Source organism: Pseudomonas sp. DWP3-1-2 (assembly GCF_049896285.1).
GTDB lineage: Bacteria > Pseudomonadota > Gammaproteobacteria > Pseudomonadales > Pseudomonadaceae > Aquipseudomonas.
On record NZ_JAFCTZ010000003.1, the window covers coordinates 571,789 to 627,505 of the forward strand.

Sequence of the window (55,717 nt, forward strand, 5' to 3'; positions counted from 1 at the left end):
GGGCGAAGCGCTATGGCTGTTGAACATTGGCTTGTTCGTGTTGTTCAGCGTGCTGTATGCGGCGCGCTGGTGGTTGTTTTTCGATGAAGCGCGGCGGGTGTTCGGGCATTCCACGGTGTCGATGTTTTTCGGCACCATCCCCATGGGATTGGCCACCCTCATCAATGGCTTGCTGGTCTTCGGCGTTGCCCGTTGGGGCGAGGCGGTAGTGCCGCTGGCGCAGGCATTGTGGTGGCTGGATGTGGCGATGGCATTGGCGTGTGGCGTATTGATCCCGTTCATGATGTTCACCCGCCAGGAGCACAGCATCGATCAAATGACGGCGGTCTGGCTGTTGCCCGTGGTCGCGGCCGAAGTGGCAGCGGTTAGCGGCGGCCAACTGGCGCCGCATCTGGCGGATGTGCACGGGCAGTTTTCGGTGTTGATCACCAGTTACGTGCTCTGGGCGTTTTCAGTGCCGGTGGCGTTCGGCATTCTGACCATCCTCATGCTGCGCATGGCCCTGCACAAGTTGCCCCACGCTAACATGGCCGCGTCGAGCTGGCTGGCGCTGGGGCCGATCAGCACCGGCGCGCTGGGCATGATGTTGCTGGGTGGCGAGGCACCGGAGATTTTCGCAGCCGTCGGTTTGCCCGGCGCGGGCGATGTTGCGGCCGGGATCGGTTTGATTGCAGGCATTACGTTATGGGGCTTCGGGTTATGGTGGCTGTTGCTTGCGGTGCTGATTACCTTGCGCTATCTGCGCAGCGGCATCCCGTTCAATCTGGGCTGGTGGGGCTTTACCTTTCCCCTCGGGGTTTACGCGCTCACCACGTTGAAGCTGGGTGCGGTGTTGAACCTGACCTTCTTCACCAACGCCGGCTGCCTGTTGGTGGTGGCGTTGGCGGGGATGTGGCTGATAGTCATGAACCGCACCCTGCGCGGGGCTTATCGCGGGGAGTTGTTTGTTTCGCCGTGCATTGCCGGGGCGTGTACATGATATTTCTCGGCAATACCGGAAACGTCCTATCGACATAACGTAAGCGAACGTCTTCAATGTGGCTCGCACTGGAACAAGACCTTCCAACCGCAAAGCCACTCAGGACCACGGACGATGAGCCACCCGTCACAATTCACGCTGTTAGGGAAACGCCGCTTCCTGCCGTTTTTCATCACCCAGTCCCTCGGGGCGTTCAACGACAACATTCTCAAGCAATCGCTGATCCTGGCCATCCTCTACAAGCTGGCCATCGAGGGCGACCGTTCCATCTGGGTCAACCTGTGCGCGTTGTTGTTCATCCTGCCGTTTTTTCTGTTCTCGGCCCTGGCCGGGCAGTTTGGCGAGAAGTACGCCAAGGATGCGTTGATCCGGTTGATCAAGCTGGGTGAGATCGCGATCATGCTGGTGGGTGCGGCGGGGTTCATGTTGGGGCACCTGTGGCTGATGCTGCTGGCGCTGTTTGCCATGGGCACTCACTCGGCGCTGTTCGGGCCGGTCAAGTATTCCATCCTGCCCCAGCACCTGCGCGAAGACGAACTGGTGGGCGGCAACGGTCTGGTGGAAATGGGCACGTTCCTGGCGATTCTGGCGGGCACCATTGGTGCCGGGGTCATGATGTCCACGGCCAACTACGCGCCCCTTGTGGCCGGTGTCATGGTGCTGGTGGCGTGCCTGGGTTATCTGGCCAGCCGGGGCATCCCCCGTGCGGCGGCGGCAACGCCGGAAATGACCATCAACTGGAACATCTTCACCCAGTCCTGGGCCACCATGCGCATGGGCCTGAACCAGACCCCCGCGGTGTCGCGCTCGATTGTGGGCAACTCCTGGTTCTGGTTCGTCGGCGCGATTTACCTCACGCAAATCCCGGCCTACGCCAAAGAGTGGCTGTACGGCGACGAAACCGTGGTGACGCTGATCCTGACGGTGTTTTCCGTGGGCATTGCCGCCGGCTCGATGCTCTGCGAGCGCTTGTCCGGGCGCAAGGTGGAGATCGGCCTGGTGCCGTTCGGCTCCATGGGGCTGACGGTGTTTGGCCTGTTGCTGTGGTGGCATTCGGGCAATATGCCGCAGAACGTCATGGCCAATGACTGGCTGGCGGTGCTGTCGTTCAGTCAGGCGTGGTGGGTGCTGATTGATATTCTGGGCATTGGCTTGTTTGGCGGCTTTTATATCGTGCCGCTGTACGCGCTGATCCAGTCCCGCACGCTGGAAAACGAGCGCTCGCGGGTGATCGCCTCCAACAATATTCTCAACGCGCTGTTCATGGTGGTCTCGGCGCTGGTGTCGATCCTGCTGCTGAGCGTCGCCGGGCTGTCGATTCCGCAATTGTTTCTGGTCATCTCGTTGATGAACATCGCGGTCAACACCTACATCTTCAAGATCGTGCCCGAGTTCACCATGCGGTTCCTGATCTGGCTGCTCAGCCATTCCATGTACCGCGTCGAGCATCGCAATCTCGATCTGATCCCGGACGAAGGCGCCGCGCTGCTGGTCTGCAACCATGTGTCCTTTGTGGATGCGCTGCTGATCGGCGGCGCGGTACGGCGGCCGATTCGCTTTGTAATGTATTACAAGATCTACAACCTGCCGGTGCTCAACTTTATATTCCGCACTGCCGGGACGATCCCTATTGCCGGGCGTAACGAGGATTTGCAGATCTACGAACAGGCGTTCAGCAAGATTGCCCATTACCTCAACAACGGGGAACTGGTGTGTATTTTCCCGGAAGGCAAGTTGACTGGCGATGGTGAAGTCGACGAGTTCAAGGGCGGCATGACCAAGGTGCTGGAGCAGACCCAGGTGCCAGTGATCCCGTTGGCGCTGCAAGGGCTGTGGGGCAGTTTTTTCAGTCGCGACCCCAACAAGGGCGTGTTTCGACGCCTGTGGTCGCGGGTGACCGTGGTGGCTGGCGCGCCATTGCCCGCCGAAGGTTCGTCACCCGCCCAGGCCCGTGAACAGGTGGCGCTGCTGCGCGGCAGCGTGCGCTAAGCCATCGGATGTGGCGCTGAGGGGAATACGGGACGGTTTTGGGTGATGGGCTCATGGTTAGCTCGCACCCCCACCAGCCATTCTGAACCTTCGCTGAACGACCGGAGTGTTGCCTGTGTTTAACGGGCAATGCCGGTTTACCCGGTCGAAAACCGACGCTATGCTTCGCGCCACAACCCTCTAATGGAGACCTTCGTGGACACATGTTCGAGTGACAGTAGTCGGCAGGTTCTTGCAACCTGCACACACTTGGCACGTTAACGCGCAGCATTTCTCCTGCCGTTATCTTGCTCAAGGCGAGAAACGGCATCCCGGTAAACGGTCCTTCGCGGCCGCACCTTCGAAGCCCTCATCGATACTGAAATGATCAACAGCTGATCGCGGCGTTGTTGCGCCTGCGCTTGCCTGCTGAACGGACGCGCCTGTCGTGCGACAGGCGAGCCGCGCTGTGTCCTGCTCGATGCGGGGCGACGGCGCGGGTGCCTGCGTGGTTTCTCCTGTCATGCCGTTATGCAGTAAGGAGACAGCCTTGAACATGTCCTTCTTGAAAGAGCTTTTCGCCAGCTTTCTAAGCAGCCGTCGCATGGGTCGGCACTTTCGGCGGCTGACGATTTTCGAAAGCATCACGCCTAACAGCGTCAGCCGTGATGTACCCGGCACGCTGGCGCAAACACTGTTGAAAGCGTCCAACAGCGAGCCGCACACCCTGCTCGAGTCCTTGCACAGTTGTGCCGATGGCCTGAGCGAAAGCCAGGCGCTGGTGCTGCGTGAGCAGGTCGGGCTCAACGAGGTGGCGCACGAGCAACCGCTGCGCTGGTGGCAGCATCTTTGGCACTGCTACAAGAATCCGTTCAACCTGCTGTTGACGCTGCTGGCGATCGTTTCGTTTTTGACTGACGACCTGGAGGCCACGGTGGTGATTTCTACCATGGTCGTGCTGTCGAGCCTGATGCGGTTCTGGCAGGAAGCCCGCTCCAACAAAGCGGCCGATGCCCTCAAAGCCATGGTCAGCACCACGGCCACGGTGTTGCGCAAGCGCGAGCCTGGGGATGAACTGGAAAACCGGCACCGTAACGGCGGGCTGTCCGAGAACACCCGGCGCATCGAGTTGCCGATCCGGTTGCTGGTGCCCGGTGATCTTATCCACCTGTCAGCCGGGGACATGATCCCCGCCGATTGCCGTTTGCTGACCGCCAAGGATCTGTTTGTAGGGCAGGCGGCCATGACCGGTGAATCCATGCCGGTGGAGAAGTTCGTCTGCCAACAGCAAGCCGATGCGGCCAGCCCACTGGACCTGCAGAACATCCTGTTCATGGGCACCAATGTGGTGTCCGGTTCCGCCACGGCGGTGATCGTCACCACCGGTAATCGCACCTATTTCGGTGCGCTGGCGCAGCGGATCACCGCCACTGACCGGGCGACAACCTCGTTTCAGGCCGGGGTGAACAAGGTCAGCTGGCTGCTGATCCGCTTCATGCTGGTCATGGCGCCACTGGTGCTGTTCATCAATGGCTTCACCAAGGGCGACTGGATGGAAGCGGTGCTCTTCGCGTTGTCGGTTGCCGTGGGCCTGACCCCGGAAATGCTGCCGATGATTGTCACCTCGACCCTGGCCAAGGGCGCGGTGGTCATGTCCCGCAAAAAAGTCATCGTCAAACGTCTGGATGCCATCCAGAACTTCGGTGCCATGGATGTGCTGTGCACCGACAAGACCGGCACCCTGACCCAGGACCGCATCTTTCTGGCGCGGCATGTGGACGTGTGGGGCGAAGACTCCGACGCGGTTCTGGACATGGCCTACCTCAACAGCTACTACCAGACCGGCCTGAAAAACCTGCTGGACGTTGCCGTTCTTGAACATGTGGAAGTTCATCGCGATCTGAACGTGGCGACTGACTTTGCCAAGGTGGATGAAATCCCGTTTGACTTCACCCGGCGTCGAATGTCAGTGGTGGTGGCTCAGGCCGACCAGTCCCATCTGCTGATCTGCAAGGGCGCCGTGGAAGAAATCCTGAGCGTATGTACCCAGGTGCGGCACGACGAAACCCTCGAACCGCTCAATGCCCAACTGCTGGCGCGTATACGTCAGGTCACCGCGCAGTTGAATGAGGAAGGCTTGCGGGTGGTGGCTGTCGCCGCACGTGAATCGGCTGCACAGAAAAGCGTCTACGGCATCGCCGATGAACAGGGGCTGACCTTGATCGGGTACGTGGCCTTTCTCGACCCGCCCAAGGAAAGCACCGCGCCCGCATTGAAGGCGTTGGCCGCCCATGGCGTGACCGTGAAAGTGTTGACCGGCGATAACGAGCGAGTCACTGCCAAGATTTGCCGCGAAGTCGGGCTGGCGCAGCAAGGCTTGCTGGTGGGCAGCGATGTGGAACGCATGGACGATGAGGCGCTGGCCAAGGCCGTCGAGACCCATAACGTGTTTGCCCGCCTGACCCCCGCACACAAGGAACGCATCGTCCGTCTGCTCAAAGGCAACGGTCACGTGGTGGGCTTCATGGGCGATGGCATCAACGACGCGCCGGCACTGCGCACGGCAGACATCGGTATTTCTGTCGACACAGCGGTGGACATCGCCAAGGAAGCGGCCGATATCATCCTGTTGGAAAAAAGCCTGCTGGTGCTGGAAGAGGGCGTACTGGAAGGGCGGCGGACCTTTGCCAATATGCTCAAGTACATCAAGATGACCGCGAGTTCCAACTTCGGCAATGTGTTCTCGGTGCTGATCGCCAGCGCGTTCATTCCCTTTCTGCCCATGCTGCCGATGCACCTGCTGGTGCAGAACCTGCTTTACGACGTGTCGCAGATTGCCATCCCGTTCGATAACGTCGATGAAGAACTGCTCAAGCAACCGCAACGCTGGCAGCCCGGGGAGATCGGGCGCTTCATGCTGTTTTTCGGTCCGATCAGTTCGGTGTTCGACATCATCACCTTTCTGATGATGTGGTTTGTGTTTCGTGCTGACACACCCGCCCATCAAACGCTGTTTCAGTCGGGCTGGTTCGTGGTGGGCTTGCTGACCCAGACATTGGTGATCCACATGATCCGCACGCCGAAAATCCCGTTCATTCAGAGTCGCGCTGCGACGCCGCTGATGATCATGACCGGGATCATCATGGCCGTCGGGATTTTCCTGCCGATGGGCCCGCTGGCGAGCTATTTCAAACTGCAGGCATTGCCGCTGATGTACTTCGTTTACCTGCCGCTGATCCTGCTGGCGTACATGGCGCTGACCCAGGCCGTGAAAGGCTTCTACACCCGTCGTTTCGGCTGGCAGTAAGCAGATCGGGCAATGCTCTTGCGGCATCGCCCGAACACTTCAGGTCAATCCCACTGCGGCGCGAGGCTCGCCGTTCTGTTTAGCGTCAGTGCCAATTGAGGCGTTCAACCCGTCTTATACGAGCCCCTTCGATGTCTACTGCGACGATTTAGTACAGCCAGCTCCCTCGCGCTTCACGAAATGCTTGTGCATATCCGACGTCAGCGTCTCGACGCGTTCGGTCAGCGACTTGGTGAGTTCCGTCAGTCGGGTGTTCTGCTCCAGCAGTTCCAGCATCTGCGCGGCGTGTTCAGCCGCCATGACCAGGCGTTGCTCGTTAGCGACCGCCAGATCCTCGCGATGCAGGGCATCGGCATCGGCATTGGCTTTATCCCGCGCGGCCTGACGCGTCTGGGCAAGCAAAATGAGCGGCGCGGCATAGGCTGATTGCAGGCTGAACGCCAGATTGAGCAGGATGAACGGGTAGATATCGAAATGGGTCAACCCGGTTGCGTTGGCTGCGACCCAGAGCACGACGATGACCGTTTGCGCACCGAGGAACATCGGGGTGCCAAAGAAACGGGCAAACGCCTCGGCCTTGAGCGCGAACGAATCGTTGCCGAAGGTGCTGCCCAAGTGCGCGTGTTGTTTATGAAAACGCAGGTGATCAACGGTTTTTTTAGCCGGTGCTGCTGACGCTGGCGGGGTCGACGAGGACTCAGTCGCTGCGGTGGTCATGTCCAATTTCCTGATAACCAATGACAAGCGGTCACTATAGGCGCTTGCGCAGGCAGGGTGCTTCAGGAGGCTGAATGATTGCTGAATACCTTGCGAGTACGCGCCGCCGGGCCATCCCTGGCGAGCGCACCCCACCACGGCGTGTATACGCTGTTGGGGTGAGCGGGCCGCGCTTCGACTCGCCCGCGAAGAGGCCGCTACGTCCTGGCCGCCGCTGGACATTAAACGGGTAACAGTGATCGTCGTCAGTTAACCCGATCAATCCACCGGTTCAGGATGCAACGGTTTGGACAGGTGCATGATGCTCGCGTAATCGTAGACGTACTGACGTCCTGCATGGCTGGTCTGACGCAATTGGTCGATCAGCAGTCGCTCTTTTTTGTTCAGGTACCTCAACCCAGGATGGTCACTTGACTTGAGGTGATCACGTTCATGGGCGTCAGGAAACGTAATGACGTTTGACATGAAATATCTCCTTCTAAGTAAGTCATAGCTTCCGGCTATGCAGTCCCGGTCACGGGTTATGGGGCGACGACGCACCTTACCCAGAAAAAGCTGAAGCGATCAACCCTGCAAATGAATAGCCGGTCACACAATCCGTGTTACCTCGAAGGATTGCTTGCCGCCATTGACGATTATTTCCAGCTCATCGGCGTCAAACTTGCCGATCAGGTTTTGGCCCAGGGGCGCTCGGGCGGTGATAACCGTGATGATGGCGTTTTCCAGGTGAATCTTCAGACCGGCGGCATCGGGCCCCAGAAACAGCCGTTGTTCTGCGCCTGTCGCGGTTTGCAGCGTGACGAGGTCGCCGATCTGGATACCGCGTTTTTCGTCAAAGGGTGTCAGTTCCAGCTTTTGATACGCCAGCAAGGCTTGGCGGATTTCTTCCACGCGCCTGGCCTGACCCGCTGCCAGATAGGACGCCTCAAGGCCAAGCGTGTCGTATTTGTTCTCGGCAATGTTTTCTTCGTGGGTCGCGGTTTCGTAGGCGGTCTGCGCAGCCCTTTGGGCGACGTCCAGATCCACCTTGAGTGTGTCGATGATCGCTTGCAGTACGGTTTGCTTGTTCATGGTCTATCCGCAGAACTGCATCACATTGGCGCGGCTCTTGTCGCTCGGCGCTGTTCGGTCTTGTTGCAGCCAGAAATTGCATTTCGGCGCGTTGAAGGTTTTTTGCTGCTGCTCCCGGGTCTGCTCCATGGCCTGACGCGCTTCGCTCTCGCGCAGGTTCTGTTCGTAGTGTTCGAACATGGTTTTTTCAGACTCGGCAGGGACCGTCGCGGGCGTACTCAGCCGTACGGCCGCGTTGCTCACCGCTTGCGTCTGCGCCTCGGGCAACGCCCGGAAAACCAGCACGCCGGTCAGCACTGCCGCAGCGATGCCGAGCCAGATGCCCAGGGCGATACAGGCGATCAGCTTCAAGGGGGGCATCGAGACGTTCAGCTCGCGACGATTTGAAAGGGGCATGACATGTCCTCGGCGTTGACGGCAGGTGATGGCGATTGTGACATGACCGAAGGCTGGTGAATGCGGGTTGTTCTGACGGACAATCACGGTTTTTCGTCATCGAGCCTCAGGGAGCCGAGAATGAAAGCCTCTTGGGACATTTTTTGCAGTGTCGTCGATAACTACGGCGACATTGGCGTGACCTGGCGCCTGGCCCGGCAATTGGTGGCCGAGCATGACGTGACGGTGCGTTTGTGGGTCGATGATCTGCAGGCGTTCGTGCGTTTGTGTCCGACCGCGGATGCCCAGGCGGCGCAACAGTGGCAGGAGGGCGTCAGCGTTCACCTGTGGCAGAAAGAATGGCAGCCGGTTGAGGTCGCCGATGTGATCATCGAAGCCTTTGCCTGCCGGTTACCGCCTGCTTATACGGAGGCCATCCTGCAATGCTCGCCAAGGCCGGTGTGGGTGAATCTGGAGTACCTGAGTGCCGAAGAGTGGGTAACCGGTTGCCATGGCTTGCCGTCGGTACAGTCCAATGGGTTGCGCAAGTTCTTCTTCTTTCCGGGGTTTCGTCCGACGACTGGCGGTTTGTTGCGGGAACACGGCTTGATCGAAGCGCGTCGGGCGTTTCAGCAAGATAAGGCTGCACAGGGCAGTTTCCTGCAACGGTTGGGGGTAAAGCCTGAAGAGGGCGCTCGCCTGATCTCGGTGTTTGCCTACGAGAACCCAAGCCTGGGGACTTGGCTTGAGTTGCTATCCACCGAGAGCCGGCCCACTCATCTGCTGGTGCCTGAAGGTCGCATTCTGGGGGATCTACAACGTTGGTTGGGCGTGGATGGCTTGCAGGCTGGTACGCTGTTGAAACGCTGCGCATTGACCGTACAGGTGCTGCCGTTCGTCAGACAGGAGGATTACGACTGGCTGCTCTGGTGCTGCGATTTCAACGTGGTGCGCGGCGAAGATTCCTTCGTGCGAGCGCAATGGGCCGCCCGGTCGCTGCTCTGGCACATCTATGAACAGGACGATGACGCCCATTGGGCCAAGCTCGATGCCTTTCTCGAACTATACCTTGCGGGGCTCTCGACGGTTGCCGCCCAGGCGTTGACCGAGTTCTGGCGAACCTGGAATGCGGGGCGCGACAGCACGGCAAGCTGGCTGGCGCTGGCCGCCTATTGGCCGGAAATCGAAAGCCACGCCGAGCGCTGGTGTCTGGAACAGGCCTCGCACGCCGATCTTGCTGCGGCGCTGGTACTGTTTTGTGGAGTTTCGTATGATACGCGGCCTTGAGATTAGGCTCTGTACGAAAAAGACCTTTCTGCCACACGGGAAAGCGGTTTCTCGTACAGAGCCTCGGCAACTTCCATCCAAATTCGGATATACGCAATGAAAACTGGTAAAGAACTCAAACCCGGTACCGTGATTCGTCTCGAAAACGATCCTTGGCTGGTTCAGAAAGCTGAATTCACCAAGTCTGGTCGTAACAGCGCAATCATGAAGACCAAGCTGAAAAACCTGCTGACCGGTTACAAGACCGAGATCGTTTACAGCGCCGACGACAAGCTGGATGACGTGATTCTGGATCGCAAGGAAGCGACTCTGTCCTTCATCAGCGGCGACACCTACACGTTCATGGACACCACTGACTACACCATGTACGAGCTGAACGCTGAAGACATCGAAGCCGTTCTGCCATTCGTTGAAGAAGGCATGACCGACGTTTGCGAAGCGATCTTCTTCGAAGAGCGTCTGGTTTCCGTAGAACTGCCGACCACTATCGTGCGTCAGGTTGACTACACCGAAGGTTCCGCTCGCGGCGACACTTCGGGCAAGGTCATGAAGCCTGCCAAACTGAAAAACGGCACCGAACTCAGCGTTGCTGACTTCATCGAAATCGGCGACATGATCGAAATCGATACCCGTGACGGCGGTTCCTACAAAGGCCGTGCTAAATAAGCACAGCGTTTACCGCAGCCACACACAAAAAAGCCCGCAGCGATGCGGGCTTTTTTGTGGGCGTTGATTACTTCAAATGCACCTTCAGCTCTTCAGACGCTTGCAGCATCGCCGAGCGCACGGTCGGCACCTGGCTGACGACGTTGAGCAAACCGTAGTCATGGATCATGCCGTTGTAGCGCACTGAGGTCACGGCGACACCCGCTTGGTCCAGCTTGCGGGCATAGGCTTCACCCTCGTCGCGCAGTACATCGTTTTCGGCTGTTTGCACCAGCGCCGGTGGCAAGCCTTTGAGTTGCTCAAGGGTGGCGTGCAGTGGCGAGGCGTAGATCTCGTTACGTTGCTGGGCGTTGGTGGTGTAGTTGTCCCAGAACCACTTCATCATGTTGCGGGTCAGGAAGTGACCTTCGGCGAACTGGTTGTAGGAACCGGTATCGAAATTCGCATCGGTCACCGGCCACAACAGCACTTGGTATTTGATCGCTGGAGTGCCCTTGTCTTTGGCCATCAGGGCAACCACGGCGGCCATGTTGCCACCGACGCTGTTGCCCGCCACCGCCAGGCGCTTGCCATCGACGTTGATTTCCTTGCCGTGCGTGGCCACCCATTGGGTTGCCGCGTAAGCCTGGTTGATGGCCGTCGGGTAGTGCGCTTCAGGCGATGGCGTGTAGTTGACGAACACCGCCACTGCACCGGAACCGGCGACCAGATCACGCACCAGTCGTTCGTGAGTCGGATAGTCACCCAGCACCCAGCCGCCGCCATGGAAGAACATGAAAACCGGCAGCGTACCGTTGACGCCGGCCGGACGCACGATGGTCAGGCTAATGTCCTGGCCGTCGGCCTTGATGGTTTTCTCGCTGACATCAGCCTTGGGCAAGGTCAGCTTTACTCCCGCCTGGGCTCCGGTCAGCACCGTGCGGGCGTCTTTGGGCGACAACTGCTCGATGGGTTTGCCGCCACCGGAGTTCAGGGCATCCAGGAATGCCTGAGTGTTGTGTTCCACGGTGCCTGCAGCAAATGCGCTGGTGATGGACAACGCGAGAAGGCTACCGGTCAAGGCTGTGAAGGTTTTCATGTTCGACTCCTGAGTCAGTAGACGGTCGGTTACACCGTGACGTGCAGACGCACGTCAACGTTGCCGCGGGTGGCGTTCGAGTAAGGGCAGACCTGATGCGCAGCTTCTACCAGGTGTTCGGCGTCGGCTTGCTCCAGGCCGGGCAGGCTGATGTGCAGATCGATGTCCAGACCGAAGCCGCCGGGGATCTGGCCGATGCCGACGTGAGCGGTGATGGATGCGTCAGCAGGAATGCTGCGCTTGCTCTGACCGGCGACAAATTTCAGGGCGCCGATGAAGCAGGCCGAATAACCGGCAGCGAACAATTGCTCGGGATTGGTCGCCGCGCCGCCCGCACCGCCGAGTTCTTTCGGGGTGGCGAGCTTGACGTCGAGGATGTTGTCGCTGGAAACGGCACGACCGTCACGGCCGCCGGTTGCAGTTGCGATTGCGGTGTAGAGAGTGTTCATGGAATTGCCTCGCTGAAAGAGCACTGATGGTAGGGGTTGGCTTCAAAAAAACTTGTCTGTTTGCGCTAAATATTTGTGCGCTAACTGAACGCGAGATAAATGTATCGCGCTAATAGTTTGCGCGCAAGATAATATTTTGAAGAGGCTGGATTGGGTGCGGCCGGTTCACGCAGTGGGAGCGGGCTTTAGCCGGGAAAGTGATGTCGGGAACAATGCAGGTGCAGCGAATGTGCTCAAACCTTTTCCCGGCTAAAGCCGGCCCTGCGGATAGTTTGCGTTTGAACTGTGATGAATATCTGCCCATGAAAGACTCCCAAAAGTCTGGACAGGTGTCCAACTTTTGGGGGGCAGTGCAGTCGTGCGGTGATGCTGCAGTCCGGCTTCAATCAGCCGGCACAGGCGTTCTCAAACATGCTCACGCAGACTGCCGCGCAACGTGAGCAGATCACTCTGGATTTTACGCAACTGCTTCAGGTCCAGACCGCTGGCGGAAAGAATGCACCCTGGAACTTCCTGTGCACGCAGCTGCAACGAACGGCCCTGCTCGGTCAGGCGCAGCAGCACGACGCGCTCGTCTTCCTTGCTGCGGGTGCGGGTGATCAACCCTTCGTTTTCCAGGCGTTTGAGCAGCGGCGTCAGGGAGCCAGGGTCAGTCAGCAAGCGAGTGCTGACATCGCCTACGGTCAAACCATCCTGTTCCCACAGCACCATCATCGCCAGGTACTGCGGGTAAGTGAGGCCCAACGCATGGAGCAGCGGCTTGTAGACCTTGGTCATCATCAGCGACGTTGAATAGAGGGCGAAACAGAGCTGATTGTCCAGCCGCAAGGCGTCGCATCGGTCGGGGGTATCGGGTGTCGAGCTATCGTCCGCGTTCATCGTCGGTCCTGTTGTACGAATGTGTCATGCTCAACAATTTAGTGCCCTGATCTTTAATGCGCCAGATAAATCCTGCCGTCAGGCCTTTGCACCGGTGGCCTTCACGCGGCAATGCGTTGATCTATTGATTTGCCAGCCCCTCAAGAATGCGTAGCATGCGTTCCCACGAATTGGGAGGAACGATGTGATCGACATTGTGATGTTTGTGCTGTTGGGCGCGGTCATGGGGACGCTGGGCGGGCTGTTCGGGATCGGTGGCGGCCTGGTCGCCATTCCTGCCCTGGGCGTTCTGTTCGGGCTTGATCAGCAACTGGCACAAGGCACGGCGCTGCTGATGGTGCTGCCCAACGTGTTGCTGGCGTTATGGCGGTACAACCAGCGCAATCGCATTACGATGCGCAACGCCATGATGCTGATCATCCCGAGTTTCTGCTTCGCCTGGCTGACGTCGCTCTGGGCGGTTCGAGTAGACCCGCAGCACATGCGTTTAGGCTTTGTGGCGTTCCTGATTATCCTGACGGTGTTCAATCTGGCGCAGATGTACTGGCGCAAGGATCAGGCCAGTACCGAGCTGCGTCACGTCAATCGGCTGTGGCTGCTGGGTGTCGGTTCGGGCATGACGGGCGGCCTGTTCGGCGTTGGGGGGGGCGTGATCGCGACGCCGATCCTGACCGGTTTCTTCGGTGCCACCCAAGTGGTTGCCCAGGGCCTGGCGCTGGCACTGGCCGCGCCGAGTACGGCGATCACGCTGTTTACCTACGCGCTGCACGACCACGTCAATTGGTCCATGGGGATCCCGTTGGCGATCGGTGGGCTGGCCAGCATCAGTTGGGGGGTGAAAATGGCCCATTCGCTGCCCGAGCGCCTGTTGCGTGCGCTGTTCTGCGGATTCCTCATCATTTGCGCCGTGGTGCTCGCCTTTAAAGCTTGAAGCCTTCGGCGATGTGATCGGCCAGGCACTCGGTGATGGGTGACACGGTGTGGGGGTTGCGCAGCAGAACGATGCTCGCCAGGGGCAACTGCGGCAAGCCCTGAGCTTCACCAATGATGCGCAAATCAGGCGTCAGCAGGCTTTCCAGTTGCGCGGTCACTGCCAGACCGGCCGTCACAACGGCGCTGATGGCCGCCAGACTGGCGCTGCTGTAGGCGATCCGGTAATCGCGTTGCAGCGTGTCCAGCGCGTTACAGGCCCAGGTTCGACAGAAACAGTCAGTGTTGAACATCGCCAGCGGCAACGGCGTGAATTCATGGGGTGAGAAGCCTTGCGCTTCCATCCACACAAAGCGTTCCTGGCGCAAAATCTGCCCGATCTCGGTCCCCGGTTCGCGGGTGACGATACTCAAGTCCAGATCCTGACGTTGCAGCAGCTGTTTCGACGGTTCGCAGTGCACCTCGACCTGCACCAGCGGGTAGGCCTGGGCGAAGCGCGACAGAATGCCCGGCAGAAAGCGCATGGCGTAATCATCGGGCGTACCGATTTTCACCATGCCCACCATATGCGGTTCGCGCAGGGTGTTGAACACTTCGCCATGGAGCTTGAGAATCTTGCGCGCATAACCCAGCAGCACCTGGCCTTCCATGGTCAGGCTGACGCTACGGCCTTGCTTCTGAAACAGCGGCCGCTGGATCAGGTCTTCTTCAAGCCGTTTCATCTGCATGCTGACCGCCGACTGCGTACGGTTGACCGCTTCGCCCGCACGGGTGAAGCCGCCTTCGTCGGCTATGGCGACGAAGGTGCGCAGCAGTTCGGTGTCAATGCTGGGGAAGCTGGCCAATACATCAATCTCCCAGATGCAGAGCATAAGAAACATTCGTTGGATTGATCTTAACGCTGGCGCGAGACTTTAGTCATCCCACTTGGAGGGCAAGATGATGAAAGGTCAAAAAGGTTATGTGTTGGTGCTTAAAACCCTGTCCCATGATTCCTGGATCGAGCGGCTGCTCAGGTCTGTGAAAGGCCACGTGTCGCGTTGGTATCAGTTGCACGAGCAGCGTCGGCAATTGGCGCAGTTGAGTGATGAAGCCTTGAAAGACATGGGGCTGAGCCGCGCTGATGTGTATCAGGAAACCGAGCAGCCCTTCTGGGTCGATCCCATGAAGCGCTGACAGATGCCGGTGCAATCAGGTAGCGTGGGGGTTCACAGGGAGCCTCGCATGCCATTAGAACTGTCACTTAAACAGGCCCGTCGCATGGCGCTTGCCGCTCAGGGATTCAACGGGCGGCCGGCGCCAGCGTCCGTCAAGGCCAGCCATGTCACGCAACTGATGCAACGCCTGGGTGTTGTGCAGATCGACTCGGTCAATGCCCTGGTGCGATCCCATTACCTGCCGCTGTTTTCCCGATTGGGCAACTATTCCCAGACGCTGCTTGATCAGGCGGCCTGGAGTCAGGGCCGTCATCGCAAGCTGTTTGAATACTGGGGCCACGAGGCTTCGTTGCTACCTATCGAACTGTATCCCTTGATGCGCTGGCGCATGCAGCGTGCTGCCGAAGGTCAGGGGATCTATCGCCATCTGGCGACATTTGGCCGTGAACAACAGCCGACCATTGCCCGCGTGTTGCAGGCCGTGCGAGAGCAGGGTGCGTTGGGGGCAGGAAGTTTGAGCACCCGGGAGGAGCGCGCAGGGCCGTGGTGGGACTGGAGCGCGGAGAAGCTGGCGCTGGAGTGGCTGTTTGCTGCAGGCCAGGTGACGGTGGCAGGGCGGCGGGGGTTCGAGCGGCTTTACGATTTGCCGGAGCGCGTACTGCCCGCGACGACGCTGAATCATCCCCAGATCAGCGAACGCGAAGCGCAACGGGGTTTACTGCTGCATGCCGTCCGGGCGTTGGGTGTCGGCACGGAAAAAGACCTGCGTGATTATTTCCGCCAGGACCCGTTGCCCAGCCGGGTGGCCTTGGCAGAGTTGGTGGAAGACGGTGCGCTGCAAGTCGTCCGTATCCAGAACTGGCGTCAGCCGGGATTCTGCCTGCCGGACAGTAAAGTGCCGCGCAACGTACGCGCCAGCGCCTTGCTGTCGCCATTCGATTCATTGATCTGGGAGCGGGCCCGTACCGAGCGCCTGTTCGACTTCCGCTATCGGCTGGAAATCTACACGCCCCAGGAAAAACGGGTTTACGGCTATTACGTGCTGCCGTTCCTGCACCATGAACGCATCGCCGCCCGGGTCGATTTGCGCGCTGAGCGGGCAGCGGGACGTTTGGCCGTGCATGCGGTGCATGAAGAAGAAACCGGGCTGGACGAGGAGGGCATGCAAGCGCTGGCCCGCAACCTGCGACAACTGGCCGATTGGCTGGGGTTGCCGCAGATTCAGATCAATTGCCAGCGGGGCAGTGGCAGAGCATTACAGCGGGCATTTGATGCGTCAGTCGCGGCGTCAGCGCCTGACCTGCTTTAAGGTCTCGGCAATCAAAAACGCCAGTTCCAGCGACTGATCGGCATTCATCCGGGGATCGCAGTGGGTGTGGTAGCGATCCGACAGGCCGTCTTCGGTAATCGGGCGTGCGCCACCGATGCATTCGGTGACGTTCTGGCCGGTCATCTCGATGTGAATGCCGCCCGCATAGGTGCCCTCGGCCTGATGCACCTGGAAAAACTGTTTCACTTCCCCGAGGATCTGCGCGAAGTCACGGGTCTTGTAGCCGCTGCTGGCCTTGATGGTGTTGCCGTGCATCGGATCGGAGCTCCACAGCACCTTCTTGCCTTCGCGCTCCACGGCGCGAATCAGTTGCGGCAAATGATCACCCACCTTGTTGGCACCCATGCGGGCGATCAGGTTCAGGCGTCCGGGATCGTTGTCCGGGTTGAGGATGTCGATCAGGCGGATCAAATCATCGGTGTTCATGGTGGGGCCGACCTTGACGCCGATCGGGTTGTTCACGCCACGCAAGAATTCGACGTGAGCGCCATCAAGCTGGCGAGTGCGATCGCCGATCCACAGCATGTGCGCCGAGCAATCATAGAAATCGTTGGTCAGGCTGTCGCGGCGCACGAACGCTTCTTCGTAGTTGAGCAACAACGCTTCGTGGGCGGTAAAGAAGCTGGTTTCGCGCAGTTGCGGCGAAGTGTCCAGGCCGCAGGCGCGCATGAACGCCAGGGTCTCGTCGATGCGGCCCGCCAGTTGACTGTACTTTTCCGCCAGCGCTGAATTGGCGATGAAGTCCAGGTTCCACTTGTGAACCTGATGCAGATCGGCAAAGCCGCCCTGGGCGAATGCGCGTAGCAGGTTGAGGGTCGCCGTGGACTGGTGATAAGCCTGCAGCAGACGGTCCGGGTCCGGGACGCGGCTTTTTTCATCGAAGCCGATGCCGTTGACGATATCGCCGCGATAGGCCGGGAAGGTCACGCCCTCGATGGTTTCATCGTTGGCCGAGCGAGGTTTGGCAAACTGACCGGCCATGCGCCCCACCTTGACCACCGGGCATCCCGCAGCGAAGGTCATGACGATTGCCATTTGCAGCAGCACCTTGAAGGTGTCGCGAATCTTCGCCGCCGAAAACTCGACGAAGCTTTCCGCACAGTCGCCGCCTTGCAACAGGAAAGCACGGCCCTGGGTGACCTCAGCGAACTGACGACGCAACTCCCGGGCTTCCCCGGCGAATACCAGTGGTGGATAGCTGGCAAGGGTCTGCTCGACTTTCAGCAGGTGCGCGGCATCCGGGTATTGAGGTTGTTGCTGAATAGGCAATGCCCGCCAGCTGTCGGGGCTCCAGGGTTGGCTCATCGTGAACTCTAGGTCAGTGCAATCGGACTCGCATGTTAGCAGTTCGGTGCCGGGCTGCGCGCGCGAGCGGGACAATCGAGCCGAGTGACCTATGGGCCATGCGCCATAAAGAGCGTGACCTCGCGCCCTCGGTTGGTCGACAATCCGCGCTTTGTCGCTCAAGGTCGAGCGCGTGTATCGACAGTGCGATGGCCAAGGCTGGACTTGAGCTCGCCGTTAGGAGAAGCAATGACTGAGGAGCGGGTGGAGCGGATTCTGGCCGAAGTGCACGATGACTTCGGCATGATTCGCGTGCTGGAAGTGGATGATTACCGCTTCCTGGAATTTGGCGACGCCATTGAGCAAAGCTGCACCTTCACGGCGGACCCCAGCTGGCTGGAGTACGACTACACCCGGGCCATGCTGATCGGCGCGCTGTGCCACCCGGCGCCGGAGAGCGCGCTGTTTCTGGGGTTGGGCGCCGGGACCCTGACCCAGGCGTGCCTCAAGTTCCTGCCGCTGGAGGACGTGGAGGCCATCGAATTGCGCCCTGACGTGCCGCGTCTGGCCATTGAATTCATGGGGCTAGATGACGATCCGCGGCTGTTCATCCGCATTGGCGACGCGTTGGAGCTGCTGGAAAGCGCTGAGCCTGCGGACCTCATCTTTGTTGACTTGTACACCGATGTCGGCCCCGGCGTCGGTCATCTGGCCTGGAAATTCCTGGAAAACTGTCAGAAACGTCTGAATCCGGGCGGCTGGCTGATCATCAATCAGTGGGCCGCTGATGATGGCAAGCCCCTTGGTGCTGCCTTGTTGCGCGGTCTTTATCACCGGCATTACTGGGAACTGCCGGTCAAGGAGGGCAACGTGATTCTGATCGTGCCTGCCGATCTCGAACAGGCACTGGATTTTGAACCGCTGGTCCAGCGCGCCGAAACACTCGCACCGCGCCTTGGGTATTCGCTGCAGCCACTGATCAAGAACATCCGCCCGGCGACCTGAGGGCCGGGCGATACTGACTCAACGCCCCCTGAAAACACCGGGGCGACGTTCCAGCATGGCTTGCAAGCCTTCCCGGGCGTCATCGGTGGTCATGAGGCTGTTGAGCAGCGCTGGCAATTGGCGGGCGGCGGCGCTTTCCCCTTCCAGCACGGCCTGACGCGCAGACGCCAGCGTGGCGCGGACCGCCAGGGGTGCCTGTTCGGCGATGCGAGCAGCCAGCAGCAAGGCGAATGGCAGCAAATCTTCCGTGGCCGTCACTTCTTGCACCAGCCCCATACGGCAAGCTTCATGGGCATCGAACTCGTCGCCGGTCAGCAGCCAGCGCATGGCATTGCCCCATCCGGCAATCTGATGCAGGCGCAACGTGGCGCCGCCGAACGCGAAAATCCCTCGTTGCACTTCCATCTGCGCAAAGCGCGTGTTGCTGGCGCAGAGGTTGATGTCCGCAGCCAGCATCAATTCGATGCCTATTGTCAGGCAGTAACCCTGAGCCGCCACAATCACGGGCTTGCTGACCCGGGGCCCGGCGAACACGCCCCACGGATCGTAGCCGCCTGGGGGGACCTGCCAGCCATTGATCAGCGCCGGGCCTGCTTCGGCCAGATCCAGGCCCGCAGTGAAATGCTCGCCATGGGCAAACACCACGGCGACCCGGGCCTGGTCATCGCGCTCATATTCCCCATAGGCCAGGCTCAGCTGGTTGAGCAATTCAAGGTCAAAGGCGTTGCGCTTGGCCACGCGATCCAGGCCAATGAGCATGACGTGATCATGCAGTTCACGGCTGACGCGGCCCTTGATTGAGGAAGTCATGTAGGAGGTTCCTGCACGTTGAGTAGGATCAAAGCTGAACTGCCTGACCGAAAAGATGAACCGTTTAAGCACTGTACCCCGCAATACCGGGCTTTACGCAAAATAGACAGTAGCGTGGATTTGCGCAAAGCCTATGGCACTTGGACATTCGGCACGTTTGTCATGAAAAAAATCCTCACTTTTTCGCGCAATTCCGGTATAGTGCGCGCCGGCCTTTAACGGGGCCTCGTCCAGGTATTGCAATTCCCCGAAGCCAGCTTCGGCTGCTTGTTCGCTTAGCGGACTATCCTTGACGATCCATTCATCAAACGTTTTCGCAAATCCCCGCCGACAAAGCAGCCAGGGTGACTTTAGGGTCGTACACGGCACGCGCAGCTTTGGAGCATGGGTCTTTGCGGATGCACTAGAGGCAGACCCATGACCCAGGAATTCGGCGGCTTCGCCGCTTTTGAACTTCATCCCAATATTCTTGCAGCCGTCATCGCGACTGGCTATGAAGAGCCTTCGGCTATTCAGCAGCAATCGATCCCTATCATCATGGCCGGTCACGACATGATCGGTCAGGCGCAAACCGGTACAGGTAAAACTGCCGCGTTCGCACTGCCAATCCTGCACCGCATCGACCCGGCCAAGCGCGAACCGCAAGCGCTGATCCTGGCTCCGACCCGCGAGCTGGCCCTGCAGGTTGCCACCGCCTTCGAAACCTACGCCAAGCAAATGCCGGGCGTTACCGTTGTGGCTGTCTACGGCGGCGCGCCGATGGGCCCGCAGCTCAAGGCTATCCGTAACGGCGCACAGATCGTTGTTGCGACGCCGGGCCGTCTGTGTGATCACCTTCGCCGTGACGAAAAAGTCCTGGCGACCGTGAACCACCTGGTTCTGGACGAAGCGGACGAAATGCTGAAGCTGGGCTTCATGGATGACCTGGAAGTCATCTTCAAGGCCATGCCGGAAACCAAGCAGACCGTTCTGTTCTCGGCGACCTTGCCGCAGTCGATCCGTGCCATCGCCGAGCGCCATCTGCGCGATCCGAAGCACGTGAAGATCCAGACCAAGACCCAGACCGTTACCGCGATCGAACAGGCTCACCTGTTGGTTCACGCTGACCAGAAGACCTCGGCTGTATTGAGCCTGCTGGAAGTCGAAGACTTCGACGCCCTGATCATGTTCGTGCGCACCAAGCAAGCGACCCTGGACCTGGCAAGCGCCCTTGAAGCCAAAGGCTACAAGGCTGCTGCACTGAATGGCGACATCGCCCAGAACCAGCGTGAGCGCGTCATCGAATCCCTCAAGGATGGCCGTCTGGACATCGTTGTGGCGACCGACGTTGCCGCCCGTGGTCTGGACGTTCCGCGTATCACCCACGTATTCAACGTGGACATGCCTTACGATCCAGAGTCCTATGTTCACCGTATCGGCCGTACTGGCCGTGCCGGTCGCGAAGGTCGTGCATTGTTGCTGGTGACGCCGCGCGAGCGCCGCATGCTGCAAGTGATCGAGCGTGTAACCGGTCAGAAAGTCGCTGAAGTCCGCCTTCCGGATGCCCAGGCCGTTCTCGATGCGCGTATCAAGAAACTGACCAACAGCCTGGCTCCGCTGGTTGCTGATGCTGAATCGACTCACGGCGAATTGCTTGACCGCCTGACCGCCGATATCGGTTGCAGCCCGCGTGCCCTGGCCGCTGCCCTGTTGCGCAAAGCGACCAATGGTCAGGCATTGACCCTGGCCGCCATCGAGCGTGACCGCCCACTGGTGCCGAACAGCGCACCGCGTGAGCGCAGCGATCGTTCGGGTTCGGGTGATCGTCCTGAGCGCAGTGGTGATCGTGAGCGTCGCGCTCCGGTTCCATTGGCCGAAGGCCGTGCTCGCTGCCGTACCGCGCTGGGTGCGCGTGACGGTATCGCCGCCAAAAACCTGTTGGGTGCAATCCTCAACGAAGGCGGCCTGGCCCGCGAAGCTATCGGTCGCATCCAGGTGCGTGACAGCTTCAGCCTGGTCGAGCTGCCGGAAGATGGCCTTGAGCGTCTTTTGACCAAACTCAAGGACACCCGTGTTGCAGGCAAGCAGTTGAAGCTGCGTCGCTATCGCGAAGACTGATCTGCTCTTGAGCTGATCGTCTGAACAAAAAATCCCCGACTGGTTCGGGGATTTTTTTGTTTGGGGGAATCGTTTTTCGAAAGGGCTTGGTTTCGCGTACATATCCGTTAGCGGCGTCTGCCGGGATTATGGTTCCGCTCTTGCAGCGGGTTACTTTTGGCAAACGCCCCAAAAGTAACCAAAAGGTCTTGCCCCTCCATTGGGGCTTCGCGGAGCTCGGACTTCCCTCGCTCCGGCGTTGCTCCGCGGGTCGCCGCAAAGGGCCATCCCTGGCCCAGTGCGGCTAACTCGGCATCCATACCGAGTTAGCCGCTGCGCAACACCTGCGTTCGGCCTGCTGGGAACGGGGCCTTTGCGGTGTCTGCGAAATTTTGGCAGGTTACAACGACGCTGTAGGAGCCGAATTCGAGCCTTCACTCGAACCTGTAAATATCCATCCCCAACGCCCCCATCGTAAAACCCTGATGCGCCACGCTGAATTCGCCGCCCGCGCCCCGCGCGAAGTACAGCGGCAGCAGGTGTTCATCACTCGGATGGCTGCGCACGGCGTGGGGCGCCAGCGTGCGGTAGTCGTGCAGCGCAGCTTCGTCATTGCTCGCCAGTTTTTCGATCATCCAGTCACGAAAGGCCTTCGCCCAAGGCTCGACGCTTTCCGGGCCGGCGTGCCAGCCCAGTTCACGCAGGTTGTGGGTGATGCTGCCGGAACCGATGATCAGCACGCCGTCGTCGCGCAGGCCCGCCAACGCTCGGCCGACCTGGGTTTGAAAGGCTGGACCCTGGCGGCTTGGCAAGGAGATCTGCACCACTGGAATATCGGCCCTAGGGTACATCAAGGACAGTGGCACCCAGACGCCATGATCAAATGGACGTTTGCTGTCGATTCGGGCGGGCAGACCTGCGGCGCGCAGCTTTTCAGCCACCTGTGTGCTTAGTCCTGGCAGGCCGGGCGCGGGGTATTGGACCGCAAACAACGCCGCCGGGAAGCCGCCGAAGTCGTGCCAGGTTTCGGGTTGTGGATTGCCATTGACCAGCAGGTCCTGGCTTTCCCAATGCGCCGAGACGATCACGATGGCCTGCGGTTTTGGCATCCCGTCGGCCAGTCGAGCAAGGGCCGGACCGCTGTCGCCGGGTTCGAGCGCGAGCATGGGCGAGCCGTGAGAGATAAATAAGCTGGGGAGCATGTCGAGCGTCCTGAGCGATAAGATGGCCTATCTTCAGACAGACATTGATCTAAAACTAATATAAGTTTTAGCGCGTTTTGATCGAATTTCAGGGAGGTTCCATGCAGGCTGAGTTTTGGCATCAACGATGGGCCAGTGATCAGATAGGGTTCCATCAGCAGAAGACCAACCCGTACCTCGAGCGCTTCTGGCCGAGCCTGGCGGTGGAGCAGGGCGCGGGGGTGCTGGTGCCACTGTGCGGCAAGAGCCTGGATCTGGTCTGGCTGGCGAAGCAGGGCTATGACGTCAAAGGGGTTGAGCTGTCGGAAAAGGCCATCGAAGATTTTTTCAACGAGCATCAGTTAACACCCGCGATTCGCCAGCAAGGCGCTTTCAACGTCTACAGCGCGGGACCGGTGGAATTGTGGTGTGGTGATTTTTTTGCCCTGACCGCCGCCGACGTCGCGGACTGTCAGGCGCTTTACGACCGAGCAGCCTTGATTGCGTTGCCACCCGCCATGCGCGAGCGCTACGTTCAGCACCTCCAGAACATTCTGTCTGAGGGATGCATAGGTTTGCTGATTACGCTTGATTACGACCAGGCAGAAGTCGAAGGTCCGCCGTTCTCGGTTCCTGATGACGAGGTGCAGCGCTTGTTTGCTTCCGCCTGGCAGCTGGAAACGTTGCAGACGTGCGATGTGCTGGGCGAAAGCTGGAAGTTCGTTCAGCGCGGCGGCAGCCGGCTGGACGAGCGGGTTTACCGACTGGCGCTGGGCTGACTCACAAAAAAAGGGCGACTCGCGTCGCCCTTCTCAACGTTAAAGCAGATTCGATCAACCGCGACGGCGCAGCGCCTCGATGCGTTCTTCCAGTGGCGGGTGGCTCATGAACAGGCCGGCAAGGCCGTGTTTGAGACCGCCATTGATGCCGAACGCGGTCAAGCTGTCAGGCATCTGCACAGGTACGCCCTGTTCGGAACGCAGGCGCTGAAGGGCGCCGATCATGGCACTGGTGCCCGCCAGACGTGCGCCGGCATCGTCAGCCCGGAATTCACGTTTGCGCGAGAACCACATGACGATGGCGCTGGCCAGGAAGCCCAGGACCAGCTCGGCAAAGATCGTGGTGACGTAATAAGCGATGCCCTGGCCGTTCTCGGTCTTGAAAATCACCTTGTCGACGAAGTTGCCGATGATGCGGGCGAAGAACATGACAAAGGTGTTCACCACGCCTTGTACCAGTGCCAGCGTCACCATGTCGCCATTGGCGACGTGACCGATTTCATGGGCCAGAACGGCTTTCACTTCATCGGGTGAAAAGCGTTCCAGCAAACCCTGGCTGACGGCAACCAGCGCGTCGTTTTTGTTCCAGCCCGTGGCGAAGGCGTTGGCTTCATAGGCTGGGAAGATCCCGACTTCCGGCATTTTGATACCGGCATCGCGAGACAGTTGTTCAACGGTCTGCACCAGCCATTGTTCATGGCGAGTGCGCGGCTGGGTAATGATCTGGGTGCCGGTGCTCATCTTTGCCATCCACTTGGAGATGAACAGCGAGAACAGCGAGCCGGCGAAACCAAATACAGCGCAGAAAACCAGCAGCTGACTGAGGTTCAGATCAACCCCATTGGCCGCCATGAACCCGTTGAAGCCGAACAGGCTCAGGGTGATGCTGGCTATCAGCACGACCGCAAGGTTAGTGGCCAAAAACAGCAAAATGCGCATCATGGTTTGGAAGTTCTCCTCGTGAAGAATATGTAACACGTTGCGGGGTATATAAGGGGATGCTTGCGGCTATTCAACCCGGCGACTATTTCAAACTGTGTCGTCTGGTCGGCTTGCGGCGCAATTGCGTCAGGTCGCAAGGTTCCCGGCCCAGAGCGGCGGGAGCGCAATGGCGATACCGGGACGGGGATTTATTTCACGGCGTGTGGCAAACGTTTGCCGCTGCCGTGTGATTCTCCCGGTGATCGGGTCATGCACACGGCTGCGCGGCACGTCTGTCTCCGGTATGGCGGCCAGCTGTGCACGCCATACGCGGGAAGGGGCGGGCGCTGTTACTGGCGATAGGTCTTGAGGAAGTTGCAGATGCGGCCGATGGCCATATCCAGCTCATCGACACGAGGCAATGTCACCACCCGGAAGTGATCCGGCCAAGGCCAGTTGAACGCCGTGCCCTGGACCACCAGCAGTTTTTCCGAAAGCAGCAGGTCGAGGACGAACTTCTCGTCGTTGTGGATCGGGCAGATTTTCGGGTCGATGCGCGGGAAGGCATACAGCGCCCCCATGGGTTTGACGCAACTGACACCGGGGATGTCGTTGAGCAATTCCCAGGTGCGGTTGCGCTGCTCCAGCAGGCGGCCGGGCGGAAGGATCAGGTCATTGATGCTTTGATAACCGCCAAGGGCTGTTTGAATCGCATGCTGGCTCGGCACGTTGGCACACAGGCGCATGTTGGCCAGGATGTCGATGCCTTCAATGTAGCTTTGCGCGTTGTGCTTGGGACCGGAGATGGCCACCCAGCCAGAGCGGAAGCCCGCGACGCGATAGGACTTGGACAGGCCGTTGAAGGTCAGGCACAGCAGATCCGTTGCCAGGGAAGCGGTGCAGACGTGCACGGCGTCGTCATAAAGGATCTTGTCGTAGATCTCATCCGAGAACACCACCAGCTTGTGCTGGCGAGCCAGCTCCAGCATGCCCAGCAACACTTCTTTGGAGTACACCGCGCCGGTGGGGTTGTTCGGATTGATGATCACCAGGGCCTTGGTGTTCGGGGTGATCTTGGCCTTGATGTCGGCCAGATCCGGCCACCAGTTGGCTTGCTCGTCACACAGGTAATGCACCGGGTTGCCGCCGGCCAGGCTCACGGCAGCGGTCCACAGCGGGTAATCCGGTGCCGGGATCAGCACTTCGTCGCCATTGTTCAGCAGGGCCTGCATCGACATCACGATCAGCTCGGAAACGCCGTTGCCCAGGTAAATGTCTTCGATGCCGACACCTTCGACCTGCTTTTGCTGGTAGTACTGCATCACCGCCTTGCGTGCGCTGAACAGGCCTTTGGAGTCGCTGTAACCCTGGGCGGTGGGCAGGTTGCGGATGACGTCCTGCAGGATTTCTTCCGGCGCTTCGAAACCAAACGGCGCAGGGTTGCCGATGTTCAGCTTGAGGATGCGATGGCCTTCCTCCTCCAGGCGTTTGGCGTGCTTGAGCACTGGCCCGCGAATGTCATAACAGACGTTGGCGAGCTTGTTCGATTTGCTGACCTGCATGGTGATTGTTCCCGAAAATGGACGAGCCGCGCCTGGCTGCTGATGGGGGTTGCCGGGTATGACGCCGTGAAATGGGTTTGTATGCTTGAAACGCGGGTGACAGACTGGCGTCTAACGAAGGCGCAATCATACGTGCCACCTGATCTGCGGAGAAGATACAGATCGGGCTTTTTCATTCTCGGAGGTGTACCTGTGGCCAAGCTGGACAAAACCCTTGAGGAATGGCGAGCGATGCTCGACCCCGAGCAGTACAACGTTTGTCGCCTTAAAGGCACCGAACGGCCGTTTTCCGGCCAATACAACAGCACCAAGACCCCGGGCGTCTACCATTGTGTGTGCTGTAACGAGTCGCTGTTCGATTCCGACACGAAGTTCGATTCCGGCTGCGGCTGGCCAAGCTTCTACGCGCCCATCGAAGGCAGCGCCGTGGTCGAGGTGCGTGACGTCAGCCACGGCATGATTCGTACCGAGGTGGTCTGCTCCCGATGCGATGCGCACCTGGGCCACGTATTTCCGGACGGCCCGCCGCCGACCGGGTTGCGTTACTGCATCAATTCGGTGTGCCTGGAGCTGGTCCCCCGCAACTGAGGGGGCTGCGCCGGCTTATAAGTCGTCATCACCCTCGATAATTGAAGTGCGCGCTATTCAATTGCGCGCTAACTTCAGTTTCTGTTTTTTCTCCGGGAGCCCTTGTCATGAGCCAGAACCTGCTGAACATCGCGTGCACGACGATCAATGGCGAGCAGAAAACCCTCGCAGATTTCGCCGGCAAGGCGGTGCTGGTGGTCAATACGGCCAGCAAGTGCGGTTTTACCCCGCAGTACAAGGGATTGGAGAAGATCTGGCAGGATTACAAGGATCGGGGGCTGGTCGTGCTGGGCTTTCCGTGTAATCAGTTCGGCAAGCAGGAGCCGGGGAGCGAATCGGCTATCAGCGAGTTCTGTGAGTTGAATTTCGGTGTCACGTTCCCGCTGTTCAAGAAGGTCGACGTCAATGGCAGCAACGCTCATCCCTTGTTCGTCGAGCTTAAAAAACAGGCCCCCGGTGTTCTGGGCACCGAGCGCATCAAATGGAATTTCACCAAGTTCCTGATCGGCAAGGATGGTCAGTCGATCAAACGCTTCGCGCCGTTGACCAAACCTGAAGACCTGACCGGCGAAATCGACGCGCTGCTCAAGTGAGGGTGTCGGGAGGCGGGCGTACAATCCATTGATCCAGAAGGCTGACCAGCTCGGTGCGGCGAAAAGGCTTGGCCAGGTAGTCACTCATGCCGGCAGCCCGGCAGCGCTCTCGCTCTTCGGGCATGGCATTGGCAGTAAGGGCAATGATCGGAAGCTCTGGCCAGCGTCCGCTCTGACGGATCCGTCGGCTTGCCTCGTAGCCATCCATCACCGGCATGTTGCAGTCCATCAGCACCAGATCAAACGTGTGCCGCTCCAATTGTTCCAGCGCTTCTCCTCCGTGGCTGCTGACCACGACCTCGCACCCCAGCTTGCTCAACATGCCTTTGGCCACTAACTGGTTCACGGGGTTGTCCTCCACCAGCAGGATTCTCGCCGAATGGGAACCGCTCAGTTCGTTGGCCAGCAACAGGTCGTCGGCAACCGCCTGCTCCTGATGCAGGATGCGACGCAGCGTCTGATACAGCGCGTTGCGCGCCAGCGGGCGTGCCTGTTGCTGCAAGGGTGCCAGCGCGCTGACCTGTTCGCTGGGCATGAAGTTGCCATAAGCGGTCACCAGCAAAATCGGAATGTGCGTGGCCGGGCGCAGTCCGAACAGGCATTCGGGGCAGTCGGTGATCAATAATTCCGGCTCGGCTGTGCTCGCGGCCCTGTCATCAACGTCCCATCGCTGAACGTCGATACCCCAGGCGGGGAGCAGGCTGCCGAGCAATTCCATCAGCCCGCTGCCTGAGGTGCTGACCACCGCGACACGGCCTCGCAGCGTTGGCAGCGCTACGGCCGTCAGATGAATGGGCAACGGCAGATCGGCACAAAACCGGCTGCCCAGGCCCGATTGTGAATGAATGCTCAAATGGCCGGACATGGCCTCGCAGAGGTTGTGCGTCAGGGCCAGGCCCAGGCCAGTGCCGCCGAACTGCCGGGTAATGGCCGCCTCAGCCTGGGTAAACGGCTGGAATATTCTGGCCTGGGCTTCCTGGGCGATACCGATGCCCGTGTCGCAGACCTCGATACGAACCTTGTTTTCCTGAGTGTCGGCATCCAGATAGTGGCTCAACCGCACATCCACACGGCCAAAACGGGTAAATTTCAGTGCGTTGGAGAGCAGGTTGCTGACGATTTGGCGGACTCGCGTCGGGTCGCCAATGATTTGCGTGGGGAAGTCAGGGGCAATCAGGCAGGTCAGTTCGACGCTCGGGGCGGCGTTTTGCGACAGCAAGTTGGCGGTGTCCTCCACCAGCATGCCGAGATCGAACGGGATGTGCTCCATCTCCAGCTGTCCGGCATCGAATTTGGACATGTCGAGGATGTCATTGAGTAATTCCACCAATACTTTGCCCGAGTCATGGGCGATGGACAGTTGCTGGCGCTGTTCGGCGTTGAGCGGGCCATCCAGCGACAAGGCCAGCATGCCCAGCAGCCCGTTGAGGGGCGTGCGGATTTCATGGCTCATGTTCGCCAGGAATGCCGAACGGGCGTTGGCCATGTCCAGGGCGGTGCTGCGGGCGATCTGCAATTCTTCGTTGGACTGGCTCAAGCGTGCATTGCTGGCCTTGAGTTCAGTGGTGCGCGCAGAAACGATGTCTTCGAGTTCATTGAGGTGGGCGGTGAGGCGGTCTTCGGCGTCCCGGCGTCGGGCGAACTCGGTGGCGACGCTTTCGAACTGGCGGTTGGCCACCTTGACCAGTACGCCGATTTCATCATTTTCGTGGTGGGCCGGGCAGTGCACTTTATTTGCCGTGGGGCTGCTGGGGTCGCGGTTGCTCAAGGATCGAATCACCCGCACCAGCGGTTTGGTCAGGGTGATGTAGAACAGCAGCATCATGATCCCGGCCAGGGCGAGGCTACGCACGAATCCGGTGATCAGGGTGATTTCGGCGCGCTGCAGGAAGTGACTGCCGAACGCGAAGGTGTCCACGTTCAGGCGCAAGGTGCCAATGGATTCATTGGGCATGTGATCCAGATGCAGTGGGTCTTCGAACTGGCGACTTTCGCCGAACAAAAAGTCGCTGATCACTCGATAGGGGCTTTGGGCAAAGGGCCGCTCGACGCTGGACAGCACCATATTGTTGTTGTCGGTCAATCGGGCACTGACGACGGCAGGCGATTGCAGCAGGCCCAGCGTCAGCTCCTGCGCCAGTTCGGCGTCGATGTTGTAGGCAATGCGCGAGGCGGTGTTGTGGCTGATTTCCAGCAGGGAATGAATTTCACGATCGATGGAGGCATCTTCGCTGGCATAATCGAGGGTGATTTGTAACAGACTCAGCACCGTTCCAAGGATGAAACCCACCAGAACAGTGAGCCGCGCCTGCTTGTACGAGAGCCGGTTAGTAAACGCTATATCCATAGGGGCCCTGCTACTTCTCGTGTCTTCGCGGGGCAAGCATAGCCGATCAGCTCTTGGCTTTATCAACTATCTAAGGAGATATCGTGGATTCTCGTTTGAATGCTTTTCTCGAGCGCGCCGATGCCGTTCTTGCGCGTCTGGAGCCGTTGTTGCCAGCGCCTCGGGAGACCGTCGACTGGAGCAAATCCCTTGCTGCACGCTGGGTTAAAGAGGGACGCAGTGGTTACCTGATGCCATTGGAGGTCAGTCTCGATATGCGCCTGTCCGACCTCATCGGGGTTGACCTGCAGCGCGAACAACTGGGGCGCAATACCCGTCAATTCATCGACGGCCTGCCCGCCAACCACGCGCTGCTCTGGGGCTCGCGGGGCACGGGCAAATCTTCGTTGATCCGCGCCTTGCTCGCCGAGTACGCCCAGGCCGGTTTGCGCCTGATCGAGATCGAGCGCGATCACCTTGGGGATTTGCCTCGCGTGGTGGAGTTGTTACACAAGCTGCCCCAGCGTTTCGTGCTGTTTTGCGACGACCTGTCCTTTGAGGCGGGCGAAAGTGATTATCGGGTGCTCAAAAGCGTGCTCGATGGCTCGCTGGAACAGGCGCCGGACAATGTTCTGCTATATGCCACGTCCAACCGTCGCCATCTGGTGCCGGAGAAAGAAAGCGACAACGCCAACTGGAAACATATCGACGGTGAACTTCACCCCAGCGAAGCGGTGGAAGACAAGATTGCCCTGTCTGACCGCTTCGGCCTGTGGCTGTCGTTCTATCCCTTTACCCAGGAACACTTTTTGAACGTGGTCGAGCACTGGATCACCCAGTTGGCACTGACTGCCGGTCTGGTCTGGCAGCGCGACGACGAACTGGACAAACTGGCGATCCGCTGGGCAACCGGGCGCGGCAATCGTAATGGCCGCTGTGCCTACCAGTTCGCACGTTATTGGGTCGGCCTCAAGCTTCTGGAGCAACAACCATGATTGATCTACACACTACCGGGACCGGTCTGGACGGTTATCGTCTGCTGGCCGCGCAACTGGAATCCCTGCTGGCGGATGAGCGCGACTTTATCGCCAACGCTGCGCAGTTCTCGGCGTTTCTTTATAGCCAGCTTGAAGACCTGAACTGGGCAGGCTTTTACCTCAATCGTGAGCAAGAGCTGGTGCTGGGGCCATTTCAGGGGCAAATCGCCTGTGTGCGGATCCCGTTCGGTCGCGGCGTATGCGGCGCGGCGGCCCAGAGTGGGCAAACCCAGCGTGTGCATGACGTGCATGAGTTTCCCGGTCATATCGCCTGCGACAGTGCGTCAAACAGCGAACTGGTGGTGCCGTTGATCAAGGAAGCGCGCCTGATTGGCGTTCTGGATCTGGACAGTCCGAGTGTCGGGCGTTTCTCGGAAGAGGATCAGCAAGGGATCGAGGCGTTGGTGCGGATATTTCTGAAGGCTACTGACTGCTGATGAGGTCTGGGTGTCGGCGCGGAATCACGTTGGAGCGAGGCTGGCCCGCGAAGGCATAATCCACTGCGTCAAACCTGTCGGCTGCCCCCGCTCGCTCCAGCGGGGGAGGGGGTTGCCACGCGATGGGACTTCCCATCAGTCGTAGATGACCTTTTTCTTCCACTCCGATTCAACCTCGTCGGCCTTCAAGCCTTCAGTCAAGGCGTTGTCGTCGTCTTCGGTCGGCGCAATGTTGGTCAATACCATGGAGTTGGCGCGCGCCAGTTGTTTCTCCATGGCCAGGAGTGCGTGCTGGTAGGTGACCGGATCCGGCTGGTTGCGCAGGTACTGCACGCCGCGTTCGAAGGCCAGGCGTGCCTGGCCGGGTTGATCCTGCGACAGGGCGGCCTGCCCCAGGTTATTGAAGAACTCGATATGAAGCATGACCAGAATGTTGCGGATCTCGCGGATCCAGTGCTTGGCTTCGCTGGTCTGCAGGAAGCCGTCATGGGCGGCGCGAGTGACCTGGCCATGCAGGGCTTCCAATAGAAAGCGCACGTCCTTGGCCTTGGCTTCAGTCAGGATTGGACTTGGCGGGTTCGTCACGACGATGGCTTCGCCCTGGGCGACCAGTGCATTGAGTTCGCCGATGCGGGTTTTAATCTGTTCGCTGCTTTTATCGAGCGTCAACATGCGCTGCAGGACGTTGAGCTCCAGGCGCGTCATCAATAGCTTGAGTGCCGGCGTGACCAGTTGGCCCGGGAACGTCTCTGAAATTTCAGTGCAGCGGCGCAGGCGATCACCCAGCTCGACTTTTGCCCGTGCTTTATCCAGCTTGGCGTTCTCAGCCACGTGGTTCAGATAGCCAATCGCGATCAGGAGTGCGATGCCAGCTACAACCATCAGTGTAATCATGAGTGGTGTCACCGCGCGAACCTCTATTGCTTAAAGTAATTTCGCAGAGTGTAGTGGCTAAGCACTATTGCGCATAGATGTACTGGTCGGACTTTACGTATTCATGGCGCCATTGGCATGGCACATTCCCGAGCGCGACAATCGGGTGAAGGTCGGCGAAGTCATTGATTTAGATAAATTTTCAGAATGGGGTTGACGACCTTTCAATCCATCCATAGAATGCGCGCCACTTACAGCGTAAAGCACACAGCCAAACGCAAATAAGTAGTGAATGTTGTACGTGTGTCCCCTTCGTCTAGTGGCCTAGGACACCGCCCTTTCACGGCGGTAACAGGGGTTCGAGTCCCCTAGGGGACGCCATTGCGGGAATAGCTCAGTTGGTAGAGCACGACCTTGCCAAGGTCGGGGTCGCGAGTTCGAGTCTCGTTTCCCGCTCCATTTTTAAGCAGCTTTGCTCTCGGGCGAAGTTGAGTGAAACCAGAACCAATTCTTCGGATGCGGATTTGGGCACTGAAATACACACCATGTGTTTCAGTTAGCGTGTCCCCTTCGTCTAGTGGCCTAGGACACCGCCCTTTCACGGCGGTAACAGGGGTTCGAGTCCCCTAGGGGACGCCATTGCGGGAATAGCTCAGTTGGTAGAGCACGACCTTGCCAAGGTCGGGGTCGCGAGTTCGAGTCTCGTTTCCCGCTCCATATTTATGAAAACGCCGCTCAATAGAGCGGCGTTTTTGTGTGTGCGTTATTTAGCAGGTTGCGGACAGTAACTGAAAGGCCGGTCCTGCCTCGTGGAACCGGCTTCAGCCGGCCCCAGGGTGTCAGGCGCCTAGAGAGCCTGGCCGCGAGCGACCTGACATGACCGGCCAGCTTTTTTGGGGGGAGTTCAGGGTAAAGTTGATCGCTTCAGTCGTCGCTGACATCTCGCATCAACAATCCAAACCGCAGATCTACCGCTTCCGGGATCGGTATATACACGGTATGCCCATCCCCCGGTGCCACCCCGATTGCTTCACCCTGGGTGTTCTGCAAGTACTCCAGATCAAAGTGGAAGTTGCCTTGGGGTGTCATCAATTCCAGGTTGTCGTCCAGATTAAAGCGATTCTTGACCTTAACTTCTGCCAGGCCATTGCGTCGCTCGCCGGTCAGCTCCCCGACAAACTGCTGCCGCTCGGATACCGAACTGCCGTTCTGGTAGTTCTGATATTCATCATGCACATGCCGACGCAGGAAGCCTTCGGTGTAGCCGCGCTGGGCCAGGGACTCCAGATCGGTCATCAGGCTGCGGTCGAACTCGCGACCCGCGACCGCATCGTCGATGGCGCGGCGGTAAACCTGGGTGGTCCGCGCACAGTAGAAATGGGATTTGGTCCGACCTTCTATTTTCAGGGAGTGCACGCCCATCTGCGTCAGGCGCTCCACGTGCTGCACGGCGCGCAAATCCTTGGAGTTCATGATGTAAGTGCCGTGTTCGTCTTCGAACGCCGGCATGAGTTCGCCCGGTCGATTGGCTTCCTGCAAAAGAAACACTTGATCGGTGGGAGCGCCCTCGCCAAGGGTAGGCTGGGGCTGGAACATCTGCACAATGTCGCCCGACGAGTTTTCAGTGGCCTGCTCGGCCGAGTATTTCCAGCGGCAGGCATTGGTGCAACTGCCCTGATTGGCATCGCGTTTGTTGATGTAACCCGACAGCAGGCAGCGCCCGGAGTAGGCCATGCACAGCGCGCCGTGGACGAACACTTCCAGTTCCATGTCAGGCACTTGCTGACGGATCTCCGCGATTTCTTCCAGGGACAGTTCCCGGGACAGAATGATGCGGCTCAAGCCCTGCTGCTGCCAGAACTCGACACTGGCCCAGTTCACGGTGTTGGCCTGCACCGACAAGTGGATGGGCATCTGCGGAAAATGTCGGCGCACCAGCATGATCAGGCCCGGATCAGACATGATCAGCGCGTCCGGTGCCATGGCGATGACGGGTTCCAGGTCCTTGAGGAACGTCTTGAGCTTGGCATTGTGGGGGGCAATGTTGACCACCACGTAAAAACGCTTGCCCTGAGCCTGGGCCTCGCGGATGCCCAAGGCCAGATTGGCATGATCGAATTCGTTATTACGCACGCGCAGGCTGTAGCGGGGCTGGCCGGCGTAGACCGCATCGGCACCATAGGCGAAGGCATAGCGCATGTTTTTCAACGTGCCCGCGGGGGCGAGCAGTTCAGGCTTCAAGAGGGGCATGGGAAGGGTCTGCCGCAAAAGCTGCTGAGGTTAATCTGCCGACGCGCAAGGTTTATTGATCTGGGTCTATGCGCCGGACAGCCAAGGGGTATCAGCCCGAATCCAGCGGCAAGCGAGTCGCCCGATACCCGGCTCCCATGCACTTATATATAGCTGGACGCGATTCCTATGCACCAAGCCGAGGCGGTGAGCGCCTTGGTAAACGCAGTCATTCGCCTTTTTGAACGATCACCTGAACCCATGATAGGCCGCTTGAAAGGGGTGAAAACGGCCTCGCAGCGGGGCGCTTAGCCCCTGTGACGTAAGCTGGCACAGATGCTGCTTGGTTACTCAACAGGTCCACCGCATACGCAGTCGAGTGGACAGCCCCGTCGGTCAACGAAGATCGAGCAGCCAGCAGGCCGTGGGCAAGATGGGTGAATCAGGCACAGAGGCCGGATCGACACCACAAATGAACAGGCAAAGGCGCCTGAAACCGCAAGGTTTCAGGCGCTTTTTTTTGCTTTTTTATCCGTGATTGGCTTTGCTGGGTGCTATCCATGAACTCCAAAATGGCTCATTTGGACACGTTGAAAACCCTGATCGTGATCGGCAACGGCATGGTCGGACATCATTGTGTCGAACAGTTGATCGCTGGCGGCGCGTTGAATGACTACCAACTGCATGTCTTCGGCGAAGAACAGATGCGGGCCTACGACCGGGTGCATTTGTCCGAGTATTTCTCCGGACGCGATGCCGAGTCGCTGGCGCTCTCCGATGCGGCGCTGTACCAGACGCCAGGCGTGACCTTGCATTTGGGGACGCAAGTGCTGGAGATCGACCGCGACGGTCAACAGGTCGTGACCGCCACTGGCCGCGTGCACTACGACAAGCTGGTGCTGGCCACCGGCTCCTATCCTTTTGTGCCGCCGATTGACGGGGCCCACGGCGATTCGCGCCTGGTCTATCGCACCCTTGAAGACCTGGACGCTATCCGCGCCGCGGCGACCAACGCGATTCGCGGTGTGGTGGTGGGTGGCGGTCTGCTGGGTCTGGAAGCGGCCAACGCGCTGAAAAGCCTTGGCCTGGAAGCCCATGTCGTGGAATTCGCGCCGCGCCTGATGCCCGTGCAACTGGACGAACAGGGCGGCATTGCGCTGAAGGACCGGATCGAGAAACTGGGCGTCGGCGTGCATTTATCTCGGGGCACACAGTCGATCACGGCTGGCGAGGAGTACCGCTACCGGATGAACTTCGGTAACGATGAATTCCTCGAGACCGATCTGATCGTGTTCTCCGCCGGTATCCGCGCCCAGGATGCCCTGGCGCGTCAGTCCGGTCTGGAGATCGGTCCGCGTGGCGGTGTTGTCATCGACAGCCAATGCCAGAGCAGCGATCCGCACATCTATGCCATCGGAGAATGCGCGGCATGGAACGGCAGTATTTTCGGCCTGGTGGCGCCCGGTTACCAAATGGCCCGTGGCGTTGCCGCGTTGTTGAGTGGCAAGGAGTGTGACCCGTTCATGGGCGCCGACATGTCCACAAAGCTCAAGTTGCTGGGTGTCGACGTGGGCTCCATCGGTGATGCTCATGGCCATACGCCGGGCTCGCGCAGTTATCAGTTTATCGACCAGACCACGGCCAGCTATCGTCGGCTGGTGGTGGATGCCAGCGGCAAGCACGTCATTGGCGCGGTGCTGGTGGGCGATAACAGTTACTACGACACCTTGCTGCAATACATGCAGAACAACATCATGCTGCCCAAGGAGCCGGCCAGCCTGATCCTGCCTTCCTCCGAGGGCGCGCCCACCCTAGGGCCAGCCGCGTTGCCGGAAACCGCCACGATCTGCTCCTGCCACAACGTGACCAAAGGCGCGATCTGTTCGGCCATCGACGGCGGCTGTACCGATCTGGGTGTAGTCAAAGCCCAGACCAAAGCCTGCACCGGCTGCGGCGGTTGCGCTGCCTTGCTCAAAACCGTGTTCGAACATGAATTGAGTGCCCGAGGCGTCAGCGTCGACAAAAGCCTCTGTGAGCATTTTGCCTACACCCGTCAGGAGCTTTATGCGCTGGTTCGGGTCGAGGGCGTGTCGACCTTCGAAGAACTGCTCGCCAAACACGGTCGCGGGCATGTCGGCTGCGACATCTGCAAGCCTACGGTGGGTTCCATTCTGGCTTCGTGCTGGAACCAGCCGATCATGGACGCCTCACTGGTGCCGTTGCAGGACACCAACGACACGTTCATGGCCAACATGCAGAAAAACGGCACCTACTCGGTCGTTCCGCGCATTGCCGGAGGTGAGATTACCGCCGACAAGCTGATTGCCATCGGGGTGGTCGCCAAAAAATATGACCTCTACACCAAGATCACCGGGGGTCAGCGGATCGACCTGTTCGGCGCCCAACTGCATGAGTTGCCGGACATCTGGGCCGAGCTGATCGCGGCGGGTTTTGAAACGGGGCACGCGTATGGCAAGTCCACCCGCACGGTGAAGTCCTGTGTCGGCAGTACCTGGTGCCGTTATGGCGTGCAGGACAGCGTGAAAATGGCCCTGACCCTGGAAGACCGTTACAAGGGGCTGCGCTCGCCGCACAAACTCAAGTTTGCGGTTTCCGGTTGCACCCGAGAATGCGCCGAGGCGCAGAGCAAGGATGTGGGCGTGATCGCCACCGAGAAGGGGTGGAACCTGTATATCTCCGGCAACGGCGGTATGCGGCCACGCCACGCAGAGCTGTTTGCTACCGACCTGGATGATGAAACCCTGATTCGCTACATCGACCGGTTCCTGATGTTCTACATCCGCACGGCAGACAAGTTGCAACGCACTTCCGTGTGGCGTGAAAGCCTTGAAGGGGGCCTTGATTACCTCAAGGACGTGATCATCCATGACAGCCTGGGCCTGGGGGCTGAGTTGGAGGGGCAAATGCAATGGGTGGTCGATCGCTACGAGTGCGAATGGGCAAATGCCCTTAATAGCCCGGAAAAACTCAAGCGCTTCCGCACCTTCGTCAACGACAAGCGCGCAGACCCGGATATTCATTTTGTTGAAGAGCGCGGCCAGCGTCGGCCGGCAACGGCCACTGAGCTCAAATTGATCCCCGTCACCGAAGAGGTGCTTTCATGAACCCGACACAGTCCGTCTCGTGGCACCCGGTCTGCACCGAACAGGATCTGGTGCGCAACTCCGGGGTGGTGGTATGGCTCGACGGCGCCCAGGTCGCGTTGTTCTACCTGTCCGGCGCCGAGGGTAAAACCCTGTATGCGGTGGACAATCGCGATCCGCAATCGGGCGTCAATGTCATTGGTCGTGGGTTGATCGGCAGCATCAAGGGTGAACTGGTGATCGCATCGCCACTCTACAAGCAGCACTTTCGCTTGTGTGATGGAAGCTGCGTCGAGTACCCCGACCAGCGTCTTAGAACCTGGCCGGTGCGCTTGCAGGGGGAGGAGGTGCAGATCGCGGTTGATCACGACATCTCGTAGCCACGCGGTGGCCCGTCAAGTTCAGGAAGGGCTGCTTAATTGAGGCATTTGTTCAGCACTTTCCCAGCGGCTTTATCCCGGCCAATAAAAAACCCTGTCAAATTGACAGGGTTTTTTATCAGCAGCCTGGAAATTATATCTTTCCGAGCAATACCAGTATCAGCAGAATAACGAGGATGGTACCGATGATGCCCGACGGCCCGTAACCCCAGCTGCGGGAATGCGGGAATACCGGCAGACCACCGACCAGCAGCAAGATCAGGATAATGATAAGAATTGTGCCGATGCCCATGACGAGTTCCTTCTAGTGTTCGTGGAGTGGCGAATAGCAGTTCAAGCAACAGTGCAAGCTCTTGCCAGACAGGCGTAACGTTTTTTGTTGCATCACTACTCCGACTGTCGCCTGTTGAAAAAAGTCCATGAGGTGTTTAATAAAATCCGAAAATAACAGACTGTCGAGTTGTTAGAAGATTATTGAACTTTATCGCGACTTTAAAGATCACGCTTTCATTAGCGTACCACCGCAGGTTTTATCCATGTTTTTTCGTCTGGCAGCCGACGCCGTCGTCCTGGTTCATGTGTTGTTCATTCTGTTCGCCTTGTTTGGCGGGCTGCTGGTGCTGCGTTGGCGTTGGGTCGGGTGGCTGCACATTCCAGCGGTGGTGTGGGGGGCCGTTGTGGAGTTTTTCCATTTTTACTGCCCGTTGACTCCACTGGAAAATACGCTTCGCAGCCGTGCCGGCATGCAAGGCTACAGCGGCGGCTTTATTGAGCATTACCTGATCCCGCTGATTTATCCCGTGGGCCTGACGCCCCAGATTCAACTGTGGTTGGGGGGTGTCGTCGTGCTCTGCAATGTGGTGGTTTACAGCTGGTTGGCGCGTCGACTGTGGCCGCGGCGAAAATCTGTGTAGCGCCTGGTTTGCCTGAGTCATTCAGCGTTCTGATGGTAGGTCGATTCGCGATTTGCAGTGGTTACACTGCGGCCTATCTTCTTCGCAACGACAAGGCGTTTCCCTATGCAAAATCGCATCATGATCACTGGCGCCGGGTCTGGCCTGGGTCGCGAAATCGCCCTGCGCTGGGCCCGGGAGGGTTGGCGCCTGGCGTTGTCGGACGTCAACGACGCGGGGTTACAGGAAACGCTCAGGCTCGTCCGCGAGGCAGGCGGCGATGGTTTCGTTCAGCGCTGTGACGTGCGCGACTACAGCCAATTGACCGCTTTCGCACAGGCGTGTGAAGAGAAGCTCGGTGGCATCGACATCATCGTCAACAATGCCGGGGTCGCCTCGGGTGGTTTCTTCAGCGAACTGTCTCTGGAGGATTGGGACTGGCAGATCGCGATCAACCTCATGGGGGTGGTCAAAGGTTGCAAGGCGTTCCTGCCATTGCTCGACATCAGCAAGGGCAAGATCATCAATATTGCGTCCATGGCGGCCTTGATGCAGGGCCCGGCCATGAGCAATTACAACGTTGCCAAAGCCGGTGTGGTGGCGTTGTCGGAAAGCCTGTTGGTTGAACTGCGCCAACAGGAAATCGGCGTGCATGTGGTCTGCCCGTCGTTTTTCCAGACCAACCTGCTGGACTCGTTCCGAGGGCCGACCCCCGCCATGAAGGCGCAGGTTGGCAAGTTGCTGGAAAGCTCGCCCATTACCGCCAGCGAAATTGCCGACTACATTTTCGAGCAAGTCGCTCAGGGCGAATTCATGATCCTGCCTCATGAGCAAGGGCGTATGGCGTGGGAGCTCAAACGCAAGAATCCACACTTGCTGTATGACGAAATGGCGGGGATGTCCGAGAAAATGCGCGCCAAAGCGAAACAGGGCAGGGAATAAGCTTTCTGCGCGCAGCGCAGTCGTCTCAGGATGACGGGGTTCACTGGCGTTTTCTGATAGGGTTGCCGCCATTCGCTGGCAACCTTTGACGAGACGTTCCCGTGCTCAATTACCTGTGGTTTTTTCTGGCTGCTTTGTTCGAAATTGCGGGCTGCTATGCCTTCTGGATGTGGCTGCGGCTGGGCAAGAGCGCGTTGTGGATCATCCCCGCGTTGCTCAGCCTGACGGTTTTTGCGGTCTTGCTGACGCGTGTCGAAGCCGCCTACGCCGGGCGCGCCTATGCCGCTTATGGCGGTATCTACATTGTTGCGTCCATTGCCTGGCTCGGTGTTATCGAGCGCGTCAGGCCGTTGAACAGCGACTGGCTGGGCGCCGCGTTATGCGTGGTGGGCGCCACGATCATTCTGATGGGGCCGCGTTGGTCGGCCCCGTGATGAGTGAGTCTGCTCGGAGCTCACACCGGTCAGTCGTATTCAGCGAAACATCCTTCAGTGCTTGCTGCCCTGAGACGGCATGGCCAGGAGTTGTTTTTCCCGGTTCCAGTCGAACGGTTCTTCATTTTGCTCCGCTTCGTATCGGCGCTCTTCCAAGGATTGGTACAGGGCGATTTCTTCATCCGGCATGAAGTGCAGGCAGTCTCCGGCGAAAAACCACAGCAGATCCCGAGGGACCAGATGGGCGATTTGCGGGTAGCGCTGGATCACCTGGCAAAGAATGTCCTGGCCCAGGTACTGGCTTTCGATCGGGTCCTGCGGTAACAGCGTCAACAGTTCGTCAAAGCGCTCCATGAACAGCGCATGGCTTTCTTCGGGGACCTGTTCGGCCTCGCCCAGCGCGACCAGAATGCTGCGCAGATGTGCCAGCAGGTTCAGCTGGTGGTCGAGAGTGGCGTCGGCCATGGTGCAATCCTCAATAGCAAAAACGGGCGCGAGAGTATAAAGCTCTGCGCGCCCGCTGTGTGGTTGGTCTGACAAGATCTATCGTTTAACGGATCTTGCCCTCGCCCAGCGTCAGCTCTTGCTTGTCGAAATCATCGACGTCGATCACCTTGCGCCGTGCGGCTTCGGCGGTACGCAGGGTTTCGGCCTCAAGCGGTTGCAACACCCCGGCATGCAGTGCCGCGTCGATAACGTGTTCACCGGCAGCGGGTTGCAGTTGGTTGCCTTTCACGGCGATGTGCAGTTTTTTGTGCAGGGGTTTGGCAGCGTTCAACAGATCACTGGCATGTTGCAGCGCGCCCACGGCATCGTCGGCGGATTGCGGGCGGTAGCACCCGGCGAGCAGCTCTTCCAGGGTGGGATCACCCTTGGCGCGGCCCAATACGCTGGCGACTTCAGCATCCAGCGCGTCCGACGGCCCTTTGTGACGGCGGCCAAACGGGAAGGTAATGACACGCAACACGCAGCCCAATACCCGGCTCGGGAAGTTGGTGAGCAGTTCATCCAGCGCCCGTTCCGATTCGCCCAGCGCTTCCTCCATGGCCCAGCGGAACAGCGGTTGCAGGTGCTGCGGGTAATCCAGATCGTGATAGCGCTTGAGCGCTGCCGAAGCCAGATACAGATGGCTCAACACGTCGCCAAGGCGCGCCGACAAGCGTTCACGACGTTTCAGCTCGCCGCCCAGCAGCATCATGCTCAGGTCCGCCAGCATGGCGAACGCCGCTGCCTGACGGTTCAGTGCCCGGAAGTAATCCTGACTCAGCGCGTCGCCCGGCGCGGCCTCGAAGCGACCGAAGCCGAGGTTGAGGATAAACGTGCTGGCCGCATTGCTGACCGCGAAGCCGATGTGCTTGAGCAGCAGCGTATCGAACTCGACCAGCGCCTGGTCGTGGTCTTCACGGCCGGCCAGGGCCATTTCTTTCAGAACGAACGGATGGCAGCGAATCGCCCCCTGCCCGAAGATCATCAGGTTGCGCGACAGAATGTTCGCGCCTTCGACAGTGATGAAGATCGGCGCACCTTGCCAATTGCGACCCAGGTAGTTGTTCGGGCCCATGATGATGCCTTTGCCACCATGCACGTCCATGGCGTGGGTGATGCATTCGCGGCCACGTTCGGTCAGGTGATACTTGAGGATGGCCGACAATACCGATGGCTTTTCACCCAGATCCACCGCATTGGCAGTCAGCATGCGGGCGCTGTCCATCAGCCACGCGTTGCCGCCGATGCGTGCCAGTGATTCCTGAATACCTTCGAACGCCGACAGCGGTACGTTGAATTGCTCGCGTATCTGCGCGTATTGGCCGGTCACCAGACTGGTGAACTTGGCCGCGCCGGTGCCTACGGCGGGCAACGAGATGGAGCGGCCCACGGACAGGCAGTTCATCAGCATCATCCAGCCCTTGCCGAGCATTTCCTGGCCACCGATCAGGTAGTCCAGCGGGATGAACACATCCTTGCCGGAGTTGGGGCCGTTCATGAAGGCTGCGCCCAACGGCAGGTGACGCCGGCCTATCTCTACGCCGGGGGTATCGGTCGGGATCAGCGCAAGCGTGATGCCGATGTCTTCCTCGTCGCCCAGCAGATGCTCAGGGTCATAGGCCTTGAACGCCAACCCCAGCAGGGTGGCGACCGGGCCGAGGGTGATGTAACGCTTTTCCCAGTTCAGGCGCAGACCGATGACTTCTTCACCTTGCCATTGGCCTTTGCAGATAATCCCGGTGTCGGGCATCGCGCCCGCATCTGAGCCTGCCAGCGGGCCGGTCAGGGCGAAGCATGGAATGTCATCGCCCCGGGCCAGACGCGGCAGGTAGTGGTTGCGCTGCTCGTCGGTGCCGTAATGCAGCAGCAGTTCGGCTGGCCCCAGGGAATTGGGCACCATGACGGTGGACGCCAGATCGCCGCTGCGGGTCGCCAGTTTCATGGCCACTTGCGAGTGCGCGTAAGCCGAGAACCCTTTGCCGCCAAATTCCTTGGGGATGATCAGGGCAAAGAAGCCGTGTTCCTTGATATGCGCCCAGGCCTGAGGCGGCAGATCCATGGCCTGGCCGATTTCCCAATCGGTGACCATGGCGCACAGCGCTTCAGTGGGGCCGTCAATGAATGCCTGCTCTTCTTCGGTCAACTGGACTTTCGGGTAGGCCAGCAGCTTGTCCCAGTCCGGACGGCCGCTGAACAGCTCGCCGTCCCACCAGACCGTGCCTGCGTCGATGGCATCGCGTTCGGTCTGGGACATGGGCGGCAATGTTTTCTTGAACCAGGAGAACATCGGGGCCGTGAAGTGTTTACGACGCAGATCCGGCAACGCCAGCGGCAAGGCCACGGCCAGCAACAGAATCCAGAAAATCGCCAGCAGCCAGCCCGGCGCATGGCTGAACGCGCCCATGGCCAACAGAAAAACCGCCACCGCGCCCAACGCGGGCATCGGTGCTACACGCCGATGGGCCAGCCAGGCAGTCCCGACAACCAGCACTACAATCCACAACAACAGCATAGGTAATCCTCCGTGATGACAGCAGTAAGAAGCCACTATCAATAGCCAGGTCCGGTTTCGTCAAGCGCACGGCCGGCGAGCACCAATAGTGACCCTGGCCACGCTCGGGAGTTCGGTGTGTGGGCAAAGGCGCGTCGGGCAAGCCGGATCGCCGCCCGCTCGCCCCAACAAAGCAGAGTTTGATAAGCGTAAACTTCCGGCACTTATTAGCGCGTCGATCTTGAAGCGCATTCTTGGAGGACTGCTCAATGCTGAAAATCTGGGGTCGCAGGAATTCGTCCAACGTGCGCAAGGCGCTGTGGATCGCTGAAGAGATGGGTTTGCCGTATGAATCCGTGGAGGCCGGTGGCGCCTTCGGTCTGGTGGATGGGGAGGCGTACCGGGCGAAAAACCCCAATGGTCGCGTTCCGATGATCGAGGACGGCGATTTCGTGCTCTGGGAGTCCAACACCATCGTGCGTTACCTGGCTGCGCGCTATGCCCCGGATTCGGCCTTGTACCCCAGCGATCCTCAGGCGCGGGCGTCGGCGGACAAGTGGATGGACTGGACCACCTCGACCTTTGCCGAACCGTTTCGTCATGTGTTCTGGGGCGTGTTGCGCACCCCGGCCGAGCAGCAGGACTGGGTGCAGATCAACGGCGCGATCAAAACCGTGCAGAGTCTTCTGCTGGTCGTGGACGAAGCCCTGGCGAACCAGCCTTACCTCTCCGGTGACGAACTCGGCATGGGCGATATCCCGCTGGGCAGCTTCATCTACGCCTGGTTCGAAATGCCGATTGAACGTCCGGCAATGCATCACCTCCAAGCCTGGTACGAGCGCCTGAAAGCGCGCCCGGCCTATCAAACAGCGGTGATGACCGCGTTGACCTGATAAGTACTATCAATAGATGTCGCTGTACTTGACCGGCGTAGCCAAGCACCATTGCCAGGCTATTTCGCGGTTGCAATCAGCGACCTCGACCCTCATCTATTCTCACTTCTCCTTCAATGGGTGCGTTTTCCGATATGAGTTCCGCTCTGTCCATCCGGCAGCTAACCAAAACCTACGGCAACGGTTTCCAGGCCCTGAGTGGTATCGATCTGGATGTCGCTGAAGGTGACTTCTTCGCCTTGCTTGGCCCCAACGGGGCCGGTAAATCCACCACCATCGGCATCATCTCGACCCTGGTCAACAAGACCAGCGGCACCGTGAATATCTTTGGTCATGACCTGGACCGCGAGCCGGCGGCGCTCAAGCGCTGCATCGGCGTGGTGCCCCAGGAATTCAACTTCAACCAGTTCGAGAAAGCCTTCGACATCGTGGTCACGCAGGCTGGCTATTACGGCATCCCGATGAAAATCGCCAAGGAACGCGCCGAGCGTTACCTGACGCAACTGGGCTTGTGGGACAAGCGCGACGTGCCGTCGCGTTCGCTGTCCGGCGGCATGAAGCGTCGCCTGATGATTGCCCGCGCGTTGGTTCATGAGCCGCGTCTGTTGATCCTCGACGAGCCGACTGCCGGGGTGGATATCGAACTGCGTCGTTCGATGTGGAGCTTTCTGACCGAGCTGAACGAGCAAGGCACGACGATCATCCTCACCACGCATTATCTGGAAGAGGCCGAGCAGTTGTGTCGCAACATCGGCATCATCGACCACGGCGTGATTGTCGAGAACACGAGCATGAAGCAGTTGCTCAATAAAATGACGGTCGAAACCTTCTTGCTGGATCTGAAGAGCTCTTACCAGAACGCGCCGAAGTTGAATGGCTACCCGAGCAGGCTGGTCGACAGCCACACGCTGGAGGTCCAGGTCGACAAGAATATCGGTATCACTGCGTTGTTCGGCCAACTCGCTGCGCAGAACATTGAAGTGCTGAGCCTGCGCAATAAAACCAATCGCCTCGAGGAGCTGTTCGTGTCCCTGGTGGAAAAAAATCTCCAGAAGGTGGCGGTATGAGTCACGAAACCACCTCTGAACTGCGCCCCAACCTGATCGCGCTGAACACCATCGTCTACCGGGAAATCCGCCGCTTCATGCGCATCTGGCCGCAGACCCTGCTGCCGCCTGCGATCACCATGGTGTTGTACTTCGTGATCTTCGGCAATCTGATTGGTCGGCAGATCGGCGACATGGGCGGCTTCACGTACATGCAGTACATCGTGCCCGGCCTGATCATGATGTCGGTGATCACCAACTCCTACGGCAACGTGGTGTCGAGCTTCTTCGGTGCCAAGTTCCAGCGCTCTGTTGAAGAGCTGATGGTCTCGCCGGTTTCGCCGCACACCATCCTGATCGGTTATGTCCTGGGTGGCGTGTTGCGCGGCCTGATGGTGGGCGTCATCGTGACCTTGCTGTCGATGTTCTTCACCGATCTGCAAGTGCATCACTTGGGGATCACTGTCGTGGTGGTGGTACTGACGGCGACGATTTTCTCGCTGCTGGGTTTTATCAACGCCGTATTTGCCCGCAACTTCGACGATATCTCGATCATCCCGACGTTTGTGCTGACGCCGCTGACCTATCTGGGCGGGGTGTTCTACTCGATCAACCTGCTGCCGCCGTTCTGGCAGACCGTTTCCATGGCCAACCCGGTTCTGCACATGGTCAACGCCTTCCGCTTCGGCATCCTCGGTGTTTCTGACATCCGCATCAGCATTGCCCTGGCGTTCATGGTGATTGCGACCATCGTTCTTTATCTGGGCTGCGCGCGGTTGCTGGTCAGCGGGCGGGGGATGCGGCAGTAAGCATCAGGAAGCCTCGTTGAATCGTAGGGATTGCGCTGTCGTCCAGGCGTCGCGCTGTCGCGTAGCAAACACACGACAATGTTGAACTGACCTCCAAAAAGTTGGACGGTCTTGTTGGAGCGAGGCTTGCCCGCGAAGAGGCCGGTACGTCCTCCGGATCACCCAACCGGAAATGACGCCTTCGCGGGCAAGCCTCGCTCCCACGGAGTGAGGCAGGAGGGGACTGTTTCAGAGGTGGCCGTAAGGGCGCAGAGCTGATTCGGCGTCACTGCCGCTGCCGGATACACACATGAAACCCACGACCCAAGTTGGCGCGTCTTGGATCGGGTGGCAGCAACAGCATTCGCGTTGCTGCGTCTTGAGGTTCCGTCCTGACGGCCGGGTCCATTTTGTCGTGGCAAAATAGACGAAAACCGTTTGCGCTGACGTCCGGCCCCTGCTGCGCAGGGGTTCCTTCGTTCCGGTCTCGTGGTGGGGCGACGCGCCGACGGGCCATCCATGGCCCAACGGCGCTCGCTCGGCATCCATGCCGAGCGCACCCCACCCCAACACCTCCGCTCAGCCTCCCGACGCGCGTTCGGCGGTGTCTGGGCTATCGCGGCACGGAAAAGCCAGAATCAACCGCCGAAGCGATTTTCCAGATGGACCTTGGCTTGTTGGAGCGTGCGAACGGCGTTCCGACTTGTTCGCGAAGGCAATGTTTCAGGTTCGAAGCAGCCGGCGAATGTACCGGCTTCTTCGCGGGCAAGCCGCGCTCCAACGGAATTGACCAGACCGGAACAAGTGAAGGCACGCAAGTCCTACTGAAGACTCGATTGCGACCCACGGAGTAATGGCACCGGCCAAACATACCTGCAATTGCGACAATCCGCGCAAACGCCAACCCTCCCTAAAGGTGTACAATCCGCCCCGTTTTTTCTGTGGCTTGCCCGTGTACTCGCGCATCCAACTCCGTTCAAGGCCCACCACCTTGTGCACTTCATTCCGCGACGCCATAAACGTTGCGGGTTCGATTCCGTCACAGACAAAAACAATCAGGTGACTATCAATGAGTGAACACCTCTCGTCCTCCGGCGAGCTTAAACGCGGCCTGAAAAACCGACACATTCAGTTGATCGCCCTGGGTGGCGCCATCGGCACCGGCTTGTTCCTGGGGTCGGCCGGCGTGCTCAAGTCCGCTGGGCCGTCGATGATTCTGGGTTATGCCATTTGCGGCTTCATTGCCTTTCTGATCATGCGTCAGTTGGGCGAAATGATCGTCGAAGAGCCGGTCGCGGGCTCCTTCAGCCACTTCGCCCATAAATACTGGGGCGGCTTTGCCGGGTTCCTGTCCGGCTGGAACTGCTGGATTCTGTACATCCTGGTGGGCATGTCCGAGCTGACGGCCGTGGGCAAGTACATTCATTACTGGTGGCCGGAAATCCCGACCTGGGCGTCGGCAGCCGTTTTCTTCCTCATGATCAATGCGATCAACCTGGCCAACGTCAAAGTCTTCGGTGAGGCGGAGTTCTGGTTCGCCATCATCAAAGTCGTGGCGATCCTGGGCATGATTGCCCTGGGTAGCTACCTGCTGGTCAGCGGGAATGGCGGGCCACAAGCGTCGGTCAGCAATCTCTGGGAGCATGGCGGGTTCTTTCCCAATGGCGTCATGGGGCTGGTGATGGCCCTGGCGATTATCATGTTCTCGTTCGGCGGCCTGGAAATGCTTGGGTTCACCGCTGCCGAAGCCGATCAGCCCCGTACCGTGATCCCCAAGGCGATCAATCAGGTGATCTACCGGATTCTGATTTTCTACATTGGCGCGTTGGTGGTGCTGCTGTCGCTCACGCCATGGGACAGTCTGTTGGCGAGCCTCAATGCTTCGGGTGACGAGTACAGCGGCAGCCCGTTCGTGCAGGTGTTCTCCATGCTGGGCAGCGACACGGCCGCGCACATCCTTAACTTTGTGGTGCTGACGGCCGCTTTGTCGGTCTACAACAGCGGCACTTACTGCAACAGCCGCATGTTGCTGGGCATGGCCGAGCAGGGCGACGCGCCGCGTTCTCTGGCACAGGTGGATAAGCGGGGCGTTCCGGTGCGGGCGATTTTCGTGTCGGCGCTGGTCACGTTCGTCGCGGTGCTGCTCAACTACCTGATCCCGCAAAACGCCCTTGAACTGCTGATGTCACTGGTGGTTGCCACACTGGTCATCAACTGGGCGATGATCAGCTATTCCCATCTCAAGTTCCGTCAGCACCTGATGCAGACCCGGCAAGTGCCGCTGTTCAAGGCGTTGTGGTATCCGTACGGCAATTACATTTGTCTGGCGTTCGTGGTGCTCATTCTGGGCATCATGCTGATGATTCCGGGTATCCGGGTGTCGGTGTTTGCGATTCCGGTCTGGCTGCTGGTGATGTGGGTTTGTTATCGCATCAAGAGCAAGCGCGGAGCGGCGACGGCCTTGCATCAGGCTGGCTGAAATCACAATGCGTTAAAAACCCGGTCTGCAGTGTTCAAGTCTGCAACCGGGTTTTTTATGGGCACAGCGGTTATCCTGACGGCCCTCGTTCGACTGTAGCGTTGACCCATGCTGGTGATTTCCAACAACGTGCATCTGCCGGATGCCGAGATCGAACTGACTGCGATTCGCGCCCAGGGCGCAGGCGGCCAGAACGTCAATAAGGTGTCCAGCGCGATGCACTTGCGCTTCGACATCAACGCCTCGTCGTTACCCGCGTTCTATAAGGAGCGGCTGCTGGCCCTGCGCGACAGTCGCATCACCAGCGACGGGGTGATCATCATCAAGGCCCAGCAATATCGCACCCAGGAACAGAACCGCGCCGATGCGCTGGAGCGCCTGAGCGAGCTGATCGTCAACGCCACCAAGGTGGAAAAGAAGCGCCGCCCGACCAAGCCGACCCTAGGGTCGAAAAAACGTCGACTCGAGGGTAAGACCAAACGCGGTTCGATCAAGGCCGGGCGCGGCAAGGTGGACTTCTGATCAGGCGCTTCGTTGCCGCATCGCGGCGGCCTGCTTGAACAGGTAGATGCTCAGGCCCAGACCGCTGAGGGAGGCGATGGCGGCAAACAGGAAGATCGACGAGAAGCCGAATCCTCCTGCAATGGCGCCCGCTAACGGGCCGGTAATGCCCAATGACAGATCAATGAACAACGAATAAGCCCCCACCGCCGCGCCACGGCTGGAGGCCGGAACGAGGTTCACGGCTTCGACGCCCAGTGCCGGGAACACCAGAGAGAAGCCGAACCCCGTCAGGGCCGCGCCGGTCAGCGCCAGCTCGGGCGAAGGTGCCAGCCAGAGCAGGAGCAGGCCGAGGCTTTCAACCGACAGACAGGCAATCGCCACCCGAAAACCGCCCAGGCGATTGATCAGGTTGCCGAACAACAGCCGTGCAGCAATAAAACAGCCGCCGAACAGGCTCAGGCACAACACGGCGTTGGCCCAGTTGTGGCTGGCGTAGTACAGGGTAATAAAGGTGGCGATGGTGCCAAAACCGATGGAACCCAAGGCCAGCCCCATGCCGTGAGGGAAGACCCGGCCCAGCACGTGCAGAAACGGCAGACGTTCGCCCTGCACGATGGGTGCGGCTTTTTTCTTCCAGGCCAGCGTCAGGCCCAGGCCGGCCAGCAACATGATGCTCACGCCCATGGTCCACAGGCCCAGTTCGTTCGCCATCAGCACGCCCAGGGGCGCGCCAATAGCCAGTGCGCCATAGCTGGCAATGCCGTTCCAGGAGATCACTTTGGCCGTGTTATTCGCGCCGACGCGGCCGATGCCCCAGCCGATTGACCCCGAGCCCACCAGACTTTCCGCGCTGCCCAGTACCACTCGACCCATGAACAGGCAGACCAGACTCGCCATCGGCCAGCCTTGCAGACACGTCGATACCAGCATGAGTACGCCGCTCAGCCCGCAACCGGTCAGGCCAAACAGCACTGCCTTTTTACTGCCCAGATTATCGATGATGCGACTGGCGTAAGGACGGCTGAGCAGGGTCGCCAGGTATTGCACGCTGATCACCAGCCCGGCCACGACAGCGCTGAAGCCCAGGTCGGTGTGGACATAACCGGGCAGGACCGCCAGCGGGATGCCGATGTTCAGGTAGCCGATAAACGTAAACAGCACGATGGAAACGACCTGCAGCGTGACCGCCATGGGACGTAGGGGAGGTTGAGTATCTGACATGAGTAAGCGGTCCGGTTTGCAGCGCTGAGGGCAGAGCGTAATGGTGTTAGCGGGATGAGCAGAAGTTTGGGCTGATCAGGGGGGCCATGATAGCGGCGTATACGTGAAGCGGGGAGGGCACAGAGTCCTGATCCTTTTGACCACTGCTACAGGGGCAATCGGGAGCGGGTAAGCTCGGTCGAGATACGCAGGGCTATTCAGGTTTGGCAGGTGCGACCAGTTGCGTGGTCACCAGCGCGGCCAGCGCATTTTCCTGATTGCCGAAGCGGTCCAGCAGGGCTTGTTTCTTCTCAGGGCTCAGGCGCGACCAGACGTTGATCATCTTCTCGGCAGTACCGATCAGGACGCTGGCTTGGGTTTCAGTGAATTCGGTCATGGCGGGAGTCTACGTGTGTCTGGCATTTTCAGGCGTATGGAAACTCAGCGGAACCGGTTTTCGATACGCCTGAAAAAAATCGCCCTCAGTCTTCGCTGCAGGCTGGCTGACAATCTTCGGTTTGGGTGCTGCTGGCCTTCATTTCGACCGCCTGGCCGAGTTCCAACTGCGCCAATGTCGACTGCGCGGGTTCATTCTGGCTCGGGGGGAAGTTTGGGATTTCATGCATCGTCGTCGCTCCTTCGCAAGATTTTTCTAGTTGCTGAATAGAACCGTGCTTCTAAAAAAGCTTGGGCAGGATACAGCACAGCAAATGACAAATAGACTTTTATCTGTACCGTTGGTCATGTACGGAAACAAAAATCGGATTTTGCTGTCGGGGAGCAAGACCCCGCTCGGTCGTTGGAGTATGTCGATAGTGGGGGGCACGACTGCCGCGAGGCCGCGATAACGGTTTGTCTGATACACCGTCATCGCGGCCGTCGTCACCTCCGGGCGCTCCTTGTATGTCGCCAGCGCGCATTGGCGAGGTGACGATCCATGTGGGTGGCGCCTGTTGAATCGGGTAGCACTCATACCATTTTCAGCGTTGCGGACTGAGGTTGCGTCCTGACGGCCGGGTCCATTTTGTCGTGGCAAAATAGACGAAAACCGTTTGCGCAGACGTCCGGCCCCTGCTGCGCAGGGGTTCCTTCGCTCCAGTGTCGTGGTGGGGCGACGCGCCGACGGGCCATCCATGGCCCAACGGCGCTCGCTCGGCGTCCTTGGCGAGCGCACCCCACCCCAACACCTCCACTCAGCCTCCCGACGCGCGTTTGGCGGTGTCTGCCAGATCGCAGCACGGAAAAGCAAAGCAAAAGCACACCCGCATGGCGGATTTTTCAGGCGGTATTTTTTGCCTGACTCACCTCCAGCCTTGGGCGGGTGAATGTGCGCAGGACTCAAGGGTGACGACAATTGCGACTTGTGGCCGGCCGAGCGCAGGTATTGCGTAGTGGGGAATTCGGCATGGATGCCGAATTAGCCGCACTGGGCCAGGTATGGCCCTTTGCGGCGACCCACGGAGCGATGCCGGAGTGAGGGAACCCCTGCGAAGCAGGGGCTGGACAAAGGAGCGGACGGTTTCGTTACTTTGCCAAGACAAAGTGGCTTTTTGTTTTATAGGCAGCCGTAAGGGCGCAAAGGCGACTGTGCGTCGCCTCCGCTGCTGGACATGCTTGCGATTCCAATACTCTGCAACAGAGTATCTACAGGATGTGCTCGATCAATCCCTGCACACTGCCGCAATCGCTTCGGCCAGTTGATCCAGCCGCGTTGCGTCGATGCCCGCGACGTTGGCACGACCGGCGTTGACCATGTACACGCTGTGCTCATGGCGCAGGCGGGCCACCTGATCGTTGTCCAGTCCGGTGTAGGAAAACATTCCGCGCTGGGTCGCAATATGCGCGAAGCGCTCGCCCAGGCCCAGCGGCGTCAACGCTTCCACCAGTCCCCTGCGCAGCTGCGCAATGCGCTGGCGCATGTCCTCGACTTCATCGGCCCACAGGCTTTTCAGCTCGGGGTTGCCGAGAATTTCCGCGACCACGGCGGCACCATGATCAGGCGGGCTGGACCAAAGGTTGCGGGCAATCGAAGACAGTTGGCTGCGTACGTCCTGAGATTTCTCGGCGTCACCTGCGACGACGAGCAAGGCTCCGGTGCGATCCCGGTACAGGCCGAAGTTTTTCGAGCAGGAGCTGGTGATCAACATCTCTGGCAGTTCGGCCGCGAACAGGCGAACACCCCATGCGTCCTCTTCCAGTCCGTCACCGAAGCCCTGATAAGCGAAGTCGATCAGTGGCAGCAGATTGCGGCTGCGAACGATGTCCAGTACCCGGCGCCAGTCTTCATGGGACAAGTCGAAACCGGTCGGGTTGTGGCAGCACGCATGCAGCAGCACCACATCGCCAGTGGGCACGGTGTTCAGGGTTTCGAGCATCGCCTCGACGTTCAGGCGATTGTCGCTGCCCACGTATGGGTAATGGCTGATCTTGAGGCCGGCCTTGGCAAAGATGGTTTCGTGGATAGGCCAGGTCGGAGTACTGAGCCAGATACCGCGTCCCGGCAGGCATTCAGCAATGAAATCCCCGGCCAGGCGCAAGGCCCCGGTGCCACCTGGGGTCTGGGTCGCGCTGACGCGCTTCTCGTTCAACAGCGGTGAACCTGCGCCCAACACCAGCTCACTGATCAGACGGCCGAAGCGAGGTTCGCCATGGCCGCCAATGTAGGTCTTGGTCATCTGTGCATCGACCAGACGCTGTTCGGCGAGTTTGACCGCCCGAGGGATGGTGGTCAGGCCCATGGCGTCCTTGTAGACGCCGACGCCCAGATCAAATTTATGCGGATTCGTATCGGCGGCGTAGGCGTCAATCAGACCCAGAATCGGATCGCCCGGTACTCGCTGGATATCGGTGAAATGCATTACTTGCGGCCCTCGGCGCCTTTGGCCACCTCGTCGGTGCGGGCAGCCATGATGAAGTCGTTGCGGTGCAGCCCTTTAATGGAATGGCTCCACCATGTAACGGTCACCTTACCCCATTCAGTCAGCAGGCCGGGGTGGTGACCTTCGGCTTCGGCAATTTCGCCGACCGCGTTGGTAAATGCCAGCGCAAATTTGAAATTCTTGAACGCAAATATTTTCTCCAGCTGCATCACGCCATCGCGAACCTCGATATTCCAGTCCGGGATCTGCTTGATAAGCTCGGGTAATTCGGCATCGCTCACTTGCGGTGCATCGGCACGACAGGCTTCGCAGTGGGCTTGGTTCAGAGTAGTCATGGTTTTGGATTCCTGTTCAGGCCGCTTGAGTCTTTGATGAAGCGCTTGAAGGGTTTTTGGGTGGGAATTTCGGTGCGTGCAGGCCCAGCTGCATGCCTTGTTCAACCATGCCCATGATGTCTTCATGGGCCAGATCGAACAGACGTTTGAGGTTGGGCAGGACGAAATACAAAGGCTGCAGGATATCGATTCGGTACGGGGTGCGCATCGCTTCCAGGGGATCGAAGGCTTGATGCTCAGGCTCGGAAGAGAGGCTGTACACCGCTTCTTTAGGCGATGAAAGGATGCCGCCACCGTAGATCCGTCGACCTTCCGGTGTGTCCACCAAGCCGAACTCAATGGTCATCCAGTACAGACGCGCCAGATAGACACGTTGTTCCTTGGTGGCGCTCAGGCCGAGCTTGCCGTAGGTGTGGGTGAATTCTGCGAACCATGGGTTGGTCAGCAGTGGGCAATGGCCGAATATTTCGTGAAAGACATCGGGCTCTTGCAGGTAGTCCAGTTCCTCCTCGCTGCGGATGAATGTGGCGACGGGGAATCGTTTGCTGGCCAGTAGCTCAAAAAAGGTCTGAAAGGGAATAAGGGCCGGAACGCGTGCCACCTGCCAGCCGGTGGTCGCCCCCAGTACCGCGTTGATCTCGCTCAACTGCGGAATGCGATCGTGAGGCAGCGCCAGTTGCTCGATCCCGTCCAGATATTCCTGGCAGGCACGACCCGCGATGACCTTCATCTGGCGCGTGATCAAGGTATTCCAGACGGCATGTTCGGCGGGTGGGTACTCAATGAATCCGTGCTCATCGGGTTCGCGTGCCACGTAGCGTGTCTGGCTCATGCTGCTCTCCTGGGCTCTATTGTTCTGATAAGTGTCCGACGCCTGAGGCTATGAATACCGGTTCCTTAACGTTTAGTAAGGCGTGTCCCGAGGGCTGGAGCTGTCTTGCCTGATGTTTTCGTAACGAATTCTTTACGGCAGAAGAAATCGAAAGCGTTTCGCTCGGTTCCAGTGCTGGAAATTACGCCTGGCTGTCACGTATTCTTTACGCCAAACTTTGCCACGTTATAAAAACAAAACCCGGCCAGAGGATTTATCCGCCATGCGCATCAAAGTTCATTGCCTCAATCGCATCGGCATGACCCGGGACATTCTCCAACTGCTGGTCAGCTACGGCGTTAACCTGGCGCGAGGCGAGGTGGGCGGTGAGCAGGGTGATGCGATCTACCTGCACTGCCCCAACTTGATCAACCTGCAGTTTCAGGCGCTGCGGCCCAGGTTTGAGGCCATTCCCGGCGTGTTCAGTGTCAAGCGGGTAGGGCTGATGCCCAGCGAGCGTCGGCATATGGAGCTGAACGCCCTGTTGGGCGCGCTGGAGTTTCCGGTGCTGTCCATCGACATGAGCGGCGCTATCGTCGCGGCGAATCGGGCCGCCGCGCAGTTGCTGGGCGTGCGTGTCGATGAAGTGCCTGGCATTGCTCTGTCGCGTTACGTGGAAGACTTCGATCTGCCGGAGCTGGTCCGGACCCACAAATCCCGTATCAATGGCTTGCGGGTGAAGGTGCGAGGCGATGTATTTCTTGCTGACATTGCGCCGTTGCAGTCTCAACACGATGACAGCGAGGCCCTGGCCGGCGCGGTGTTGACCTTGCATCGCGCCGACCGGGTGGGCGAGCGCATCTATCAGGTGCGCAAGCAGGAGTTGCGGGGCTTTGACAGCATCTTCCAGAGTTCCAGAGTCATGGCATCGGTGGTTCGCGAAGCCCGGCGCATGGCACCGCTGGATGCGCCGTTATTGATCGAAGGGGAAACCGGCACCGGCAAGGAGTTGCTGGCGCGGGCCTGTCATCTGGCCAGCCCCCGGGGCCAGTCGCCATTGATGGCAATGAACTGCGCGGGGCTGTCCGAATCCATGGCCGAGACGGAGCTGTTCGGCTACGGGCCCGGCGCTTTCGACGGTGCGCGGGCCGAGGGCAAGCTGGGGCTTTTGGAGTTGACGGCGGGCGGCACCCTGTTTCTCGATGGGGTGGGCGAGCTGGGGGCGCGGATGCAGGCCAAATTGCTGCGGTTCCTGCAGGACGGCTGCTTTCGTCGTGTCGGCAGTGATGAAGAGGTGTATCTGGACGTGCGTGTGATCTGCTCGACCCAGACCGATCTGTCTGAACTGTGCGCTCGGGGCGAATTCCGCCAGGATCTTTATCACCGGCTCAATGTGCTGACCCTTCATATCCCGCCGTTACGCGAATCGCTGGATGGATTGGGCCCGCTGGTGGAGCATTTTCTCGATCAGGCCAGTCGGCAGATCGGCTGCCCGCTTCCCAAACTTGCGCCAGCGGCCATGGAGCGGCTGACCCATTACCGTTGGCCTGGCAATATTCGTCAACTGGAGAACGTGCTGTTTCAAGCGGTTTCGTTGTGCGAAGGCGGTACCGTCAAGGCCGAGCACATTCGTTTGCCGGAATATGGCGTGCGTGAGCCGATGCGTGAGTTTTCACTGGAAGGCGGACTGGAAGAAATCGTCGGGCGATTTGAAAAGGCGGTACTGGAGCGCCTTTATGCGCAATATTCCAGCAGTCGACAATTGGGCAAACGGTTGGGCGTGTCCCATACCACGATTGCCAACAAGTTACGGGATTATGGTCTGACGTCGGAAAAGAAGCAGGGGCGTTAATAACACGTGCAGGGCTTGAGTGTATTAAGGGGCCGTGTTGTAGGTCGACAGTAACCGCGATGACAGAAACGAGGCCACGTCCCCGCGGAGTGCTCCAGGAGACGTTGGCATCAAACATCTATTGTCTGAATTATCCGTTGCTGCAACCGTTGCCCATGACCTGATAAGCCATGACGTGCTGTTCGCCCTGGGAGTCTAGGTAGGTCATGCGCATCGGTACGACGGCGCAGACGTTCGGCACGTTGCTGACTGAAACCACTTTGGCGATATCAAGATGGGTGCCGTAAGTGTATTGCTCTGCACGGG

At 59.2% G+C, this 55,717-nt stretch carries 52 protein-coding genes, 4 tRNA genes and 1 pseudogene (2 of these 57 running past the window's edge); 30 read left to right on the forward strand and 27 right to left on the reverse strand.

Features of this window, described 5'->3' with window-relative positions; genetic code table 11:
* The 3 genes from ACP7B0_RS11545 to mgtA form a co-directional block, all read left to right on the forward strand.
* A protein-coding gene (locus tag ACP7B0_RS11545) for a TDT family transporter (RefSeq protein WP_426141443.1) crosses the window boundary here: on the forward strand, positions 1–979 show its 3' portion. The gene continues 158 nt to the left of window position 1, outside the view; 979 of the gene's 1,137 nt are visible here — the last part of the coding sequence; its start codon lies beyond the left edge, outside the window; the stop codon is at positions 977–979.
* 114 nt (positions 980–1,093) lie between these two features.
* Positions 1,094–2,968 (forward strand): MFS transporter, encoded by a 1,875-nt coding sequence (locus ACP7B0_RS11550; RefSeq protein ID WP_426141444.1) that lies wholly within the window; start codon positions 1,094–1,096, stop codon positions 2,966–2,968.
* A 502-nt stretch (positions 2,969–3,470) separates the two neighbouring features.
* On the forward strand, positions 3,471–6,254 hold the full coding sequence (gene mgtA / locus ACP7B0_RS11555) for a magnesium-translocating P-type ATPase (RefSeq protein ID WP_426141445.1): 2,784 nt from the start codon (positions 3,471–3,473) through the stop codon (positions 6,252–6,254).
* Between the two features lie 135 nt (positions 6,255–6,389).
* Here the strand turns inward: mgtA and ACP7B0_RS11560 are convergent, their stop codons facing one another.
* The 4 genes from ACP7B0_RS11560 to ACP7B0_RS11575 all read right to left on the reverse strand — a co-directional run bounded on the left by ACP7B0_RS11560 (position 6,390) and on the right by ACP7B0_RS11575 (position 8,438).
* Complete coding sequence (locus tag ACP7B0_RS11560; protein ID WP_426141446.1) at positions 6,390–6,971, reverse strand: DUF1003 domain-containing protein; 582 nt, start codon at positions 6,969–6,971, stop codon at positions 6,390–6,392.
* A gap of 258 nt (positions 6,972–7,229) precedes the next feature.
* Positions 7,230–7,436, reverse strand: coding sequence for a hypothetical protein (locus ACP7B0_RS11565; protein ID WP_426141447.1), 207 nt, complete (start codon positions 7,434–7,436; stop codon positions 7,230–7,232).
* Positions 7,437–7,559: 123 nt separating this feature from the next.
* Positions 7,560–8,042, reverse strand: coding sequence for a GreA/GreB family elongation factor (locus ACP7B0_RS11570; RefSeq protein ID WP_426141448.1), 483 nt, complete (start codon positions 8,040–8,042; stop codon positions 7,560–7,562).
* Between the two features lie 3 nt (positions 8,043–8,045).
* Positions 8,046–8,438: a hypothetical protein gene (locus ACP7B0_RS11575; protein WP_426141450.1), complete on the reverse strand. Its 393-nt coding sequence runs from the start codon at positions 8,436–8,438 to the stop codon at positions 8,046–8,048.
* A gap of 120 nt (positions 8,439–8,558) precedes the next feature.
* On the opposite strand from ACP7B0_RS11575, the gene earP reads away from it, so the two are divergent.
* Positions 8,559–9,704 carry an elongation factor P maturation arginine rhamnosyltransferase EarP gene (gene earP, locus ACP7B0_RS11580; protein WP_426141451.1) on the forward strand — a complete coding sequence of 382 codons (1,146 nt, stop codon included), beginning with the start codon at positions 8,559–8,561 and terminating at the stop codon, positions 9,702–9,704.
* Between the two features lie 96 nt (positions 9,705–9,800).
* Entirely contained in the window at positions 9,801–10,370 is a 570-nt protein-coding gene (locus tag ACP7B0_RS11585; protein WP_426141453.1) for an elongation factor P, read from the forward strand.
* A gap of 67 nt (positions 10,371–10,437) precedes the next feature.
* On the opposite strand, the gene ACP7B0_RS11590 is transcribed toward ACP7B0_RS11585, so the two are convergent.
* From ACP7B0_RS11590 to ACP7B0_RS11600, 3 genes are all read right to left on the reverse strand, one after another.
* The gene (locus ACP7B0_RS11590) at positions 10,438–11,448 is read right to left on the reverse strand and encodes an alpha/beta hydrolase fold domain-containing protein (protein WP_426141454.1); all 1,011 of its coding nucleotides are present in this window, start codon (positions 11,446–11,448) and stop codon (positions 10,438–10,440) included.
* A gap of 29 nt (positions 11,449–11,477) precedes the next feature.
* Complete coding sequence (locus tag ACP7B0_RS11595; protein WP_426141455.1) at positions 11,478–11,897, reverse strand: organic hydroperoxide resistance protein; 420 nt, start codon at positions 11,895–11,897, stop codon at positions 11,478–11,480.
* 405 nt (positions 11,898–12,302) lie between these two features.
* Positions 12,303–12,776, reverse strand: a complete 474-nt coding sequence (locus ACP7B0_RS11600) for a MarR family winged helix-turn-helix transcriptional regulator (protein ID WP_426141457.1) — start codon at positions 12,774–12,776, stop codon at positions 12,303–12,305.
* A 184-nt stretch (positions 12,777–12,960) separates the two neighbouring features.
* On the opposite strand from ACP7B0_RS11600, the gene ACP7B0_RS11605 reads away from it, so the two are divergent.
* The gene (locus tag ACP7B0_RS11605; RefSeq protein WP_426141459.1) at positions 12,961–13,707 is read left to right on the forward strand and encodes a sulfite exporter TauE/SafE family protein; all 747 of its coding nucleotides are present in this window, start codon (positions 12,961–12,963) and stop codon (positions 13,705–13,707) included.
* Here ACP7B0_RS11605 and ACP7B0_RS11610 read toward each other — a convergent pair.
* The gene (locus tag ACP7B0_RS11610; protein ID WP_426141460.1) at positions 13,697–14,578 is read right to left on the reverse strand and encodes a LysR substrate-binding domain-containing protein; all 882 of its coding nucleotides are present in this window, start codon (positions 14,576–14,578) and stop codon (positions 13,697–13,699) included. The genes ACP7B0_RS11605 and ACP7B0_RS11610 overlap by 11 nt on opposite strands.
* A 67-nt stretch (positions 14,579–14,645) precedes the next feature.
* Between ACP7B0_RS11610 and ACP7B0_RS11615 the strand changes: the two genes are divergently transcribed.
* Positions 14,646–14,882 (forward strand): DUF1127 domain-containing protein, encoded by a 237-nt coding sequence (locus ACP7B0_RS11615; protein ID WP_426141461.1) that lies wholly within the window; start codon positions 14,646–14,648, stop codon positions 14,880–14,882.
* 48 nt (positions 14,883–14,930) lie between these two features.
* Positions 14,931–16,172 (forward strand): winged helix-turn-helix domain-containing protein, encoded by a 1,242-nt coding sequence (locus tag ACP7B0_RS11620; RefSeq protein WP_426141462.1) that lies wholly within the window; start codon positions 14,931–14,933, stop codon positions 16,170–16,172.
* Here ACP7B0_RS11620 and ACP7B0_RS11625 read toward each other — a convergent pair.
* Complete coding sequence (locus ACP7B0_RS11625; protein WP_426141463.1) at positions 16,152–17,498, reverse strand: class II 3-deoxy-7-phosphoheptulonate synthase; 1,347 nt, start codon at positions 17,496–17,498, stop codon at positions 16,152–16,154. The two genes, ACP7B0_RS11620 and ACP7B0_RS11625, sit on opposite strands and share 21 nt — an antisense overlap.
* Before the next feature lie 228 nt (positions 17,499–17,726).
* Between ACP7B0_RS11625 and ACP7B0_RS11630 the strand changes: the two genes are divergently transcribed.
* The gene (locus ACP7B0_RS11630) at positions 17,727–18,482 is read left to right on the forward strand and encodes a spermidine synthase (protein ID WP_426141465.1); all 756 of its coding nucleotides are present in this window, start codon (positions 17,727–17,729) and stop codon (positions 18,480–18,482) included.
* A gap of 18 nt (positions 18,483–18,500) precedes the next feature.
* Here the strand turns inward: ACP7B0_RS11630 and ACP7B0_RS11635 are convergent, their stop codons facing one another.
* Positions 18,501–19,292: a crotonase/enoyl-CoA hydratase family protein gene (locus tag ACP7B0_RS11635; RefSeq protein ID WP_426141466.1), complete on the reverse strand. Its 792-nt coding sequence runs from the start codon at positions 19,290–19,292 to the stop codon at positions 18,501–18,503.
* Positions 19,293–19,385: 93 nt separating this feature from the next.
* The gene (locus ACP7B0_RS11640; protein WP_426141467.1) at positions 19,386–19,751 is read right to left on the reverse strand and encodes a hypothetical protein; all 366 of its coding nucleotides are present in this window, start codon (positions 19,749–19,751) and stop codon (positions 19,386–19,388) included.
* Here ACP7B0_RS11640 and ACP7B0_RS11645 point away from each other — a divergent pair.
* Entirely contained in the window at positions 19,677–21,389 is a 1,713-nt protein-coding gene (locus ACP7B0_RS11645) for a DEAD/DEAH box helicase (protein WP_426141468.1), read from the forward strand. The genes ACP7B0_RS11640 and ACP7B0_RS11645 overlap by 75 nt on opposite strands.
* A 413-nt stretch (positions 21,390–21,802) precedes the next feature.
* Here ACP7B0_RS11645 and ACP7B0_RS11650 read toward each other — a convergent pair whose 3' ends face one another.
* On the reverse strand, positions 21,803–22,570 hold the full coding sequence (locus ACP7B0_RS11650) for a DODA-type extradiol aromatic ring-opening family dioxygenase (RefSeq protein ID WP_426141469.1): 768 nt from the start codon (positions 22,568–22,570) through the stop codon (positions 21,803–21,805).
* 101 nt (positions 22,571–22,671) lie between these two features.
* Here ACP7B0_RS11650 and ACP7B0_RS11655 point away from each other — a divergent pair, with 101 nt between their 5' ends.
* Positions 22,672–23,328 carry a thiopurine S-methyltransferase gene (locus tag ACP7B0_RS11655; RefSeq protein ID WP_426141470.1) on the forward strand — a complete coding sequence of 219 codons (657 nt, stop codon included), beginning with the start codon at positions 22,672–22,674 and terminating at the stop codon, positions 23,326–23,328.
* A 54-nt stretch (positions 23,329–23,382) separates the two neighbouring features.
* Here ACP7B0_RS11655 and htpX read toward each other — a convergent pair whose 3' ends face one another.
* Entirely contained in the window at positions 23,383–24,270 is an 888-nt protein-coding gene (gene htpX, locus ACP7B0_RS11660; protein ID WP_426141472.1) for a protease HtpX, read from the reverse strand.
* Between the two features lie 329 nt (positions 24,271–24,599).
* A complete protein-coding gene (locus ACP7B0_RS11665; protein ID WP_426141473.1) occupies positions 24,600–25,811 on the reverse strand; it encodes a pyridoxal phosphate-dependent aminotransferase in 1,212 nt (403 codons plus the stop codon).
* Between the two features lie 192 nt (positions 25,812–26,003).
* Between ACP7B0_RS11665 and msrB the strand changes: the two genes are divergently transcribed.
* Together msrB and ACP7B0_RS11675 are read left to right on the forward strand one after the other, a co-directional pair.
* Positions 26,004–26,399, forward strand: a complete 396-nt coding sequence (msrB, locus tag ACP7B0_RS11670) for a peptide-methionine (R)-S-oxide reductase MsrB (RefSeq protein ID WP_426141474.1) — start codon at positions 26,004–26,006, stop codon at positions 26,397–26,399.
* A gap of 107 nt (positions 26,400–26,506) precedes the next feature.
* Positions 26,507–26,992 carry a glutathione peroxidase gene (locus ACP7B0_RS11675; protein ID WP_426141475.1) on the forward strand — a complete coding sequence of 162 codons (486 nt, stop codon included), beginning with the start codon at positions 26,507–26,509 and terminating at the stop codon, positions 26,990–26,992.
* On the opposite strand, the gene ACP7B0_RS11680 is transcribed toward ACP7B0_RS11675, so the two are convergent.
* Positions 26,985–29,339, reverse strand: a complete 2,355-nt coding sequence (locus tag ACP7B0_RS11680; protein WP_426141477.1) for a response regulator — start codon at positions 29,337–29,339, stop codon at positions 26,985–26,987. The genes ACP7B0_RS11675 and ACP7B0_RS11680 overlap by 8 nt on opposite strands.
* Positions 29,340–29,422: 83 nt before the next feature.
* Between ACP7B0_RS11680 and ACP7B0_RS11685 the strand changes: the two genes are divergently transcribed.
* A complete protein-coding gene (locus tag ACP7B0_RS11685) occupies positions 29,423–30,313 on the forward strand; it encodes an ATP-binding protein (protein WP_426141478.1) in 891 nt (296 codons plus the stop codon).
* Positions 30,310–30,792, forward strand: a complete 483-nt coding sequence (locus tag ACP7B0_RS11690) for a GAF domain-containing protein (RefSeq protein WP_426141480.1) — start codon at positions 30,310–30,312, stop codon at positions 30,790–30,792. The genes ACP7B0_RS11685 and ACP7B0_RS11690 overlap by 4 nt, the downstream gene beginning before the upstream one ends.
* Positions 30,793–30,927: 135 nt before the next feature.
* Here the strand turns inward: ACP7B0_RS11690 and ACP7B0_RS11695 are convergent, their stop codons facing one another.
* Positions 30,928–31,686, reverse strand: coding sequence for a hypothetical protein (locus ACP7B0_RS11695; protein ID WP_426141482.1), 759 nt, complete (start codon positions 31,684–31,686; stop codon positions 30,928–30,930).
* A gap of 284 nt (positions 31,687–31,970) precedes the next feature.
* Here ACP7B0_RS11695 and ACP7B0_RS11700 point away from each other — a divergent pair.
* The 4 genes from ACP7B0_RS11700 (at position 31,971) to ACP7B0_RS11715 (ending at position 32,382) form a co-directional block, all read left to right on the forward strand.
* A tRNA-Glu gene (locus tag ACP7B0_RS11700) sits at positions 31,971–32,046 on the forward strand.
* 2 nt (positions 32,047–32,048) lie between these two features.
* Positions 32,049–32,124, forward strand: a tRNA-Gly gene (locus tag ACP7B0_RS11705).
* A 104-nt stretch (positions 32,125–32,228) separates the two neighbouring features.
* A tRNA-Glu gene (locus tag ACP7B0_RS11710) sits at positions 32,229–32,304 on the forward strand.
* 2 nt (positions 32,305–32,306) lie between these two features.
* Positions 32,307–32,382: transfer RNA gene (locus ACP7B0_RS11715), tRNA-Gly, on the forward strand.
* Between the two features lie 207 nt (positions 32,383–32,589).
* Here the strand turns inward: ACP7B0_RS11715 and yegQ are convergent.
* Positions 32,590–33,915, reverse strand: a complete 1,326-nt coding sequence (yegQ, locus tag ACP7B0_RS11720; protein ID WP_426141484.1) for a tRNA 5-hydroxyuridine modification protein YegQ — start codon at positions 33,913–33,915, stop codon at positions 32,590–32,592.
* 539 nt (positions 33,916–34,454) lie between these two features.
* On the opposite strand from yegQ, the gene nirB reads away from it, so the two are divergent.
* Entirely contained in the window at positions 34,455–37,019 is a 2,565-nt protein-coding gene (gene nirB, locus ACP7B0_RS11725; protein WP_426141485.1) for a nitrite reductase large subunit NirB, read from the forward strand.
* Positions 37,016–37,378, forward strand: a complete 363-nt coding sequence (gene nirD / locus ACP7B0_RS11730) for a nitrite reductase small subunit NirD (protein WP_426141487.1) — start codon at positions 37,016–37,018, stop codon at positions 37,376–37,378. Before nirB ends, nirD begins: the two co-directional genes overlap by 4 nt.
* Positions 37,379–37,511: 133 nt before the next feature.
* On the opposite strand, the gene ACP7B0_RS11735 is transcribed toward nirD, so the two are convergent.
* Entirely contained in the window at positions 37,512–37,670 is a 159-nt protein-coding gene (locus ACP7B0_RS11735; protein ID WP_080481998.1) for a DUF3309 family protein, read from the reverse strand.
* Between the two features lie 244 nt (positions 37,671–37,914).
* On the opposite strand from ACP7B0_RS11735, the gene ACP7B0_RS11740 reads away from it, so the two are divergent.
* The 3 genes from ACP7B0_RS11740 (at position 37,915) to ACP7B0_RS11750 (ending at position 39,647) form a co-directional block, all read left to right on the forward strand.
* Positions 37,915–38,292 (forward strand): DUF2784 domain-containing protein, encoded by a 378-nt coding sequence (locus ACP7B0_RS11740; RefSeq protein ID WP_426141489.1) that lies wholly within the window; start codon positions 37,915–37,917, stop codon positions 38,290–38,292.
* Positions 38,293–38,397: 105 nt separating this feature from the next.
* Entirely contained in the window at positions 38,398–39,213 is an 816-nt protein-coding gene (locus tag ACP7B0_RS11745) for an SDR family oxidoreductase (protein ID WP_426141491.1), read from the forward strand.
* 101 nt (positions 39,214–39,314) lie between these two features.
* On the forward strand, positions 39,315–39,647 hold the full coding sequence (locus tag ACP7B0_RS11750) for a YnfA family protein (protein ID WP_426141492.1): 333 nt from the start codon (positions 39,315–39,317) through the stop codon (positions 39,645–39,647).
* Between the two features lie 54 nt (positions 39,648–39,701).
* On the opposite strand, the gene ACP7B0_RS11755 is transcribed toward ACP7B0_RS11750, so the two are convergent.
* Together ACP7B0_RS11755 and ACP7B0_RS11760 are read right to left on the reverse strand one after the other, a co-directional pair.
* Positions 39,702–40,112: a PA2817 family protein gene (locus ACP7B0_RS11755; RefSeq protein WP_426141494.1), complete on the reverse strand. Its 411-nt coding sequence runs from the start codon at positions 40,110–40,112 to the stop codon at positions 39,702–39,704.
* An 85-nt stretch (positions 40,113–40,197) separates the two neighbouring features.
* Positions 40,198–42,645, reverse strand: a complete 2,448-nt coding sequence (locus ACP7B0_RS11760; RefSeq protein WP_426141495.1) for an acyl-CoA dehydrogenase — start codon at positions 42,643–42,645, stop codon at positions 40,198–40,200.
* A gap of 248 nt (positions 42,646–42,893) precedes the next feature.
* Here ACP7B0_RS11760 and ACP7B0_RS11765 point away from each other — a divergent pair, with 248 nt between their 5' ends.
* From ACP7B0_RS11765 to arfB, 5 genes are all read left to right on the forward strand, one after another.
* Complete coding sequence (locus ACP7B0_RS11765) at positions 42,894–43,517, forward strand: glutathione S-transferase family protein (RefSeq protein ID WP_426141497.1); 624 nt, start codon at positions 42,894–42,896, stop codon at positions 43,515–43,517.
* A 134-nt stretch (positions 43,518–43,651) separates the two neighbouring features.
* Positions 43,652–44,584, forward strand: a complete 933-nt coding sequence (locus tag ACP7B0_RS11770; protein WP_426141498.1) for an ABC transporter ATP-binding protein — start codon at positions 43,652–43,654, stop codon at positions 44,582–44,584.
* The gene (locus ACP7B0_RS11775; protein ID WP_426141499.1) at positions 44,581–45,372 is read left to right on the forward strand and encodes an ABC transporter permease; all 792 of its coding nucleotides are present in this window, start codon (positions 44,581–44,583) and stop codon (positions 45,370–45,372) included. Before ACP7B0_RS11770 ends, ACP7B0_RS11775 begins: the two co-directional genes overlap by 4 nt.
* 1,048 nt (positions 45,373–46,420) lie before the next feature.
* Positions 46,421–47,830 carry an amino acid permease gene (locus ACP7B0_RS11780; RefSeq protein ID WP_426141500.1) on the forward strand — a complete coding sequence of 470 codons (1,410 nt, stop codon included), beginning with the start codon at positions 46,421–46,423 and terminating at the stop codon, positions 47,828–47,830.
* 108 nt (positions 47,831–47,938) lie between these two features.
* Entirely contained in the window at positions 47,939–48,352 is a 414-nt protein-coding gene (gene arfB, locus ACP7B0_RS11785; protein WP_426141501.1) for an alternative ribosome rescue aminoacyl-tRNA hydrolase ArfB, read from the forward strand.
* Here arfB and ACP7B0_RS11790 read toward each other — a convergent pair whose 3' ends face one another.
* The 6 genes and pseudogenes from ACP7B0_RS11790 to phhA form a co-directional block, all read right to left on the reverse strand.
* Positions 48,353–49,555 (reverse strand): MFS transporter, encoded by a 1,203-nt coding sequence (locus ACP7B0_RS11790; RefSeq protein ID WP_426141502.1) that lies wholly within the window; start codon positions 49,553–49,555, stop codon positions 48,353–48,355.
* 193 nt (positions 49,556–49,748) lie between these two features.
* Positions 49,749–49,931 carry a hypothetical protein gene (locus tag ACP7B0_RS11795; protein ID WP_426141503.1) on the reverse strand — a complete coding sequence of 61 codons (183 nt, stop codon included), beginning with the start codon at positions 49,929–49,931 and terminating at the stop codon, positions 49,749–49,751.
* An 85-nt stretch (positions 49,932–50,016) separates the two neighbouring features.
* On the reverse strand, positions 50,017–50,160 hold the full coding sequence (locus ACP7B0_RS11800) for a hypothetical protein (protein ID WP_426141504.1): 144 nt from the start codon (positions 50,158–50,160) through the stop codon (positions 50,017–50,019).
* A 1,035-nt stretch (positions 50,161–51,195) separates the two neighbouring features.
* A complete protein-coding gene (locus ACP7B0_RS11805) occupies positions 51,196–52,392 on the reverse strand; it encodes an amino acid aminotransferase (protein ID WP_426141505.1) in 1,197 nt (398 codons plus the stop codon).
* Positions 52,392–52,748 carry a 4a-hydroxytetrahydrobiopterin dehydratase gene (locus ACP7B0_RS11810; RefSeq protein WP_426141506.1) on the reverse strand — a complete coding sequence of 119 codons (357 nt, stop codon included), beginning with the start codon at positions 52,746–52,748 and terminating at the stop codon, positions 52,392–52,394. The genes ACP7B0_RS11805 and ACP7B0_RS11810 overlap by 1 nt, the downstream gene beginning before the upstream one ends.
* Before the next feature lie 16 nt (positions 52,749–52,764).
* Positions 52,765–53,586 (reverse strand): annotated as a pseudogene (phhA, locus tag ACP7B0_RS11815) (phenylalanine 4-monooxygenase); the annotation flags it as partial.
* 256 nt (positions 53,587–53,842) lie between these two features.
* Here phhA and ACP7B0_RS11820 point away from each other — a divergent pair.
* Positions 53,843–55,411 carry a sigma-54-dependent transcriptional regulator gene (locus ACP7B0_RS11820; RefSeq protein WP_426141508.1) on the forward strand — a complete coding sequence of 523 codons (1,569 nt, stop codon included), beginning with the start codon at positions 53,843–53,845 and terminating at the stop codon, positions 55,409–55,411.
* 130 nt (positions 55,412–55,541) lie between these two features.
* Here the strand turns inward: ACP7B0_RS11820 and ACP7B0_RS11825 are convergent, their stop codons facing one another.
* On the reverse strand, positions 55,542–55,717 hold the 3' portion of the coding sequence (locus ACP7B0_RS11825) for a DUF2790 domain-containing protein (RefSeq protein WP_426141509.1). It continues 91 nt past the right edge of the window; 176 of the gene's 267 nt are visible here — the last part of the coding sequence; its start codon lies beyond the right edge, outside the window; the stop codon is at positions 55,542–55,544.

Coding starts and splice junctions, on each gene's coding strand:
- ACP7B0_RS11550 (WP_426141444.1), top strand. CDS start 1,094: ATGAGCCACCCGTCACAATTCACGCTGTTAGGGAAACGCCGCTTCCTG.
- mgtA (WP_426141445.1), top strand. CDS start 3,471: ATGCCGTTATGCAGTAAGGAGACAGCCTTGAACATGTCCTTCTTGAAA.
- ACP7B0_RS11560 (WP_426141446.1), bottom strand. CDS start 6,971: ATGACCACCGCAGCGACTGAGTCCTCGTCGACCCCGCCAGCGTCAGCA.
- ACP7B0_RS11565 (WP_426141447.1), bottom strand. CDS start 7,436: ATGTCAAACGTCATTACGTTTCCTGACGCCCATGAACGTGATCACCTC.
- ACP7B0_RS11570 (WP_426141448.1), bottom strand. CDS start 8,042: ATGAACAAGCAAACCGTACTGCAAGCGATCATCGACACACTCAAGGTG.
- ACP7B0_RS11575 (WP_426141450.1), bottom strand. CDS start 8,438: ATGCCCCTTTCAAATCGTCGCGAGCTGAACGTCTCGATGCCCCCCTTG.
- earP (WP_426141451.1), top strand. CDS start 8,559: ATGAAAGCCTCTTGGGACATTTTTTGCAGTGTCGTCGATAACTACGGC.
- ACP7B0_RS11585 (WP_426141453.1), top strand. CDS start 9,801: ATGAAAACTGGTAAAGAACTCAAACCCGGTACCGTGATTCGTCTCGAA.
- ACP7B0_RS11590 (WP_426141454.1), bottom strand. CDS start 11,448: ATGAAAACCTTCACAGCCTTGACCGGTAGCCTTCTCGCGTTGTCCATC.
- ACP7B0_RS11595 (WP_426141455.1), bottom strand. CDS start 11,897: ATGAACACTCTCTACACCGCAATCGCAACTGCAACCGGCGGCCGTGAC.
- ACP7B0_RS11600 (WP_426141457.1), bottom strand. CDS start 12,776: ATGAACGCGGACGATAGCTCGACACCCGATACCCCCGACCGATGCGAC.
- ACP7B0_RS11610 (WP_426141460.1), bottom strand. CDS start 14,578: ATGCTCTGCATCTGGGAGATTGATGTATTGGCCAGCTTCCCCAGCATT.
- ACP7B0_RS11615 (WP_426141461.1), top strand. CDS start 14,646: ATGATGAAAGGTCAAAAAGGTTATGTGTTGGTGCTTAAAACCCTGTCC.
- ACP7B0_RS11620 (WP_426141462.1), top strand. CDS start 14,931: ATGCCATTAGAACTGTCACTTAAACAGGCCCGTCGCATGGCGCTTGCC.
- ACP7B0_RS11625 (WP_426141463.1), bottom strand. CDS start 17,498: ATGAGCCAACCCTGGAGCCCCGACAGCTGGCGGGCATTGCCTATTCAG.
- ACP7B0_RS11630 (WP_426141465.1), top strand. CDS start 17,727: ATGACTGAGGAGCGGGTGGAGCGGATTCTGGCCGAAGTGCACGATGAC.
- ACP7B0_RS11635 (WP_426141466.1), bottom strand. CDS start 19,292: ATGACTTCCTCAATCAAGGGCCGCGTCAGCCGTGAACTGCATGATCAC.
- ACP7B0_RS11645 (WP_426141468.1), top strand. CDS start 19,677: ATGGGTCTTTGCGGATGCACTAGAGGCAGACCCATGACCCAGGAATTC.
- ACP7B0_RS11640 (WP_426141467.1), bottom strand. CDS start 19,751: ATGAAGTTCAAAAGCGGCGAAGCCGCCGAATTCCTGGGTCATGGGTCT.
- ACP7B0_RS11650 (WP_426141469.1), bottom strand. CDS start 22,570: ATGCTCCCCAGCTTATTTATCTCTCACGGCTCGCCCATGCTCGCGCTC.
- ACP7B0_RS11655 (WP_426141470.1), top strand. CDS start 22,672: ATGCAGGCTGAGTTTTGGCATCAACGATGGGCCAGTGATCAGATAGGG.
- htpX (WP_426141472.1), bottom strand. CDS start 24,270: ATGATGCGCATTTTGCTGTTTTTGGCCACTAACCTTGCGGTCGTGCTG.
- ACP7B0_RS11665 (WP_426141473.1), bottom strand. CDS start 25,811: ATGCAGGTCAGCAAATCGAACAAGCTCGCCAACGTCTGTTATGACATT.
- ACP7B0_RS11675 (WP_426141475.1), top strand. CDS start 26,507: ATGAGCCAGAACCTGCTGAACATCGCGTGCACGACGATCAATGGCGAG.
- ACP7B0_RS11680 (WP_426141477.1), bottom strand. CDS start 29,339: ATGGATATAGCGTTTACTAACCGGCTCTCGTACAAGCAGGCGCGGCTC.
- ACP7B0_RS11690 (WP_426141480.1), top strand. CDS start 30,310: ATGATTGATCTACACACTACCGGGACCGGTCTGGACGGTTATCGTCTG.
- ACP7B0_RS11695 (WP_426141482.1), bottom strand. CDS start 31,686: ATGATTACACTGATGGTTGTAGCTGGCATCGCACTCCTGATCGCGATT.
- yegQ (WP_426141484.1), bottom strand. CDS start 33,915: ATGCCCCTCTTGAAGCCTGAACTGCTCGCCCCCGCGGGCACGTTGAAA.
- nirB (WP_426141485.1), top strand. CDS start 34,455: ATGAACTCCAAAATGGCTCATTTGGACACGTTGAAAACCCTGATCGTG.
- nirD (WP_426141487.1), top strand. CDS start 37,016: ATGAACCCGACACAGTCCGTCTCGTGGCACCCGGTCTGCACCGAACAG.
- ACP7B0_RS11735 (WP_080481998.1), bottom strand. CDS start 37,670: ATGGGCATCGGCACAATTCTTATCATTATCCTGATCTTGCTGCTGGTC.
- ACP7B0_RS11740 (WP_426141489.1), top strand. CDS start 37,915: ATGTTTTTTCGTCTGGCAGCCGACGCCGTCGTCCTGGTTCATGTGTTG.
- ACP7B0_RS11745 (WP_426141491.1), top strand. CDS start 38,398: ATGCAAAATCGCATCATGATCACTGGCGCCGGGTCTGGCCTGGGTCGC.
- ACP7B0_RS11755 (WP_426141494.1), bottom strand. CDS start 40,112: ATGGCCGACGCCACTCTCGACCACCAGCTGAACCTGCTGGCACATCTG.
- ACP7B0_RS11760 (WP_426141495.1), bottom strand. CDS start 42,645: ATGCTGTTGTTGTGGATTGTAGTGCTGGTTGTCGGGACTGCCTGGCTG.
- ACP7B0_RS11765 (WP_426141497.1), top strand. CDS start 42,894: ATGCTGAAAATCTGGGGTCGCAGGAATTCGTCCAACGTGCGCAAGGCG.
- ACP7B0_RS11770 (WP_426141498.1), top strand. CDS start 43,652: ATGAGTTCCGCTCTGTCCATCCGGCAGCTAACCAAAACCTACGGCAAC.
- ACP7B0_RS11775 (WP_426141499.1), top strand. CDS start 44,581: ATGAGTCACGAAACCACCTCTGAACTGCGCCCCAACCTGATCGCGCTG.
- ACP7B0_RS11780 (WP_426141500.1), top strand. CDS start 46,421: ATGAGTGAACACCTCTCGTCCTCCGGCGAGCTTAAACGCGGCCTGAAA.
- arfB (WP_426141501.1), top strand. CDS start 47,939: ATGCTGGTGATTTCCAACAACGTGCATCTGCCGGATGCCGAGATCGAA.
- ACP7B0_RS11790 (WP_426141502.1), bottom strand. CDS start 49,555: ATGTCAGATACTCAACCTCCCCTACGTCCCATGGCGGTCACGCTGCAG.
- ACP7B0_RS11795 (WP_426141503.1), bottom strand. CDS start 49,931: ATGACCGAATTCACTGAAACCCAAGCCAGCGTCCTGATCGGTACTGCC.
- ACP7B0_RS11800 (WP_426141504.1), bottom strand. CDS start 50,160: ATGCATGAAATCCCAAACTTCCCCCCGAGCCAGAATGAACCCGCGCAG.
- ACP7B0_RS11805 (WP_426141505.1), bottom strand. CDS start 52,392: ATGCATTTCACCGATATCCAGCGAGTACCGGGCGATCCGATTCTGGGT.
- ACP7B0_RS11810 (WP_426141506.1), bottom strand. CDS start 52,748: ATGACTACTCTGAACCAAGCCCACTGCGAAGCCTGTCGTGCCGATGCA.
- ACP7B0_RS11820 (WP_426141508.1), top strand. CDS start 53,843: ATGCGCATCAAAGTTCATTGCCTCAATCGCATCGGCATGACCCGGGAC.